Genomic DNA, 57329 nt, shown 5'->3' with positions numbered 1-57329 from the left:
ACTGCGTACCCAGCTAAAACAGTTATGTGTAGAGCTGGCTGTAACAGATTTGGATGATGAGATCATTATCGAGTTTGCCCAGCAGGCCGAAAGTGTCCGTAAAAACTATTATGTATTTATGGCCACAGCTTCCGGTACAGTAAAACGTGTTGAGCTTGAGCAGTTCAGTAATGTGCGCTCGAATGGTTTACGAGCAATTGAACTCAATGAAGAAGATACCCTGATTGGTGTGACTATTACTGATGGTGAACAGCAAATTATGCTGTTCTCTAACGAAGGTAAGGCTATCCGTTTTGCAGAAACTGATGTACGTGCCATGGGCCGTTCAGCTAAAGGTGTGCGTGGCATGCGTGTCGCACTGGCTGCCCAGGCAGAGGATACGGAAGATACTGATACTGACTCGGAAGATGAAGACTCTTCAGATTCAAATGTAGTCAGCCGTATAGTTTCACTGGTGGTTGTACCAGAAACTGGAGAAGTACTGTGCGCATCTGCAAATGGTTATGGCAAACGTACCCCTGTAGATGATTTCCCAACCAAAAAACGTGGCGGTAAAGGGGTTATTGCAATTAAGACCTCTGAACGTAATGGTGAACTGGTGGGTGCGGTTGCAATTGACGAAACCAAAGAGCTGATGCTGATTTCTGATGGGGGGACGCTGGTCCGTACGCGTGCAGCAGAAGTAGCCCAAACTGGGCGTAATGCTCAGGGCGTGCGTCTGATTCGTCTAGGCGAAGGAGAAACACTGGTTGGTGTGGTTTCTATTGAAGCCGTTGAAGAAGATGAAGTAGAAGCTTTCGAAACAGTTGAAAGTACTGAGCAACTGGAAGTTGAGAAAACTGAAACAGAACATCAGGAACCTCAAGAAGATTAAAGCCTGATAGTTAAAAAGGACGCTTCGGCGTCCTTTTTATTAGGTGATTATTTATAACTTAAACGATAATTTCCCCAAACCAGACAGACGGCTGCAAAGGCAGCCAGATAAATCATTTTGGGAAGCACCAAGCTGGTCGGCACACCCATCTGGTTAAGCTGAATAAACATCTGAATGCCTTGTGTAGAGGGTAAAGCGACTCCTAGCCATTGCATCCATTCCGGCATAGCCGCGTGCGGCCATGCGGTACCAGAGAGTAAAAATAATGGGATTGAAGTGAAAACAATAATATGGCCAGCACGTTCTGGCATGTCTAAATAAGAAGCCACCAATATAGCTAGGCCAATAACACTACTAATAAAAATAGGAACGCCGAGCAGCATTCCCCAAAAATTACCACCACGCGGATAGTCATAAAACCAGAATGTAAAACCGAACAGATATAAACAGCCTAGACAACCAATCGTTAAAATGGCAAAAAATAGACCAGATACTTCGGATTTTACTGGGCGCCACAGTTTTTCTCGATAGCCTGCAATTAACATGCTTAAACCCAGAACAATAGTTTGATGGATAATTAATGGCGCAATCGCTGGAAAAATATAGCTTCCATAGCCAGAGAGAGTGTTAAATAAAGGAATCTGATGTATAGGTACAGCAGGAGAAAAATGTGCAATTTCACCAAATTTTTCAGCCTGTTGAGCAATAGCATTTTCGACAGAAGTTGCAAGGCCTAAACCAATCTGCTTGGTTTTTAGAAAATAAGCTGCACTTAAATATAGTCCGATACCTCCTACCTCGCCGCGGCGTATACTATTGGAGAGCTGATCCGGCAGCAATAATATTCCATCTGCCTGCTGTTTCTGGATCATTAATTTCGCTTCAGCGAAATTTCCGGTTATTGCCTGGATTTTGACGTTTGGACTTTTTGCAACTTCAGTAATAATACTGGAAGTAACCAGACTTTGTTCTTCATCTACGATAACAATGGGTAAAGCTTCTGCTGTCTGAGCTTTATAAGCAGTCGGATAGAAAAAACTATAGAAAAACACAGAAAGAATGAGGGTAGTTAAAATTGAGCTATTACTGGCAATATCCTTAAATGTTTTTAAATAAAAATACAGGAACTGCTTCATAGGGCCGCTCCTTTTAAATATTTTTTCAAAAGCAGATAGCTGATTACTGCATAGAAGGCACAATAGACCGCAAGTATCAGTGCAGGAAGCCATGACACAGTAAGCGGGCTACCGACTACCCATTGTTCTGTCTGTAGTTTGGCATAAGGGGTATAAGGAATAATATTTGCCCAGAATTTTGTAAAAAGTGGGGCATTATTTAAAGGCAAGGTAACGCCAGCAAAGCTTAAGGAAGACCCGCCATAAACTGCAATAAAACCAAATGACTTTGCTAGATTTTGCGTAGCAAGTACCACAGTACTGCTAATCAAAGCGTAAGCACTATATAACAGGATTTGGCCAAGTAAAATTAACCATAAATGTCCAGCTATAAACCAGCCACGGATACCAGCAAGCCAAAACATCCACAACCAAGTCCAAGCTGTAAAAATAATTACATAGGTTATGTTTTTAGAAATAAGTGCACTAAAAATCGTTTGATGATGTACCCAGCTTTTAACACTCCGGTTTTTGAGTTCTTGGCCGACTGCAAATGCAACACAGCAACACAGCAACAAGTGTAAAATGGCCGGCACCATAAAAGGTTCCAGATAAAATTCGTAGCTCAGTCCCGGATTATATAAAGGTGAAATCTTTACATGGGGAGTAGGAGCCTCAAGATAGGGCAGTTGATTGGCCAGATAGCTTCTGCCCATAAAATCTGCGATTGCTTCTAATGTACCAATCAGCATGGCAGAAGAAATAGTATTTCCAATACTGAAATAACTCTGGTTGAATGCTATTGCAATCCCGCTATCCTGTGCCTGAACCAGGCGCTGCTCTGCGCCTTCCGGAATAATCACATATCCCCAAATTTTTGTCTGGTTCAGCAGGCGTTCAACTTCATCTTGATTAGGTGAAATAATTGCAATTTCTAGCACACTATTATGAGACAGATATTTATCAATATTTTGGCTGAGCTGGCTCTGATCCTGATCAATAATTGCAATAGGCAAATGCTCAGGCTTACCCTGATAGAACATGCTGCTGAATAAAATGATAATAAATAGTGGCGCCACTGTGACCAGACATAAATCCCAGCGGTGAGTGAGTAGATATTTCAGTTCACGACAGATTCCATACAACACTAGTGGTCCTCTTTAATCTTAAAAAGAACACTCATGCCAACTTTTAAATCAGGAATCTGCTGGGCAGGTGTCAGGTGTACTTTAAAACTGCGAATATCATAACCACCAGTTTGCCGGGTAGTTTTAATAGTGGCAAACTCACCTTCTGCATCAATATTCTCAATATTGAAAGTTGCCCGCCGGTTAAGTGCCGGAATAAAACCTTCCAGTTTTTGGGCTTTATAAATCTGTGTATACTGATCTTCACGGATGTTCAGGCTTACCCATAAACTGTCATCCTGAATCAGGCTGACTACAGGCACGCCAATCGCAACGAGTTCACTTGGCTTACCATAAGTTTTAGACACTGTACCACTAACAGGTGCGTATAATTTGGTCTCTGCCTCTAAAGCTTCTGCTTCACTTACCGCTGCTTTGGCTATATCGACCTGTGCATCTGCTGAAGAGCGCTGCTGTTCAGTACTGCCGCGTTTGGCACGCGCATATTGCTGATAGGCTGCTTCAGTCAGCTCCTGTGCAGAAACTTGAGCAGCATACAACTCGTCACGACGCTGCCTTGAAATTACTCCTTCCTTATACAGGTTTTCACCACGCTTATAAGTCGTTCGAGCCAGCTGCTCCTGAGCTTTAACACTTTGCCAGTTAGCATATAAGGTTGCGATATTTTCTTCTTGAGAGCCACGTTCAGCAGTTGACTGTAAAGCAAGAGCAGACTGCAGTGCTGCTAAGGCCTGCTGCTTTTTTGCGTCTACTTCGGGACTAAACAGACGAACCAGTGGCTGGTTTTTATTTACTTTCTGGCCCTCCCGTACATAAATTTCTTCAATACGGCTAGGGACCTTGGTGCTGACATAGATTGTTTCTGCTTCAACCCGGCCTTGAATTTCAATATCCTGTGGCTGATAACTTTTCCATAATCCAAATGCAATGGTAGCCAGTAAAATAATAACCAATATAATAATTGCAAGTTTAAGCCAGGCTCTTTTATGCTGAGGCTGCCGTTGTCTTGTTGCAAGCTTCTGTTCGGTATCAGCAGAATCTGGCTCAGTTTGACTCGGCTCGGCTGGCTCATGAATATTATCTTGAGAAGATGCAGTATTTTGTGCAGGTAGTTTTTTTTCTTCATTCATACTCATATCCTGTCGACCTTAGCGAATATAGACTGTATCAGGTTGATGAATATAGCTTTTAAACTGTTCAATTGAGCCATGACCCTGTAACAGACTTGCCAGTGAAATAATATATTTATAAGCATTTAAAGCCATTTCACCTTTTAAAATATTTAAACTGTTTTGGGCATCAATGACTTGGGTGGCTGTTCCCATATCTTCTTTAAATGATAATTCCTGTATACGAAGATTTTCTTGAGCAGCACGCATGTTTTGCTGTAACAGTCGATGACTGTTTTGCGCAGAGGTTAATTCACTATAAGATTTGAACAGAATATTCTCGATTTCCTGTTTGGTGCGTTCGGTAGCAAGACCAGCGGCGTAACGTTGTAGTTCCGCTGCTTGCACTTTTTTCTGTTTATCTATACCCGAAAACAGATTATAACGGGCAGCCATACCTATGATCCAATTTTGCTGTTCGTCTAAACTGTATTCACCAAAAGCAAAGATACTGGGTTTTTTTGCAGCATTTTGAGCACGCACATTTTCTTCAGCTAATAGTGTATCAGTCTGCATTTTGCGAATGAGAGTGGATTGTTCAGGATAAGTCGCCATAAGTTGAGCCAGAACCGGTGACTGCTGTGAATTTATAAACAAAGGCGTATTAAGACTGTCTACAGTTTGCTGCTTAAGTAAATTCTGTAATTGAAAACGGCTGGCCTCAAGATTGGCTTGACTATTTTGCAGGGCACGTTCGGCATTATTGCGGGCAACTTCAAATTGCATGCGCTGCCCTTTACTGATAAACCCGGCACGTTCCAGCTTGAGGGCATTATTATAATGATTTTGCATTGCATCACGATTAGTACGGCTAATGCTATTCAATTCTTGCTGTAACTGAGTATTAAAATATGCCTGAATGATTTCAAAGCGTTGTATATCTTGTTGTTGCCGGCTATCAAGCTGACTACGCTGTGCCTGAATATTAGCAATTTGTTTGGCGCTTTGGGTAAGACCGCCCGTATATAAAGGCATCATCAATGATATAGTTGGGCGTACCACTTCATCTTCAAGCACAACATTTGCGGTATCCGGTATAAGGCCAATGCCCCCATGAATAACTTGTCCTATACCGTTACGCAATGGGTCAGTAATATCTGTAGGTAAACCATTTTCTCCTTGCCATTGGTCGATACGCTCATTCACACCCTGTGAAAGAGTTTGTTCAAGGTTATTTTTTACAGATTTGAGGGGAAGATCAATTTCATTATGAAAGGTATAGGCCCGTACATTTAAATCAATGCGGGGTAAGCCTAAACCTTTAGTGGCTTCAGCTTCTAACTGTGAAGCCTGCTGCAAAGCCATGCTTGCCTGTGAACTATAAGAGTTTTGAAGGATATATTGTTCAGCTTGTTCATAACTAAACGTCTGTGCAAAGCCAGTTCCTGTATATAATAGGAAAGTTGTAATAAAACCTATTTTATAAAAATAGTGAGGAACTAGTTTTAAATCAGAAGATCTGAATATTAATTTTCTTAAAATCTGCATATATTAAACAGCTTTTCAAAATTTCTAGGTAGTTTAATCTTTTATATCAATATTTCTATTACTACATTGTTTCTGTTGAAGTTGTCTTTTAAGACTAAAGTTTGTCTTTATCCTTTATATTATAGTTTAAAATAAAATTTAACAGGTAAATCTTATTTTAATATTATATAAAATTGCAGAGAATTGGGCTAAAAGCAAATAATCTTTTTAGTATTTAATCTACAAATGTATTGATAAATAGTTCTCTATGATTTTTTAAATAAACTTTAGAAAGGTTGAATTATTATATAAGTTCCTAATTAAACTAACATCCTATTTTTATTGAATAAACTGTTCTATCTTTAAGTAAGTATTGAAATATCGGTTCGAGAATTTACTGCATCATTTGCCAATATGTGATTAAATGCCTTGATTTTATTTTTTTAATTTCTTGAAGGGAAAAATCATGCGCGCGTATAATTTCTGTGCTGGTCCTGCTGCATTACCTACTGCTGTTTTAGAAAAAGCTCAACAGGAACTGTTGAATTGGCAGGGTAAAGGCGTTTCCATCATGGAGATGAGCCATCGAAGTAAAGATTATGTCGCTGTTGCCGAAAAGGCAGAAGCAGACCTGCGTAAACTCATGAACATTCCTCAAAACTATAAAGTTTTATTTTTACAAGGTGGTGCCTCCCTACAGTTTTCTGCTATTCCGCTAAATCTACTGGGTAAAAATAATAAGGCCGACTATATTTCTACAGGTATCTGGTCTGAAAAAGCCTATAAAGAAGCACAGCGTTATGGCGATATTAATGTAATACAAGCTGGCACAACGGTGAATGGCAAACTGGCGATTAGTGAACAGGCTCACTGGAACCTATCTAAAGATGCAGCTTATGTGCATTATGCAGATAATGAAACTATTGGTGGATTACAGTTTGCAAGTGTTCCTGAGGTAGATGCGCCACTGGTTTCTGATTTTTCTTCAAGTATTTTATCTGCGCCGCTGGACGTTTCCAAATTTGGACTGATCTATGCGGGTGCACAGAAGAATATTGGTCCTGCTGGTCTGACTCTGGTTATTATACGTGATGACCTGCTCGATCAGGCTAAACCTGAAATTCCAAGTCTTTTGAAGTATTCAGCGCAAGCTAAAGACGGCTCTATGGTAAATACACCTTCAACCTATGCCTGGTATTTATCTGGATTGGTATTTGAGTGGCTGCTGGAGCAGGGCGGTGTAGAAGCAATTCATAAAATTAATCTGGAAAAAGCTAAACTGCTGTATGGTTATATTGATGCCAGTGATTTTTATGCGAATCCAATTGCAGAAGCAAATCGTTCACTCATGAATGTTCCGTTTACTCTGGCAAATCCGGAACTGGAAAAACTTTTCTTGAAAGAAGCTGAAGAAAACCATCTATTAAATCTGGCCGGTCACCGTTCAGTAGGTGGTATGCGTGCAAGCATTTATAATGCTGTACCATTAGAGGGTGTTCAGGCACTAGTTGATTTTATGGATGACTTTGCCAAACGCAATGCTTAAACTGATACATATAATTAATAAAGAACCCTCTATAAATTAGAGGGTTTTTTATTAATGAATAAAAATTTTAGAATTGGATTATGCCCAGTTGATGAATAATAATGGCAGAAATAAACATACCGAGAAGAAAGAAACATAAGGCTCCCATATCAACTTTAATACGTAGACCGCTATGTTCAACAATTCGTGTAGTCGTCTGTTCTGGAATAATTTTCATCAAGGAACCTAAATAATGCTATTATTTTTTAAATCCTATCAATTGCTGCTAGTTTTAGCATAAATATTCGCCTGAATCCAGATATTGCCTCGAATATATTGGCCAATTTTAAAGTTTTCGTACTTTTTATTGCGAGTCGCGATCCGGATAAGAGTAGCTGGTGTGTTTTCTTCTAAAATAAGCGTTACATCATAAACAGTATAATCCTGGTCCATAAACTGCATACTGGTCTTGCCTACAATATTCCCTTGAAACCAGGCTTCATCTTCTTGACCGATTGTCTCTCCATACAGATAGGCTACCATTTTAGAAAAATCAACTGTTACAGGCGCAGTATCTTCTTCAGACTTTGGTTCCCATGCATCAATCAATTCCTGAAGATTGGCTGGGGCAACACCATTATGTTGCTGTAAAATATCATTTAATGCCCGGTGCTGACGAATCGATGCCGGGTCATCGACTACCAGTTCTTCATGAGCAGAAACAGCTTCAAGTTCATATGCCCAAGCATTAAGCTGAACCTGATAGCTTTGACCTTTTTCATAACACTGATGATTAACACTGTATAAACTGTCAAATGCATACACTACAGTATTCGGATTATTACCAAGTTGCAGACGCAGAACTGCCTGAGTACCTGATTTACAACTAATAATACGCTCTATTTTTGCATTATAGCGATAAGGACTATCAAATACAGGAAATGCAGTCTTGAGTGCTTTTGGCTTATTATTTTCTACTGCAATAATTTGTGCTAGACGAACAGGTGATTTATCCGGACCTTGAATCAGCCAGACAGAGGCATCCATTTCCTGCTCATTCTGACATAAACCCATAGGCATCATCGGTGAGTCAAGTGACATACCTAACCATTTAGGGACTTCAGTTTCAGGCTGGTCAGTTAATAAATTCCAGTGTTCAACGTGACTACCAAAATTCTGATCATTGATCAGGATAATTTCCGGGCTGTTCTGATTATTCATATGCACTATTAGGGATCGCGTGAGTATATCTATTAAATCGAGGGTAACTTGTATTTTTCAAGCCCATCATTACGCTCTTTTACTTCTAAATTCAGCATTTGGAGCAAAACTAATTTATCTGAAACTAAACTGTAAATAAAGACCAGAGATCTGGTACGTTTTAATGCCTGTTAAAGACTTGCAATCAGTAGGGTGAAGAATATGGCAATAAAGGATAATTTATAAAGATTGTTCCTAAAAAATAACTGAACTTTGTTAAACTGAGAATCTTATACTTACGGAGTTTTCAGGTGCTGCCCTTTAAATTATGGATTGATGCGGATGCTCTACCGCGTATTTTACGTGATGTGATTATGCGGGCTTCAGATCGTTACCAGCTTGAAGTAACTTTTGTGGCAAACCAGAATGTCGGGATTACTCCATCAGTACGTATTAATTCGATTCAGGTCATGGGTGGGGCTGACCAAGCCGATCAGGAAATTGTCAACCGGATGCAAAATAATGACATTGTGGTAACACAAGATATTCCATTGGCCGCACAGGTCATCGAAAAGGGGGGTATCGCTATTCACCCTCGTGGAGAGATTTTCACTACAGCTAATATTAAAGCGCGGTTGCATTTACGGGACTTTATGGATACCTTGCGCGGAGCTGGGGTTCAGACAGGTGGCCCACCACCTATTTCAGACCGAGATAAACGTGAGTTTGCCAGTAGCCTGGATCAGACCATATTAAAGCAGAAGCGTAAGACAGCCTCATGAATCAGAAGGTGCCGGTCTCTCGCGGCAATATTGTGTTTACCTACACTATTCTGGTATTCATCTGGGCTACTACTCCACTGGCAATCGTCTGGAGCGTCCATGATCTGCATGTCATGTGGGCAATGGTGATTCGTTTTTTTATAGCTTTACCACTAGCAGCTCTTTTGCTGCTCTTGCTCAGAGTAAAGCTTCCCATTCATAAAGTAGCGCTGCACAGTTATATCGCGGGTTCCTTTAGCTTGATTGGTTCGCAAATTTTTACCTATGCAGCGACAGGTTATCTCAGTTCAGGCATTATTGCATTGATGTTTGGGCTGGCACCAATTATGGCAGGTTTAATTGGCCGTTTTTTATTTAAGCAGCATTTATATAGTATGCAATGGCTGGGAATGGGGATCGCAGTAGCAGGGCTCTCGATTATTTGTCTGGGAGGAAATACAGGCCAGCAGGTTCATCCTGTAGGCATTCTCCTGATGTTGCTGAGTGTTTTTAATTATGCTTTATCTATTTTCTGGGTAAAGAAAGTAAATGCGCAGGTTGAACCAATGGCACAGGCGACTGGTTCGATTATCGTGTCCGTGCTCGGTTGTATGCTGCTGCTTCCTTTCATCTGGCAGTATGCACCGAGCCATATTCCAGATACCAAATCGTTGATGGCTTTATTCTATACGGTGATTATGGCATCTCTGGTTGCAATGTTCTGTTATTTCAAACTGGTCCAGAACATTCAGGCAACTACTCTGTCTTTAACCAACGTCATGACACCGATGCTGGCTATTCTCATTGGTTCAGTATTAAATCATGAAAAACTGACAGTCATGATTTTTGTGGGCGCTACTGTACTGTTATCAGGACTTTTTCTTTACTTTTATCGTGATATTAAGGCAAGTCGTGAACTTGCCCAGAAAATTAAAAGTAATTAGAACTTTAATCTAGCTTGCTACACCTTGAGTAGAATTAATACATTCAGCAAGCTTGGCACGATCTTGAGGATGCAGTGTCACAAAATAAGCTCCTGTCCGGAAGCCTGTTTCATCCTTAGGCTTGCTATAAACCACTTGGGCAATTGTTGCTACATGAAAGAAATTATCAGGATGACTTAATGTTAAATGAATATAGCTTCCATCTTTAAGCTGTTGATTTGTATAAAAGCTGATACCACTTTCTGAAATATTAACCTGTTCAGGCACAGGTAGCATGGTCTGGACGATAGCGTCATAAAGAGACCCTGTAATCAGATTCATTTTCTGGTTAAATAAGGATAGTATTCGAGCAATTTGTTGATCTTTTTGATTTAATTGTTCTAATTCGTAGTTAATAGCATGATCAAATTGATCTAATTCTGCAAGTAGTAGAAAATAACGCGGCAATACAAAATTAGGGTCGTAAGGATCGTTAAGAGCAACATCATCAGAGATAATCTGATAATTAATCCTTAAAGCAGCATCAATGCGGGACATCACGCGACGTTCGTTCGAAGCACCCTGATGCTGTAATGTTTCCATAATGAATTACCTCGGACTAGATGGTATGTTTAAACCAATCTCGCTGTATATAGGGTTGAGATACACTCGCGCACGGCGTAGTAATCACTTTATTTCTTTTATTGCTTTAGTTTCCATGATCGGCCTGACCTTGGGTGTAGCAGTTCTTATTACAGTTCTGTCTGTCATGAATGGTTTTGACCGAGAGTTAAAAAACCGTGTTTTGGGCATGATACCTCAGGCCACAGTTTCTTCAACCCAGATTTTAACAGATTGGCCCGAACTTGCAAAAAAAGTCGAGAGCCACGAACATGTTACTGGCGCAGCACCATTTACCCAGTTACAGGGGATGCTAACTGCACAAGGCCAAGTTGCAGGTCTGATGGTAACTGGAATAGAACCTCAATATGAAAAAAAGGTTTCTATTATTCAGGATCATATGGTTGAGGGAAGCATTGATAGCCTGAAAAAAGGTGAATTTGGTATTGTGCTGGGGAAACAGATGACAGATGCACTCGGCCTCGGGCTGAATGACAGTGTCACTTTAGTATTGCCTGAAGCCACACCTTCACCGGCAGGGGTTGTGCCTCGCTTTAAACGTTTCAAAATTGTGGGCATTTTCAGTATTGGAGCTGAAGTAGATTCCATGATGGGCTATATTGCCTTAAATGATGCTTCGACTTTGTTACGTTTGCCGGATGGTGCTCAGGGTGTACGTCTGAAGCTGGATGATATCTTCAGTGCACCTCAGGTAGCTAGCTCGATTGCCCGTGAATTACCAGGGAATTTCTATGCTTCGGACTGGACCTATACTCATGGGAACCTGTTTAGTGCCATCCAGATGGAAAAAGCGATGGTAAGCCTGCTCCTGTTTCTAATCGTTCTGGTTGCTGCATTTAATATTGTTTCTTCTCTGGTCATGGTAGTGACCGATAAAAAATCTGATATCGCTATTTTAAGAACACTAGGTGCATCACCCGCTACAATTACCCGTATATTTATGGTACAGGGAACAGTAATTGGAGTCATCGGGACAGTATCAGGCGCAATTTTAGGAATTATTTTTGCCTCAAGTATCAGCAGCTTTATTTCATGGCTGAATAATGCTTTTGGTCTGCACCTGTTTGATGCCTACTTTATTAATTATTTGCCTTCTTATCTCAGATGGCAGGATGTCGTAGTCATCGTCAGTCTGTCTCTGATTTTAAGCTTTCTGGCAACTATTTATCCGGCACTGCGTGCAGCTAAAATTCAACCTGCCGAGGCTTTACGTTATGAATAATACAGTACTTGAAGCCCGTAATATCTATAAGCATTTCACGGATGGGAAATCAACCGTAGAGGTGATTAAAGGCTTATCTTTAGAGATCAAGGCGGGTGAGTTTACATCGATTGTTGGAGCCAGTGGCTCTGGTAAAAGTACCTTACTACATGTTTTAGGGGGGCTAGACCGGCCAACTGAGGGTGAGGTGTTTCTAAATGGACAGCGCTTTGACAATTTAGGTGAAGCTGAACGTGGTTTTATGCGTAACCAGTATCTTGGGTTTGTCTACCAATTTCATCATTTACTGCCAGAGTTTACTGCTTTCGAAAATGTAGCAATGCCCCTGATGCTGCGCAAAAATACACAGTTTAAAGAAGCCAAACAGCAAGCAGAATACTTGCTGGAACGGGTCGGCCTGTCACACCGGATAACCCATAAACCAGGCGAATTATCTGGTGGTGAGCGTCAGCGTGTAGCTTTGGCGCGGGCATTGGTAACCAAACCTGCTTTAATGCTGGCTGATGAGCCGACAGGTAACCTGGACCGTAAAACTGCTGTAGGTATCTTTGAGTTATTAAGTGAACTGCGTCAGGAATTGAACATGGCAATGCTGATTGTAACTCATGATGAGCAGCTGGCCCAAGCTGCCGATTCAATTCTGCATATGCAGGATGGCTTATGGGTGAACGCGTAAGTCGGAGATAATCTGATCATTAACCTTGTTAAAGCCCATCAGTATGGGCTTTAATTATTTTAATAAGTTATAAATATAAAAATCATGTGGAAAACTATTTTATTGGCCTGGATTGCTGGAATCTCGGTCATGGGGAAAACTTTTAACTTACCTGTTTTTCTGTTACCTGGACTGATGATCTTCAGCGTAGGTTCAGGGCTATTATATTGGTATCAATATAGTAAGCTGGAGTCGCACCATCCGATTCCATGGTTATCTAGAGCAGTTTTTATTCTAGCCTTAGGCATCCTGACAGGCACATTGGGTTATCGCTACGCTGACCATGCGCTAGAACAACGTCTAGATAACAGGGAAACAGAAACAAGAAATATTGAGGCAATTGTTTATATCCGACATATTGATGAGCGTTCTGAGAAGCAGATCAGGCAAAAAGTGGAAGTACTTGACCAGAAAAAACAGCCTGTTCAATGGTGGCTCACATTTAAAAATATACCTGAGCAACCTATAAAATTTGAGTTAGGAGAATATTACCGGATTTATGGGGAAGTCATACCTGCTCATGGATATGCCATGCCGGGAGTATTTGATCAGGAAAAATGGTTTATTCAGCAGAATATCATGGCCAGTGTAAAAATCTGGAAAATAGAGAAATTGGACCATGAGGCAGTTTACCGGCTTGGTTTTAATCAATATCTGAATAATCAACAGGGTTGGATCAATGGTCTTCTATTACTGATGGAGCGGCAGCGCTATCATTTTCGTACTTTTATTCAAAATAGCACACTGAAAAATAAAGGCCTGATTTTAGCACTTCTTACAGGTGATAAAAGCTTACTTTCCTCTGAAACAGAAGAACAATTTCAGCGGCTGGGAATCAGTCACCTGCTGGCAATTTCTGGCCCACACGTATTAATTTTCGCAGCTCTGGTCAGCTGGGTATTGCAAACCCTGATACGGCTGTATGGTCCAAAACTCTATTTAAGCTTGCCTCGCCCTTATCTGCTGGTTTTTCCTTTCTGTTTTTGTGTATTACTTTACAGCGCTTTTGTCGGTTTCGAGATTCCGGCACTACGAACACTGCTCATTACTCTGCTAGGGAGTAGCCTGCTTTTATTAAGACAAAAAATCCAGGCATTAAGCTTATTGCTGGCAAGTGCCAGTTTACTATTATGGATAGATCCTTTTAGTGTTCTCTCGGCAGCTTTCTGGCTTTCTTTCGGGGCCTGTTTTATTCTGTTGCGCATTTATGAAAGTATAGATCGGCAGCCTGCCCAACCGGCTTTTAACTGGAAGCAAAGAGTTTTAACTGCTGGAAAGTTACTGATTGAATCACAAGGGAAAATTTTTATTGCTCTCTTTCCGTTAGTACTGATTTTTTTCAAACAGGTAAGCTGGATTGCGCCATTGACCAATATTCTTGTCATTCCATTATTAGGTGCTGTCGTAGTGCCGCTAGATATACTGGCTGCATGTCTTTCCTATATCATTTCTCCTTTGGGCCTGCTTTTATTTCATTGTAGCGATTTAGGCTTGAATTTAGGCTTGTGGATATTAGAAATACTGGACCATCTGTTTAATCCCCAATTACAGGGAATTGCATTTACACCGTTGCTTATTGTGAGCCTCAGTATCGGCCTGATTATTTTATATCTGCCTCGATCTGTTATTCCTAAAGCTTGGGCGCTGTTATGTTTTGTACCAGTTTTTACGAGTAGGGCACCAGACTCGGATTTTAAGTTAACCGTTTTAGATGTAGGGCAGGGCCAAGCCATTCTACTTCAGAGTAGTCAGCAAAAAATAATGTTAGATACAGGCGGTTACTATGATGAAACCAAATTCAGTATAGGCCAGCAAATTCTTGCACCATTTTTATTTTCCCAAGGGATAGCTCGCTTAGATCGGGTGCTATTAACTCATCTGGATCAGGATCATAGCGGGGCACTCTTACCATTAAGCCAAAAAATTAAAATCGATGAAGTAATAGCCAATACCCAGTTACCTGAAACATGGAATATAAAACAGTCATCACCATGCCGGGAAGGACAAAGCTGGTCTTATCAGAATTTTAAGGTCCAGGTACTATCACCTGGCTTAAATACTTACCCATCAATGGTAGAAGCCAATCCGAATGAATATTCATGTGTGTTATATGTGCAATTAAACCAGGCCCAGCCTTACCGGAATTTCTTGATTATGGGAGATGCTGGCTGGCCAACTGAATATGAACTCATGAAAAAGTATCCCGAACTTCAAGTCGACGTACTAGTATTGGGTCACCATGGCAGTAAGCACAGTTCTGCTTACAGTTTTCTAAAATATTTGCATCCTAAGCTGGCAATTGCCTCAGCAGGACAGAATAACCGTTATGGTCACCCGACCAAAGAAGTTAAGGTACGTCTAAAGGCACTTGATATTCCACTTCTTTTAACTGCCCAAACCGGTAATATTGAATTTTATCAAGAAGCTGATGAACAAATAAATTACACGCTCTATAGAGAGCAGTGGAAATGGTTAAAGATTAAGTAAGATTTTTGTTGTGCTGCCGCAGCTGATCCACTTTTTGTAGTGCTTCAGCTTTATCAAGCGTATAAATGGAGCGTAATTCTGGGTGAGCCTTAAAACGTTTATAGCTCCAGTGGTAATGTTCGGGATAGCGTGTAATCAAATCTTCGATCACATGATGAATAACTTGGGTACCTTCTACAGCGCTGCCTTCATAAATTTTCTCATCAATTGGTTCAATAAACATATTAAAGCCATCCTGTTCATTACGGATGGCGTAAAGAAGCAAAGTACTGGACTTAGTTTTTTGAATCAGCTTGGCGCTCAGGCTGCTTGAGGCTAAGGGTACACCAAAGTATTCCACCAGATCACCACCCACATTTGGTGTATGGTCAGGCAAGATAACAGTTGTGCCTCCCTGTTTAAGCGCCTTAAAAATCTGGCGAACACCAGTTTCATCTGTAGGAACCAGATTGGCCTGCTCACGGCTGCGCGCTTCGCGGACGAACTGATCTGCATACGGGTCTTTGACCGGTTTATAGAGAATGGTCATTGATGTATATTGCGAACACCAAGAGTTCATAATCTCCCATGTGCCAAAGTGCGGAACGATCAGGACTAATCCTTTTTTGGCTGCCACCGCCTGATGAAAATAATGCTCGCCTACAATTTTATGAATTCTTGAAATATTCTTCTCTGTACTTGAGCCCCAAATACTAAAAAATTCAAAGTATGACTGTATTTCATTGCGTATAGCCTGACGAATAATCTGATTACGCTTTTCGGTCAGCAGATATGGAAAAGCAATCTCCAGATTCAGATTTATTGTTTTTGAGGTATTCGACAGTTTTAAAGTATTCATCAGACCTGCAAGTATACGAGCAATAAAGCGTGATACTCGTATAGGCTGGCGACTAATGATTTTCAAAAGACGATAAGATAAAGGCTGGGAATTTGAGCTAGTCATTATTTAAATGTAGGATTCTGCTTAACAAACGTAAAAGAAAAAATATTATAAGTTAAAAAGCTTTATTTAGACAGTTTTTCATTTTCCAGTGTATATAATGAAGATATTTTACTTTTCGGATAAATATATATGTCGGATTGGCCGCCAAAACCTAATAATGAAGTTCCAAGTTCAGACAGCAGAAGCGGTAAAGAGTGGCAGATACTAGAAAAAGCTGTACTGGCTTCTGTTGAAGAACAGCGCCGTAGCCGTCGCTGGGGAATATTTTTTAAGTGTTTGACTTTTGCCTATATTCTATTGCTTTTGCTCATGATGGGTAGGGGCTGTACTACGGCAACTACCAGTGGGGCAGGCTCAAGTTCAAATGCTCATCTGGCTGTGATCGATATTATTGGTACGATTGACTCTAGTGACCGTTCCGTAAATAGTGAAGATACCAATAAAGCTTTGAAACGTGCATTTGAAGCAAAAAACAGTCACGCAATTGTGCTCAATATCAATTCACCTGGGGGGTCACCTGTCCAGTCAGATGAGATCTGGCAGGAAATTCGCTATTACAAACAGCAGTATCCTGAGAAGAAAGTATATGCACTAATTGGTGATATGGGAGCCTCAGGCGCTTATTATATTGCTTCGGCTGCTGATGAAATCTGGGTTAATCCATCCAGTTTGGTCGGCTCAATTGGTGTGATTATGCCAAACTATGGGGTGATGGGCCTTGCGCAGAAACTGGGTGTTGAAGACCGGACATTAACTTCAGGCGACAATAAAGATATTCTGAGCATGACTAAACCAGTCAATCCTGCACAGAGGGAGCATGTACAGACGGTCTTAGACAATGTGCATAGTCACTTTATTGCTGCTGTAAAAGAAGGCCGTGGCAAGCGCCTGAAGAGTAATGACCCTGCAATTTTTTCAGGATTATTCTGGAGCGGTGAGCAGGCGGTTAAACTGGGCGTTGCAGATCGTACCGGAAGCATAAACAGTCTTAAACGTGAGCTTAAACTGGATAATGTTCTGGATTATACAGTTCAGCGTAGCCCATTTGAATCGGTACTTGGCCGGGTAGGTTCTGAAATAGGCCAGGGCTTTAGTGAATCAGTTACCCAGCAACTTAAAATTCAGCAGGATACCAAGCTGCAATAATGAACATAAAGGGATATATGACGAAGCCATTAATACACTTTGCACATGCCAATGGTGTGCCTTCAAAAGTTTATGAAAAGTTGTTTGAACAGTTGCGTGATGAATACGACATTATTTATGTGCCTTTGATTGGCCCAGATAAACGTTATCCAATTACCAATCACTGGCCTCATCTGGTAGAGCAGATCATCGACAGCATCGTTCGGCAGGCTCATGGTCGCAAAGTTATCGGGCTTGGACATTCGCTAGGTTCAGTTCTCACGATGATGGCTTCTTATCAACGTCCCGAGTTATTTTCACAGGTCATTATGCTAGATCCGCCGTTGATTATGGGAAAAGCATCTTTTGTTTTCCATATGGCTAAATGCTTTAAACCCCAACTGGTAGATCAGATGACTCCAGCAGGGTTATCGGTGCGGCGACGTGATCATTGGGAGTCGCGCGAGCAGGCAGGCGAGTTACTTCGCACTAAAGGTTTCTATAAAGATTTTGATGCAGACTGTTTTCAGGCCTATCTGAAATATGCATTAACTGAAGATCCGGTAAGGGGTGGCGTAACTCTGACTATCCCTAAAAATGATGAAGTAGAAATCTTTAGGAAGAATCCTTCGCTCTGGTGGTTACCGATGGCAAAACCGAAAATACCAGTACATCTTGTGGTCGGAGATAAAAGTGTTTTTCTTAAGCGGCGTTTTCCACACGTAGCCAAGAAAAAAATCGGTGTTTCTTTTAGCATAGCCGAGGGCGGCCATATGTTCCCGTTAGAACATCCTGTTGAGGTGGGCCGACTGGTAAAACAGCTGATCCATGCATAAATGATGAGCCAATAAAAAAGCGCCTATATGTGGGCGCTTTTTTATTGGCATAAATTGTATTATAACTTGCAAAACTGCATGGGTTTAGTCAACAGAGAATTTCTATAAAGTACAGAGCCATCTTCTAGATGCTGAACGGCGCCAATACAGATCCATTCAACCACCTGAGGGTAAACCAGGTGTTCTAACTCATGTACACGGTTTGCCAAAGTCTCAACTGTATCAGTTCTTTTAACCGAAAGTATTCCCTGCGCTAGTGCCTGACCAGCATCTAATTCAGCTGTCACATAATGAACTGTACAGCCATGATATACATCACCTGTATTAATTACACGCTGATGAGTATGCATACCTTTATAATAAGGCAACAGGGAAGGGTGAATATTCAGCATTTTCCCTTCCCAGGCTTTGACAAATTTTTCACTTAAAATCCGCATGAAGCCTGCTAGCACGACCAGATTAACTCCCCAGTCAAGCAGCTGCTGATGCATAACATCATCAAATGCTTCCCGGCTTGGATACTGTTTATGTTCAACAAGAGCAGTCTTAATTCCTGCCTGTTTAGCACGTTCTAGAGCATAAGCATCAGGCCGGTTGGACAGTACACCAACAATTTGGCCTGATAGTTTGGCATCGATCAGGGCCTGTAAATTAGAGCCACTGCCCGAAACGAGTACAGCAATTTTAATCATATGAAATTACGCGAAGATCACACGAATTTTTTCATCTGCACCCTCAACAGATTCAGCATTGTCAACAATGTGACCCATTATCCATGCTTTTTCGCCGAGGTTATTCAGCGTGTTAACCGTTCTCTCAGCATCTGCCGCATCAACAGCCAATACCATACCTACGCCACAGTTAAATGTGCGGTACATTTCAAATTGTTCAACACCACCTTCCTTTTGAAGAAGTTTAAACAATTCTGGCCATTCCCAAGAAGATTCATTAATGACTGCTTGAGCACCATTTGGAAGTACGCGCGGTAAGTTACCCGGTAAACCGCCACCTGTGATGTGTGCCATTGCGTGCACATCAACCTGTTTGAGTAATTCAAGGATTGGCTTGACGTAAATGCGGGTAGGTTCCATTGCAGTATCTGCAAGTGGGCGACCATCAACGATTTGAGTTAAGTCAACATTTTTTACATCTAAAATTTTACGAAGTAGAGAGTAGCCATTAGAGTGCGCACCTGAAGATGCAATTCCAATCAGTACATCATCGGCTTTAACTTTAGAACCATCAATAATTTTGCTTTGCTCAACTACACCTACGCAGAAACCTGCCAAATCATAATCTTCACCTTCATACATGCCTGGCATTTCAGCAGTTTCACCACCCACTAACGCACAGCCAGCAAGTTCGCAACCTGCACCAATTCCTGTAACAACATTTGCAGCAACCTCTACGTTTAAGTGGCCTGTTGCATAATAGTCAAGGAAGAACAATGGCTCTGCACCACATACAAGAAGGTCATTTACGCACATTGCCACCAGGTCCTGACCAATCGTGTCATGACGGTTTAAATTCAGTGCTAAACGTAATTTGGTACCCACACCATCCGTGCCAGATACGAGAACAGGTTCTTCATAACCTTTAGGAATTTTACAAAGTGCACCAAAACCACCAAGTCCGCCCATCACTTCAGGACGTGAGGTGCGCTTGGCAACAGATTTGATTCGATCGACTAATGCGTCTCCCGCTTCAATGTCGACACCTGCATCTTTGTAGCTTAAACCAGTATTTGGGGTAGAAGTTGAGTTGCTCATAATGAAGTCTCCGCGTTCGCGCGGGGGATTATAACCTGAATATACGAAACTCTTATGTTATTTATGCTCTAAAATGCTATTTTACTAAAATATTTCTTTCTTCATAATGATTAGATACTTATAAAAGGCGTGTTTCCATGGTCGACCGTACCTTACGTCGTATTTTTATTCTTGCGGCGATTGCATTATTACTTTGGGTGCTTTACCTGCTAAAACCGGTAGTCATACCATTTTTAATGGCCTTTCTGATTGCTTATCTATTTAGTCCGCTAGTGGCATGGCTCCACAAATATCATTTACCGCGCTGGCTCTCGATCAGTATTGTCTTTATTGGAATTGGTATTCTCCTGGTACTGGCAATCTGGTATGTGGTGCCTTTGGTCTGGCAGCAACTGGTTTATGCGCGTGACAGTATTCCAGCAGGTATACATTGGTTAAACGCGACCTTTTTACCTTGGGTTTCTAATACATTTAATGTCGAGCAGATGGAAATTGATACTGAACAGATTTCTACTGTAGTCATGGATTATATTCAGACCAATTATAGTGCAGATAGTATTCAGACCATGTTGCTACGTCTGGCGCAATCCGGATTAAATTTCATCCAGATTGGCGGTACAATTGTTCTGATACCAATTATTGCTTTTTACTTTCTGCTGGACTGGGACCGGATGCTGAACAGTATGCGTCGCCTGATTCCACGGCCTTATGAAAAAAATACTATTCAGGTAGTTCATGAATGCCATAATGTATTAGGTGCCTTCGTTAAAGGGCAATTCTTGGTCATGATCCTGCTGGGAATTGTTTACGCAGTAGGTTTACAGCTGATTGGTCTTGAAGTCGGGCTGATCATTGGAATGGTTGCCGGGCTTGCCAGTATTATTCCTTATCTGGGTTTTGCCGTAGGGATTATTGCCGCAGTCATTGCGACATTGTTCCAGTTCGGTTTGGACTGGACCCAGCTAATTCTGGTTGGTGTCGTCTTTATGGTGGGTCAGGCGGTAGAAGGTTATATCCTGCAGCCTTTCCTACTCGGTGATAAGATAGGTTTATCACCTGTTGCTGTTGTCTTTGCTGTACTGGCCGGTGCACAGCTAGCTGGTTTCTTCGGTATGCTCATTGCTTTGCCAATGGCTGCGGTGATTGTAGTACTGCTTAGACATTTACGTGAATGCTATGAACACAGTACATTCTATGGTCCACCTAATCTGATGGGAGATAAAGGTACGGACAGTCTCATTATAGATGCCGAACAGGTAAATCTTGATATTGAGCTTGAAAAGTCGCAAGATACTGAAAAGACAGTTCATATTGATACTAAATAACGATAGGATATGGCCAAATATATGCGTCAGCTGCAACTGAATATAGAACTTCAACTTGATGCTCGGATCAGTGATTTTTCCGGGCCAAGCTGGGGGCCTGTAGTAGATGCAGTCCGGCAGTTGCATGCTGGTCTCATGAACCGGTTTTATATTTATGGTGCAGCAGGCTCAGGTAAAAGCCATCTTCTGTCTGCGATTTGCGATTCCTATATGGAGGTAGGTAAATCTGCCATTAAAGTTTCACTTCTTGAACTCTTGGATGCGCCTATTGAAGCAATTACATCACTGGAAAAATATGATCTTGTTGCACTGGATGATATCGAAGCTATAAGTGGTGTTCCACATTGGCAGCGTGCCGTTTTTCATCTTATTAATTATAATAATGAAGAGGGAGGGCAGCTGATTTTTTCCTCACGGTTTGCACCAATGGAATTGAAACTTGAACTACCTGATTTGCAGTCACGGCTGACTCAGGCGGTCAGTGTAAAAGTGCCCAACGGTAGTCTCTATGCAGATCGTCAAGCACTAGTTCATTCAGTACTAGCACGCAGGGGCGTACAGCTAGACCAACAGATTATTGATTATCTTTTATTACATGGGCCACATCAGGCAGCACGTCTTTTACAAACTTTAGAACAATTGGAAACCTTGCTCAAGGGAGAGCGAACACGGCTTTCAAATATGACTTTGCGCCAGATATTTGCCTTAATTGATGAGTATGGCCAGTAAACGGAAAAATCTTGAGTAATTACTCAAGCTGTGACACAGTACAGAAAAATAATTCGATGTTGCACGGAACTGCAGCTTAAGAATAAAAAATAGAAATAAAGTATAAGGAGATGGATATGCTCAAACAGAGCATAGGCATAGCTATGTTATGCATTGCGGGGCAGGCCTATAGTGCTGACATTGTGGTAACAACAACTGAAGATATATCCTCTGCAAATGATAAACAATGCTCGCTTCGGGAAGCCATTGAATATATCAATCTGGGTTTACCTGAAGCTGGCTATAATGGATGTGGTGGGAAATCATCTACTTCTACGATTTTGCTTGAAAAAAAAGCAGTCTATAAACTCAGCAATCATATTAACATCAAGGCTGACCTGTCGATCAGAACCAGTTATACCACCGATGTTAATGATAAGGATGTACCCGGTTTAAATAACGCCACAATTCAAATGCTGGGTACTGATAATATTTTCCGCATTGATGACAGTAAAAAAACTTTAGCGACAGTCAGTCTAAGTGAAATTACTTTGCAGGGATGTGGGGCCAGTCAATGTGCCGAACAGGGAGGGCTAATTTATAATAATGAATATCTGACTTTGGAATACACCCGTTTATATAATGGATCAGCAGCCCAAGGCGGAGCAATATATAATATGGGCCAGCCAGAGGCTGAAACTGCTGCCAGTATAGTTGAAATAAAATCAAGCCTTATTGAAAATAATAAAGCTCTGGCAGGTGCTATTTTATATACCCATGCTCCTGAGTTCCGGATTTCAAATTCAGTATTTCGTGAAAATAATACAACTCAAACAGGTTCCAGCAATATTTATTCGGCCAGCCGTCTAGAAGAAAATAAGATTACTGATTTTCCTCAAGCTAGGGCTTGGGTAAATAGTAGTACTTTTTTAAAAAATCAGGGCCATATTATTAACTTGCGTGACGGGATCGGGTTAAACAATCTGACCATTGTCGGTAATCAGGCTGGTATTTTATTCGATGCACCTTTAGGTAAAGGATACTTGGCCAACAGTATCATTTTAGGAAATCCTTATCCTGGTGGTCAGCAGACTAACTGTGCTTTTGCCGAAAATGACCAAAGCATTCTACAGAATAATCTGGTCAGTCAGGAATGTGGATTAGGTGCTACCCATTATCCTAATGAATACTGGTCCGGTACACAGCTGATTGCGGGAGAGACCTTACAGGGCGCATGCAAGAGTATGTCGCAGGACCCTAATAGCCTGTTATGTCCCTATAGTCAGCCTAAAGATACATTTTTGGGATATTTTCGTCCCCGTATCCTGCTAAGTTATAACAGTCTGGCGGATTCACCTATAGTCAATAAAGGTAAAAATTCATTTAATCCTGATATCAAAATAGTGGGCTGTGAAGCTGCTGACCAGCGCAAACAGGCGCGAGATTCAAATAATATATTTTGCGATCGTGGAGCAATTGAAATTATTGTCCCAACGACAGTAAGTCTGGTGGGTGAAGATATACGGACTGGTAGTCAGGCCAAAATGTCGGTTGCCGATTTACTTGGAGATAGCGACCTGATTCCTAAAGAACAATGTAACGCAATCTTAGGCCCTCATCCATCCGGAGAAGCATGGCAGGCTGGCTGTATACAAGTTGTACAAACAGTGACTCAATCTAAGGGGACATTAAAGATTGATGAGGAAGGTAATCTGGTCTATACCCCGAATGGTGGCTGGCATGGAACTGATATTTTTAAGATCCGTCTGGTAACTACTTCTACGCGCTTTAACCAGAATATTCCTTATATGGAAATTAATGTACAGGTCAGACAAGAACCTGAAAACCACATGGAAAGTGACAAAATTAAAACTTCCGGTGGGGCACTCGGAATGTTCAGTTTATTTACGCTTTTAGCATTAGTCGGGCTACGTCGGTATACAAAATAATTAGGGCCAAATAATGAAAATTTATAAAAAGGGGCTATTGAGCCTGATGATACTGACGGCCATGACTTTGATGGCTGCAGAAGACAAGACTATTTATGTCAATACGTTTGAAGATGAAGATGGCGAAAACCTGAATAAGTGTTCGCTACGTGAAGCTCTGGTTGCAGCCCGTAAAAATATTGCATATGGTGGGTGTACAGCAGGAAATACTGGAACTGGTCAGCTAGACAGAATTCAATTGCAAGCCGGAGAATATATACTTAAGAGAGAGTTACGGCCAGAAAGTGCGGTCAAGATTTATGGAGAAACACCGTTCGATTACAAGACAAAAGATCCTTTAACACACCAGTATCCGGCACGTGGGCCTATAAGCACAGTTATCAACGGAAATCATACCTCCCGAATTTTCAATACTTCAGAAACCCAAGCCAGTATCTTTCTTGAAAATATTGAACTGAAAAATGGTTATTCCTCTGCTGAAGGAGGAGCATTACTCATAGCTGGCCCACTAAATATGACAAATACGGCTATTAAAGATTCTAAGTCGGATAAAGCAGGTGGTGCTGTTTATATCATTGCACAAAACCTAGAAAAACAGATGACTTTAGTAAACACCCTAATTCAAAGAAATCAGGCAAAAATTGGAAGTGCTTTTGCCATGGACTGTTCAGCAAATCTGTTGGGTACCCAGCCTGCTATCAGTGTAGAGCGTAGTAGCTTGGTTCAAAATGGTACGATAAATGACCGCAGTACGATTGAGTTATGCGGCTTAACACGTGTTTCCTTAAGTGCCAATACTATTGCCCGGAATAAAGCAAATCTGGTAGATGGCCATATTATTCGTGCGGTATCTGAGCTAGGCCGTCCATTATACTCCGCCTCATCTCTCGCTTTAATCAGTAATACCATTGTAGAAAATCAGGCCAATAGTACATTTTATTTTGATGAAAACAGTACCAAGGCTTTAGCCTTTAATGTTTTAGCTTTCAATACAGGCAAATCCTGTGACTTTGTCCGTAAAGACAGTAATAGCCAGAATAAGACATTGGGGCTAACTCTGGCATACAATGCACTACAACTTGGCAATGTGGAAGGTCAATGTGTATTGCCTGAAGAACTATTAAAAATACAGACAACGGTAGACCTGAGCAATATCTCACGTCAAAGCGTTCTATCTGATTATCAGCAACCCTCAAAATACAATCTCTATCTACCGCTCTATTATCCTAAGGACAATCAGAATGCTTCAGATCTGGTGAACACAGGCGCAACACAGGATTGCAGTACACTTGATCAGCGCGGACTGGCCCGGATTACAAATGGTACTTTAACTTTAAATCCTGAAATGAAAAATACCTGTGAAATCGGTTCTGTAGAGCGCATGCGCCTAACAGCAGCTGATATTACAGATTTAAAGAATCTGTCTATTGTACAAGTTCTAGATACCTATCAAAAAGAAGCTGACAACTTGAAAGAGGGCATAAAAGAAATAGAAGATACTGAAGAGCAGGCTATTTATCAAAAAGAGTTGAGCGAATTAGAACGTCTAATTGCCAATATCAAGTTGAAACAGAAGTATCGTACCATTTACATTGATCCTTTTACGCTGGCTTTACCAAGTGAAGAAGAATTTCTCAACGAAAATGGCAAGCTTGAATTGCGTCCAAAAGAACTCAGTACAGATCAGTATAGTATCGAAACGCATAAATACGGTGTAGGTTCAGTTTCTGGTAGTGGTGCAGATTTTAAGTTTAATGGACAGCAAGATGAACATCTGTTTTGTGAATGGATGCCTGAGTTAAAGCGTATTATGATTTATCGGACAGATGACCAGTTATCTGCTAATACCGGTAGCGCTTATTGTGCTTACACCATCAAGGCAAAAACGGGTGAGTCTTCAACAGGACTTGTTAAAGCAGATTTTATTAATATTGCTCCAATTGCAAAAGATGATAAATATACATTACAGTATGGCTCAGACTTAAAAGTCAGTATTAATCCGCTAGAAAATGACAGTGATGATGGTGATGGTCCTACATCACAATTAAAGCTCAATACAAATAAATCAGCCTTCTTTCACGATGCAGACGGACAGGAATTACCTATACGTTTTAGCGTTATTCCTCCAGGTGTAACGGTCAGTGCAGACCGTACCGGTCCATGTCCGGGTAATTATATTCGAGAGACCTGCTATGGTGGACAGATCCATATCCAGGCCAAAAATAATTTCAGCCAGTTTAACTATCGGTTTGAATATAATATTTTTGATGCTGAAGGTGAGGAATCTAGTACGGCAACTATCTTGCTAGAAAATACAGCTAAGAATACTAATACTGCCGGTGGAGGAGGAAGCTTTGGAATATGGGGAATATTAAGCCTATTAGCTTTAAGCATGTATCGGTTTCGCCGTAACGTTTAAAAAAAGCCTCGTAAGAGGCTTTTTTATTGAATTGATTGATTTTTATCTAGTTTGCCTTAAGTGCAGCAGGCATGTATTTATTCATATATTCTTGGCGGATTGATGCACGTTGCTCTGAGGTAGCTGCTTTTTGCATTCTTTGTCTCAGATCATGCCGTTCGTGACTGCTCATCTGTTGCCAAGTTTCACGCATTTTCTGTTTTTCCTGCTCTGGCAGCTGGGTAAACCAGTCCATGCGTTGCTGTAGAGCGGCACTTTGTTCTTCAGGTAATTCTTTTAAAGTCTGATAACGTTTAATCAGGGCGCGCTGTTCTTCATCGGACAAGGTGTCCCAAGTTTCATTAATCTGGGCCCCGGCATCTTTAGAAAAAATCCAGAAACGTTCGAACCCTGCAAAGCTGGTTTGTAAAAAGCTTAAGGTACATAAAGCTAAAGCCAGTTTCTTAGCTGCCATGACCGACCCTATCCTCACCTAAAACCAGTAACATTTCCAAATCTTCCACCATTTGGGGTGAAAGTTTTGGAGTAACAGCAACCTGATTTTGTGGCTGCTCTGTCATTTCCATAGAGTTGGGTAATATGACAAAACCAGTAATGGCTGCAGCAAGAGCAAAACCTGTCATCCGCCACATGCTGTAATGTGGTGATGGACGATCCTGTATGGTTTCGAGTACATGATTCATCACTACAGGTTTAGCCTTATGATGAGTAGCCAGTGTATCAAGCTTGGAAGTCACTTTTTTTGTGAAATCATCTTTATTCATCTGATGATCCTCCCATATGTGGATTTAAATGCGCTAAAGCTGTTCTTAATCCCTGAATTGCCCGATGGTAATGAGTTTTTACACTGCCCTCGGTACAATCCATAATTTCCGCAGTAGTTTGGGTATCAAAACCCTCCCATGCCCGCAACATAAAAGCCTGTTGCTGTCGAACTGGAAGTTTTGAAACAGCGGCCTGTATTTCTTCTGCAGTAACCGCTTGATCCAGAAAATCAGAAGGGTTTGGACTCGATTCATCCACGATATCCATCATTTCTTCTTCATCTGAATCCAGACTGACTTTTCTAAAAAATGAAAAAGGTTGGGCACGGCGTGCTTCCTTACGACGCCAGTCCTGTAATTTGTTATTTAAAATTGTATAGAACAGGGGGTACCATTCTTCAGTACTTTTATCACGATAGGATTTATGTAGGGAAATAAATGCTTCCTGTACCAGATCCATAGCTATGCCTTGTTGCCCCTGTGTTGCACTTTCCATCATGACCAGAGCACGACCCGTCACATCCTGCATAAAAAACTTCAGACGCTGCTCAGCCGTACTGGCATGCGTACTGCTGAGATGTTCTGCATCAGGCTGTTTCGGTACTAAATCCATAGAGATGGAAAATCCCGTCATTGGACACCCACTCATTATTTTGTTGGTCATCACTTAAATAACGTCAAAAATAATGTTTGGGTTGACATAGTAGATAATTATTTTTTAAGAGTTTAAAGGATTTTTAACCACAATTAGCCCTTTATTAAAATAATTTAACCTTTTAGAGCCGCTGGCGAACCATTTCAAAAAAACAGATAGAGCCTGCAACTGCAACGTTCAATGATTCTTGACCACCTGGTTGGGGAATCACGACAGCTTTTGCTTGCTGTAACGCATATGCTGACGCACCCTGTCCCTCATTTCCTAAAATCCATGCACAAGGTTGTGTGAGGTCCTGCTGATAGATACTTTCAGACTGATGTGAACTGGTTACGAATACAGGAATTTCAAACTTCTCCAGTATGTCTTCAAGCTGGACATTTTCATAAATATTTAAAGAAAAATGAGCTCCCATACCAGCACGCAGTACTCGTGGTGACCAGAGTGAAGCTGAGCCTTGGGTACATACAACCTGCTGAATATTAGCGGCGGCAGCAGAACGCAATAATGTGCCTACATTTCCTGGGTCCTGTACATTCTCTAAAATAAGTGTATCAAGATGATATTGCAGGGGTTGGGTATTTGTCGGCAGATCAATAATTGCGAGACAAGCCAAACTTGTACCCAAGGTACTTAAATCACGATAAAGTGCTTCACTTAAGACAAATACATGACCCTGATAATACTCAAGGATCTGTTTAAAGTCTGGATGATTTAATGCCTGTTCAGTACTGAACAGTGAATGGATTTTTTTATTTTCCTGGAGCCAGCTCAGACAGAGATGGGTTCCTTCAAGAATAGTTTGCCGCTGTTTTTTACGGTAACTGTTCTGTTCAATGAGTCCCCGTAAATGTTTGATTTTAGGGTTGTCTTTAGATTCAAGAAAAATAATTGACATAAGTAAAGAGTCCACAGAGATGAGTAGTTAAACCCATCTCTGTATAAATAAATTATTGGTGATAGCCTGTAACCAGCTCAACTTCATTTTTGGAACCAATAATCACTGGCACGCGCTGATGCAGATCGGTCGGCTCAATTTCTAAAATGCGTACGCGACCTGTAGTTGAAGCACCACCAGCCTGCTCAATAAGCATACTCATTGGATTTGCTTCATACATCAGACGTAAACGGCCCGCTTTTTCAGGATCTTTTAAATCATATGGATAAAGGAAAATCCCGCTACGGCAGAGAATACGATGAATATCGCCAACCATACAGGCAACCCAGCGCATATTAAAGTCTTTAGCGCGTGTAGAAGTTTTTCCAGCCAGCAGTTCATCAATATAACGCTTAACCGGTTCTTCCCAGTGGCGCTGATTTGAGGCATTGATAGCAAATTCCTGGGTATCGGCTGCGACCTGAATATTCTCTGCGGTTAAAACAAATTCCTGGCTGTCTGGATTAAAGGTGAAGAATACAACGCCTGCACCTACAGTCAGTACCAGCATTGTGGAAGGGCCATATAGAACATAACCGGCAGCAACCTGCTGAGTCCCTGCCTGCATGAAGTCGGCAGCCTGAGTTATATGGTTTTTTGCAGGTAAAATTGAAAAAATAGTTCCTACACACATATTGATATCAATATTGCTTGAACCATCTAACGGGTCAAATAATACCAGATATTGACCATTTTCCTGAGCAGGCGTAAATTCATCAAGCTCTTCTGAAGCCAGCCCGCCTACTTGGGGATGTACTTTTAATGCATCAATCAAATAGTCATTAGAAATAACATCAAGTTTTTTCTGGGTTTCACCTTGTACATTTTCATGCTCTGCGCTGCCCAAAACACCTGCAAGTGCACCCTTTTGTAAAGTCTGATCTATTACTTTACAGGTATCGGCAATAGTGCTGATAACTTGAGCCAGCTCAGGCGTTAAATTCCCAGTTTGTTGTTGTAAATATTGGGACAAGGTGTAATTGGTCATACCAAAAAGCTCCAGCAAAGAGAAAATAGATGTATAAAAAGAACTGGGCTATTTTAGAGGAGAACCAATGTAATTAACAATTTTATTGCGTGATGAGATGTGTTGTTTTTGCGCTTGCAACTCTACACGAACATGCTATGTTGAATTATGTTCATAAAAAAGGAAGTAAATCTATGACGACCAAACATTTTGATGCGACTCCAACTCCAAATGAGCCAATTAAGCTGGATAATATCTCAACTGAAAAAGTGAAAGAAGTTTGGGAAAGTTATGAAGCGAAACCTGAATACAAAGAATTTAATAAGCATGACATGATTGAAGCCATGCAAAAAAATGAAGAAGATAAAAAGTCGGAGAATTAAAAAAGCGCCCAACAGATGTTGTGCGCTTTGCTCTTGGAAATTTGAGCGTTTAATTATTTAAGTAATGGCGGTACAGCTTCGTAGTTGATTTCTACACGACGGTTTTCTTTCCAAGCTGCTTCATCATGGCCAGGATTAATTGGCATCTCTTTACCATAGCTCACAGCTTCAAGCTGATTGGGGTTTACACCATTTGTCACTAAATAGCTTTGTACTGCTTTGGCACGACGTTCACCCAATGCCATATTGTACTCACGTGTACCACGTTCATCGGTATGGCCAGTTAGAGCAACTTTTGAATTGGCATTTGCCATCAGGAACTGGGCATGAGCCTGTAGGGTCTGATAATCCTCATTGCTCAGATCACTGCTATCATAGTCAAAGTATACAACACGTTTTGCTAAATAAGCACGATTCGCTGCGGTAACACCTTTAGCTGAAGCACCAGCCATATTCTGTGCATTTAATGCCGCATCTTCACTTAGACCGGTTGTGTTAACACTCGTACCCGCTGTAGTTGGAGTGGTAGTGGTCGTAACATCTGAAGTAGGTTTACGGTTGGCACAACCAGTAATAACTAGGCTGGCAGCCAGTAAGGGAAGAGTTAAATATTTTACTGCGTTCATCTTAATCTCCATGAAAAAATTGTTATAGCCAGTTAAATTATTTGGGTGCCCAAGCAGGCTCACGAACTTCGCCTTGTTCACTTGGCAGATTCATCCGGAAGCGCCCATCAGTTGACATAATTGCCAGTAATCCCCGGTTACCTTCACGGGTAGCATAAACGACCATCTGGCCATTTGGAGAAAAACTTGGAGATTCATCCAGACTGGTTGGGGTAAGAATGTTGGTAATGCCAGTAGCAATATCCTGAATGGCAACTTTATAGTTACTTCCGGCTGGGCGGTGTACCAGTGCGACTTTTTTACCATCTGCACTTAAGGTACCGCGCGCATTAAATGCACCTTTAAAAGTCAACCGCTTGACTGAGCCATCTGCAAAGCTATAACGGTAAATCTGTGCTGAACCGCCACGATCTGAAGTAAAAATAAAAGATTTACCGTCTGGTGCATATCGGGCTTCTGTATCGATGGCAGAATCATTAGTCATACGTTTAAGCTGACGGGTATTCAAATCCATCTGGTAAACTTCAGGGTTTCCATGCATAGACGCTGTGAAGAGCATAGACTGTCCGTCTGGAGAGAAACTTGGTGCACCATTAAGACCACGGAAACTGGCCAGTACTTCACGTTGCCCAGTAGCCAGATCTTGCACATAAATCGCAGGGCGCTTGGTTTCAAACGAGACATAAGCCAGTTTTTTTGCATCTGGTGTCCAGGCTGGAGACAGAATCGGGTCACGTGAAGAAAGGACAGTACGCGGCTGTTCACCATCAGTGTCAGCGATCTGTAAGGTATAACGCTGTTCTGGGGTTGCCGGATTGCGCAGTACATAAGCAATACGGCCACTAAAATCACCAGGAATACCTGTCAGTGCCTGATAGATTGCATCACTGATCATATGGCCAGCCTGACGTATACGTGAAGCGGGTACAGTTAAAAGTTCATTTAACAGATAAGTCTGCTTCTCGACATCATAAAGCTGGTAATGCACTTCATACGAATCACCTGCGACAGACTTGATACTACCTGTCACTACATAAGGGATTTTAGTCGCTTGCCAGCTTTGCGCATTAATATTATTGAGTGCAGCGCTAGCCGGAAGATTTTTTGATGAACTAGTAAAGCGCCCTGAACGATTCAAGTCACTTTCAACTATTGGATAAATAGACTGATCATTTGCAAAGGGTACTATTGCTATTTTAGGAGCTTCTTCAGGAGCCTTTGCAATTTCAAGGTGTAACTGGGCAAAAGCTGTAGTGGTGATGGCCGGACTAAAAACAGCTGTTAAGGCAAAGGCTAAAAGAGTTTTACGCGTCATATTCATAATCGCAGGGCGCTCAATTCCATGATTCTGGGGTATGGGAATGCTAATTTGTAACATGATGACATAATTTAAATCTATTTAAAGCATGTAAATATGACTATCTCGTGAGAAGTCAGAACCATCTTATAACTAAAGAAATAGATACCCCAAGTTATAGGTTTCAGAAAATTATAAAGAGTAAAATTAATATATTGATATTAAAATCAAAATAACCCAATCCTATCGATAAAAAATAAAACTCGGTCAATTTATTTAAACACCCTCAAAAGAGGGTGGTTTTTTTATTTAGCAGTAAATGTAGAGGTAAAGGTACGTGCTTCACGTCGTGCATCGGCATCAGATGGCATTGGATAAGGAGCGGCTGCCCTTACCGCAGCTTCTACACTGGCTTTCATATCTGGGTCACTTGAATTCACTACCACTGAGAGAACAGCTCCACTATCACTTAAAGTTACACGTGCTGTTGCCTTGTTACCAGAAGAGCCATTAGGTATATCCCAAGCACGTTTAATTTTATTTTCAAAATCACGTTTGGCAGATGAAGCAATTTTTTTAGCTTCAGCTTTTTTATCAGCCGCTTCTTCAGCTGCTTTTTTTGCAGCTGATGCTTTCGCTTCAGCCTCAGCCCGGTCTCTGGCATCGGCATCGGCTTTGGCTTTTTCAGCAGCATCCGCTTTGGCTTTGGCCTGCGCATCAGCTTTGGCAGCAGCGTCAGCTTTTGCTTTGGCCTGCGCATCAGCTTTGGCTTTTGCAGCAGCGTCAGCTTTTGCTTTGGCCTGCGCATCGGCTTTGGCTTTTGCAGCAGCGTCAGCTTTTGCTTTGGCCTGTGCATCGGCTTTGGCTTTTTCAGCAGCATCGGCTTTGGCTTTTGCAGCAGCGTCAGCTTTTGCTTTGGCCTGCGCATCAGCTTTTGCTTTGGCCTGTGCATCGGCTTTGGCTTTTTCAGCAGCATCTGCTTTTGCTTTTGCAGCAGCGTCAGCTTTTGCTTTGGCCTGCGCATCAGCTTTGGCTTTTTCAGCAACGTCAGCTTTTGCTTGTGCATCAGCTCTAGCTTTTTCAGGAGCTTCGGTCTTTTGTTTAGCCAATGCTTCAGCTTTAGCTCGTGACGCGGCATCTGTTTTTACTTTTGCGTATGCTTGAGCTTTTAATTTTTCTGCCTCTGCTGCTTTCGCCTTTTCTTCTGCACGTTTTGCAGCTTCAGTTGCCTGTAGTGAAGCAGAGGTTGTAGCAGGAACTGGAATAACAGGAGCTGGTTCTATACTTGGCTCGGCAGTTTGCGTAATTTCGGTTGCCTGGTTTTCATGTACGGTCTCTACAGTATCCGTCTGTTCTAGAGGAACAGGTTCAGGCGGGGGGAGATCCTCAGGTTTAATAAGTACAGTTTTAATTTGTTTAGGAGCTTCAGGCGGTGTACTCATACCCAAATAAAGCAAGCCGACCACAGCCACCAGATGTACGCCTAGCGTAAATCCAATTGCTACTGCTTTTTGTTTAAAAGGAGGCTTTTTAAAATCTTTCATAAAATTACTTTAATGGTTCGGTCAGTAAACCCACTTGAGTTAAACCGGCTTCCTGAAGACTGGACATCAAGGCTATGACATCACCGTAAGGGCGGGTATTATGTCCACGGATCACTACATTGAGCTGTTTGTTGTCTGCCTCAGCCTGAGTCTGTGCTTCAGTTAAAATCTGGGTCAGCTGAGATAGCTCTAGAGGCTCTGCCTTATGCTGTTCGTATTCTAGATAGTAATGACCATCTTTATCTAGGGTAACCATGGCAGGTGCATCTTTAGATTCAATCGGATTACCATTAGCTTGTGGTAAATCTACATTAATGCCACTGGTAATCATTGGAGCAGTTACCATGAAGATCACCAGCAATACCAGCATGACGTCGATATAGGGCACGACATTCATATCACTTTTTAAAGGTTTTTTGATCCGCTCAAAGCGTCCGGAACGTTGAATAGCCATTATTCAGCTTCCTGTGCAGGACCCACAGACTGACGTTGTAGCAAGGCTACCATTTCTTCGGCGAACAGGGCACGGTCTGAGTAAAGTGCTTCACCTTTAGCTGTAAAGTGGTTAAAAGCCAAGACAGCAGGAATAGCTGCAAACAAGCCAATAGCAGTTGCAATAAGTGCTTCGGCAATACCTGGTGCGACAGTAGCGAGTGTTACCTGGTCAACAGCAGCAAGACCAATGAAGGCATTCATAATGCCCCATACTGTACCGAAAAGACCGATATAAGGGGCAACTGAACCAATGCTGGCCAATGCTCCCAGCCCCTGCTCAAGATTACCTTGGTCACGGCTCAGACCTACACGCAAAATACGTTCGGTTCCCTCAATCGACTGTGTCGTTGAGGCATGTCGTTTACTCAATTTAAAAAATTCGCCCAGTCCCTGATAAAAAATATCTTCCAGGCCTGAGCGTTTTGAGTTGAGCTGGGCGTTATTGTATAGCGTATTCAGCTCGGCACCAGACCAGAACATTTTCTGGAAATGTTCATCATCTTTTTGGGCTTTCTTATGACTCATATACAACTTGGCAATCAGGTACCAGCTATAGATTGAAGCGAGTAGTAGAATCAGCATAACCAGCTGAACCACAGGACTTGCTTGCAGAATTAAATCGGAGATATGCAGGGTTGATTCAAGTTGTGTTGCCATAGAGAAGTTGCCAGTGATTTTTCTAGTCTTGTTCCAGTTCTTTACGGATGAGATCGCGGATTTGCTCTGGCAGCTTGCGCGGCATCATTTTGTCATTCAAGCAGGCCAGTTCGACTTCACCCGAAGCCAGCAAGATTTCACCACGATAAATATTCTGTTGCAACACAAATGATGCAGCTTTACACGAAATAACACGTGCTGTAACAGTGATCAGGTCATCCATGAGAATTGGACGCATGTATTTGACATTAATCTTATGCACCACAAAGTTATAATCTTTTTGGTGCCAGTAATGATCAACACCAGCAGCGCGTAGCCATTCCGTACGGGTGCGTTCCATATAACAGATATGATTGGCGTGATAAACGATACCGCCTGCATCTGTATCTTCAATATATACCCGAATCTGAAACTCGAAATGATTTGCCATAGATCGCATCCGTCTAAAATACTTTTAGATATTTAAAAACTAAATATCTGGTTTTGCTTTACTTAGGGTAATACTTGATATTTCTTTCTTGACCAGACTTGAACTTATTTCAATACAAGAAAACTTGAACCAAAACATGTAATTCATTACGTCTGATATAAAGAAATTGCTATTTTACTTCTGGCTGAAAGAAAGCTTTAAATTGAAAGTCCTACCAAAATACCACCCTGACTCAGGCCCGGATTTTAGCATAGACGTTCTGAACTCAAATGGCACAAGCTGACAATCCTGTAGAGAGCATGCAAATACAAGAAACCAATTTATTGGCAAAAAGGTTCAGTGCATACGAGCACTTTGCCAATTGTATAAAAACTGCCTATACCGCAACCTGACTATAAAAATCGTGACACTTGGCTAAAGAAGTATAGATGAACCTGCTAAGGGATATTTCCATAAGTTCTAAAGATGTATTTAGCCAAATTTCACATGTAGAAAAATAAATTGGATAAGAGGTGTGCAATGCTCACGCAAGTTGTACGTAAAATCTTTCTCACCCGTAGCGGGAACGGAACTGCATGTAAGCAGCATAATGTAGCGAGTCTGAATATACCTATTCGACATTTTGATTTTAAATTTGATAAAGATGAGCTGGATAGCAAGTTCTATTTTCAGACTGTTTTAGGCAGTGCGTACTGGCAGGCGCTCTCGATTTTTCTGACGTATGGTGAAGATCTGGTTATTGAAACTGCTCGTTTTCATCGTGATCTCGTAATTGATCCGGTTTTAAAACAGAGAGTTACCAGTCTAATTGGACAGGAGGCCATCCATTCAAAAATTCATGAGGAATGGAATGAAATCTTAAAAGATAACCGTTTCCCTGTCACTCTGTACCGTTTTTTGGCAGACAAAGTCTTTGACCATATCTTTCTGCGCTTTCCTCAGCCAATGAAATTATCACTTATGGCGGCTATTGAACATTTCACCGCGGTTATAGCCCAGCATATGATGGTTAATACGGATTCTTCGATTATGGCCATGATGGACAATCCGCTAACTCGTACTGAAGATAATAAGACTATGGCGCTATGGATGTGGCATATGCTTGAGGAGTCTGAACATAAAGATATTGCTTATGACGTTTATCAGGTTCTATCAGGTAATTACTGGTTAAGAGTTTCTGGTTTTGTACTGGCATTGGTTACTATTCTGGGGCTGGTGTCATTAGGTGGCATCATGCTCCCTTATCTGCGTTCACCACGTTATCTCATCAGCCGACGTTATTACAACGATGTCAAAGATAGTTTAAAACTGCTGGTCGGGCGGAAATATGGCGTCTTCGGTAGTAACTGGCATCATGTATTCGATTATCTGCGCCGTGATTTTCACCCGAATGACCATGACACTACTGAGTATCTGGAATTCTACAAAAAATATTTGCTTGATCCGGAGAAAGGGCTGTTAACGCCATACTTTATTAAAGAGTTTGTGCCACCTCTGCGTACAGCTGCAGCTTAAAAATCTTGAATATCGAATATTGGATTCAGCATGAAATTATCAGGTAATAGAAGTAAATCAAGCCAGAATGCCTATGCGGTAGTTACCGGTGCCGGTAGCGGTATTGGACGGAGTTTTGCATATGAGCTGGCTAAACGTGGAGGTGCAGTAATCTGTGTAGACCTTAACCTGGCAGCCGCACAGGATACTGTTGATCAGATTAAGGCAACTGGTGCGAAAGCATTTGCATTACAGTGCGACGTAGGAAATGCTGAACAGGTAAACAGTGTTGCTGAACAGGCTGAGCAGCTTTTAGGACACCCGGTTACACTTTTAATCAATAATGCTGGCGTTGGGCTGGGTGGCAAGTTTGACGAAGTATCACTTGATGACTGGAAATGGTGTATGCAGGTAAATCTATGGGGTGTTATCCATGGCTGCCATGCTTTTGTGCCAAAATTTAAAAAGCTGGGGTATGGCGCTATTATCAATGTGGCCTCAGCAGCCTCTTATACAGCCGCTCCAGAGATGAGTGTATATAACGTCAGTAAAGCAGGGGTATTAGCCCTCTCTGAAACTTTGTCATCTGAGCTGAAAAAGTTCAAGATTCAAGTAAATGTGGTCTGTCCAACTCTGGTCCCTACCAATATTATCAAGAACGGCCGTATTCCAGGCCAGTACTCAAAACTTGCTGATCATGCCTTGATGAATTATGCATTTACGACCAGTGATAAAGTCGCCAGATTGAGTTTAGACCGGCTGGATAAAGAACAGCTTTATACAACACCACAACTTGATGCCAAACTGTTCTGGCTGATGAAACGAACTTCTCCAAGTCTGTATGCCAAGTTTCTTGGCCTGTCTTATCAGTTTATAAAAACTTGAGAGTATAAATATAATGATGACTGAAGTTAAAACCAAACAGCGCGTCCATAAGAAGCAGTCTGCTAAAAATGATAACCAGTTATATGATACTTTTATTATCGGAGCTGGTATTTCTGGTATTGCAGCTGCCATCAAGTTAGATGAAGCAGGGTTGAATCATTTTAAAATAATTGAAAAGGCAAGTACTGTAGGGGGGACCTGGCGGGAAAATACTTATCCGGGGTGCGGCTGTGATGTTCCTTCGGCACTATATTCCTATTCATTTGCGCCGAGTACTCGCTGGAGTCATTTATTTGCCAAACAGCCTGAAATATTTGCTTATCTAAAAAATGTAAGTGAAAAATATAATATTCTGTCAAAAATTGAATTTAATCAGGAGCTGGTCAAGGCCATCTGGCATGAAGACCAGCAAAGATGGATACTGGAAACTCATGAGAGGGTTTATCAAGCTAGAACTGTAATTTTTGCTACAGGCCCTATTACTGAGCCGCAAATTCCCAAGCTTGAAGGACTAGAAACCTTTACAGGAAAGATGTTTCATTCAGCAAAATGGAATCATGAATATGATTTAACAGGCAAGCGCATCGCAGTTATTGGAACAGGTGCCTCAGCAATTCAGTTTATCCCGCAGATCCAACCCTTAGCCAAGGAACTTTTCGTGTTCCAGCGTACCGCACCTTGGGTCTTGCCAAAACCTGATTTACCCTTAGGAAGATATACCAAGACCTTGCTTGCCAGGGCCCCAGTCATTCAGCAGAGATGGCGTCAGGCTGTAGCGGGTTCTCTTAACCTGATTAATTTGGGGTTACGTCATCCTGTATTTTTAAAACCAGTCAACAATGGAGCTAAACAGCTGCTTAAACTTCAAATTAAAGATGCAGTATTACGTCAAAATGTTACCCCTCAATTCTTGATTGGCTGTAAACGTATTCTGTTTGCCAATAATTATTATCCCGCCTTAATACAGCCGAATACCCGGTTAATTCCACACGGACTGGTTCGGGTAGAGGGCAATAAAGTAATTGCAGCAAATGGAGAAAGCCACGAGGTAGATGTCATTATCTGGGGTACAGGATTTGAAGTATCCCATCCGCCGATTGGTCAGCGCGTGATTAATGAAAAAGGACAGTATCTGGCAGATTTATGGAAAAATAGCTCACCGGAAGCCTACTTGGGGACCAGCCTTGAAAGTGTCCCTAATGCTTTCTTGATGCTAGGCCCAAATATTTTGGTCTATGATTCATTTATAGGACTGGCAGAGGCACAGGTACAATATATCGTAAACGGCTTATTGCAGATGAAAAAACAAGGAATCAGTAAGCTCTCTATAAAGTCTGATGTGATTCATCAACATAATATTCAGGTGCAAAAACACCTGCGTAAGACTGTATTTAATAGTGGTGGATGTAAAAGTTACTATCTTGATCAGAATGGCCGTAATTTTGCTGCCTGGCCATGGTCGCTTAAAGTTTTAAAGCAGCGGCTAAGCCGACTGGACTTAAATGATTATGACATAGAATATTTAGAGAATATGCAAGAAACTAAACGCTCTGCATAAAACTCTAACTGAGCATTTTTTAAGATCATATTTTGGAACCGTGATTAACCCGGCTTAGCACACCGGGTTTCTCTATTTCTAGCTTATTCTTAATGTTTTGGTTCTGGTGGGGTCATACCGAACTGCAAGTAAGCCATATTGGTCGCGATACGGCCGCGCGCAGTACGCATGGCATAGCCTTGCTGAATCAGATAAGGTTCAATCACGTCTTCTAATGTCCCTGAATCTTCTGCCATTGCTGCAGCAAGTGCTTCTACACCGGCAGGCCCGCCGTCAAATCGTTCAAGTAGCATGCTTAAATACCGGCGATCCAGCGTATCTAATCCATCTTTATCGACATTCAGCATATCTAGCGCGCGCTGCGCCATTTCCTGAGTTACTTCTCCAGTACCTTTTACCTGAGCATAATCACGAACACGACGCAATAACCGATTGGCAATACGGGGTGTTCCGCGGGCACGGCGTGCGACCTCACGTGAACCTTCTTGAGTAATTGGTACATCCATGAGACTGGCTGAGCGCGTTACAATATGTGTCAGGTCTTCTACTGAATAAAATTCCAGACGCTGTACGATACCAAAACGGTCACGCAGGGGCGAAGTCAGTAATCCGGCACGAGTAGTGGCAGCAACCAGTGTAAAAGGCGGCAGGTCCAGCTTGATTGAACGGGCAGCTGGTCCTTCGCCAATCATGATATCCAGTTGATAATCTTCCATCGCCGGATACAGAATCTCTTCAATTACCGGAGAAAGTCGATGAATCTCATCGATAAACAGTACATCACCTTCTTCGAGGTTGGTCAGCATTGCTGCCAGATCACCCGCGCGTTCCAGTACCGGCCCTGACGTGGATTTGAGATTTCCACCCATTTCCCGGGCAATAATATTAGCTAGGGTAGTTTTACCCAATCCCGGCGGGCCAAAGATTAAGGTATGGTCTAGTGCTTCACCACGACCACGCGCCGCACCGATAAAGATTTCCATTTGCTCACGTACTACCGGCTGACCAATATAGTCATCCAGTGAGGTTGGGCGGATGGCACGATCAAAATGATCTTCTGGTTTTTCTGAACCACTAATAAGTCGGTCTTGCATGAGCTCGTTATCTACTTAATTTATTTCATCATTGACTTAAGTGCAGCACGGATCAAATCGGCTGATTCACTGAAGTCACCTTTTACTGCAGCTACAGCTTTTTGTGCTTCTTGCGGTTTATAGCCCAGTGACTGCAGAGCGGCTTCTGCTTCGGCAATCGGAGAGTTGGCAATGAACTGGATTTGCGGCAGGGCAGTGCTACTGGTAGTTGCTGCTTGTGCCAGTGTTTTGAAACGGTCACGCAATTCAATCATTAAACGCTCGGCAGTCTTCTTGCCAACACCAGGGATTTTAACCAGTGTGTTCAGGTCATCATGTTCAATCGTATGCACCAGCAGTTCTACACTTAAGGTAGAAAGAATACCAAGAGCCATTTTCGGACCAACACCATTAACTTTGAGTAAGGTACGGAAAATGGTTTTTTCCTGAGCATTACTAAAACCGTAAAGTTGTTGAGCATCTTCACGTACTACCAGATGAGTCCACAATGTAACTTTCTGGCCTTTTTGTAATTGGCAAAATGTAGAAAGCGGGGTGTCAATTTCATAACCTACACCGTTAACATTTAAAAGTACGGTAGGAGCTTCCAGTGCAAATACTTCACCAATTAAACAACCGATCATTTTGAGTTTATATTCCTGAATTAAAGAAAAGTAGTGCGGCGACCCTGTAAGGCTTGGGCCAGTTCATATGCCTGATGGTCTGAAAACTTACTGATAATATCCAGTACCTGCATAATATTCTGGTAATGATCAGTCTGAAAATTGGCCCCAAACTCCTGCAAAATTGTCATCAGACGCCGTTCTTTAAAGCTTAAAGACTTTTGTGGCAATGTTAAAGGAACAAAAGCATCCAGAATGTGCTGCAAGCTCATATGCGCGATAATTTCTAGATCTGATTTCTGCCGGTGCTCAAAAATCTTGTTTCGGGCCATATTCTTGGCAGTTTCTATACCTTCACAAATATCTTTGGGGCAATACTGCAACAAGCTGCCTTTAAGCTGGCCAGTTAAAATTTCAAAATGATGGCGTGCAAAAGCAGAAGTTACTTCGTCTACCAGACGTTTCATGGCCCGACCACGTAAGGCCGCGATTTTTTGCTGCCAGGTGGTATTCTCAAAATTCAGTTCTTCTGGCTGACCATAATCTGCAATCAGATTCAGGAAAATCGGCTCGACTTCTTCATAACTCAGCATATTTAAAATAATGCCATCTTCCAGGTCGATCAGGGCGTAACAGATATCGTCCGCCGCTTCAAGTAGATAAGTAAGTGGATGGCGGCAATAATGATAATCACCGAGCTGAATCAGTCCAAGCTGTTCGGCAATCTGCTTTAAAATTTCTTTTTCAGACTGATAGCAGCCGAACTTGGCCCGTTGGTGTGATGGCTGGTCATCAATGCGTTTAGACAGCCAGGGATATTTTAAATAGGCACCCAAAGTCGCATAAGTCAGGCGCATTCCACCATCATTCGGATGATAATCAATTCGGGTGAGCAGACGCAGTCCCTGTGCATTACCTTCAAACTGACGGACGTCGGCTTCCTGCTCAGGAGTTAATTCTCTCAGCAAATCATTATGGGATGCGTCATCAAACCATTCCCGAATCGCATATTCACCTGCATGTCCAAAGGGCGGGTTACCAATATCATGGGCCAGACACGCAGCCTGAATAATGGCTCCTACATCTGCTGGGGAAATCCATACCGGTAACTCATCCTTGATTTTTTCAGCTGCAAGCATACCCATTGAACGGCCAATACATGATACCTCCAGTGAGTGGGTCAGACGAGTATGGATACCATCATGCTGGGTAAGCGGGTGCACTTGGGTCTTGCGGTTTAACTGTCTAAAGCTTTGCGAAAAAATAATGCGGTCATAATCTTTATGAAAAGGGCTACGGGCCAGTTCTGAAGTACTCTTTTTACTTCCCAGACGCACCGCCGAGAGAAGCTCTAACCAACGCATTTGTTCCATTTATGATTATTCAGTTGATTCAAAACCTGATCATGCCAAAAAATCCTATAATTCGCCAGCCAGAAGCGACAGTAATTGTCGGGCTTGGCTTAGATGTTTTATATTCAGCCGAGCTTGGCCTTTTGGCTGGCAGACAGAACAGTCATTTAAAACTGCGTTTAACTTAAGTCTCTAAAGTATTCATAAAAGCAGTACCCTAATAAATTTCCTAAATATCGCCTCTAATGCCAGATTAGACATCAGAAATAGCTGAAAATTACAGTAAATTTTTATATTTTTAACTCTGGAATAGTTTGAAAATTATACAATATTTAGAAATTACATGAAGTAAGAATATTTATTTTTAATCTGTGAATAGTATGCCTGAACACCGAGATGATAAGAGCTAGGCGAAGGTTAAGCTCTTATTTTTTTAAAATAAAGCGTAGGAAAATGAGCTTTTCATGGCTTTATCACTAGCCCCAAATAGGCTTTCACAGTAGAATATGCGCTCTCTTCAAGTCACATTGCGGCATGGTCGCTCAGGCCTGCCCGTGGAGCCAAAATCAGCATGTTTATCGTGGCCGGTGCACCAGCACATTCTTCTTTCAAGAAAACTCAACTATTATCACGTTTAGCGTCAATTAGTTCTGTTCAATCTTTTGACAGCCAGTGGGTTTATCTGTTTGATCAAGCGCTCAGCGAGCAGCAGCATCAATCTGCTTTGCAACTTCTGAATGATGGTGAAATCTTTGAATTGCGCCAAGTTTCAGATGATGAAATACAAATTCTGGTAACACCACGCGTGGGAACCATTTCGCCATGGTCATCTAAAGCGACTGATATTTTCAAGAACTGTAATGTGCCGGTACATCGTCTGGAACGCGGTATTCTTTATACTTTAAAAGGAATTCCTGAGGTTTCTGCTGATGTGAAACTGGCTCTGCATGACCGTATGACCGAAAGTGTATTTGCTCAGATTGAAGATGCACAGGCGCTATTTAATGAGACTGCACCAAAACCTTTAAATTCAATTGATATTTTAGGGCAAGGTAAAGAGGCACTGGTTAAAGCCAATAATGAGTTTGGTTTTGCCCTGTCTGATGAAGAGATTAATTATCTGACCCAAGCTTTTACTAATATGGGCCGTAATCCGAATGATATTGAGCTGATGATGTTTGCTCAGGCCAACTCTGAACATTGCCGTCATAAAATCTTTGGATCAGAATGGACAGTAGATGGTGAAAAACAGCCATTATCCTTGTTTCAGATGATCAAAAATACTTATAAAGAATCTCCAACCGATGTTCTGTCTGCTTATAAAGATAATGCCTCTGTAATTGTAGGCTATGACACACAACGTTTTTATCCAAAACAGGATGAAAGTGGTCATTATGTGTATAAATATAAAAGTCAGGCTGCCCATATTTTAATGAAGGTAGAAACCCATAATCACCCAACAGCGATTTCTCCATTTGCCGGTGCAGCCACAGGCTCAGGTGGCGAAATCCGTGATGAAGGTGCAACAGGCCGTGGAGGTAAGCCAAAAGCAGGTTTAACCGGCTTTACTGTGTCTAATCTCAATATCCCTGGCTTTGAACAGCCTTGGGAAGAAAATTATGGTAAGCCATCTCGTATGGCTGCTCCGTTGCAGATCATGATTGAAGGCCCGCTGGGTGGTGCTGCATTTAATAATGAGTTCGGTCGTCCTGCATTAAATGGCTATTTCCGTACTTTTGAGCAAAATGTAAACGGTGAAGTTAAAGGATTTCATAAACCCATCATGATTGCTGGCGGTTATGGCAATATTCGTCCTGACCATGTTGAAAAAGATGCGATTCAACCGGGTGACCTGCTGATTGTACTCGGTGGGCCAGCTATGTTGATCGGTTTAGGTGGTGGTGCAGCATCTTCTGTTGACAGTGGTACGATGGGAGAAAATCTTGATTTTGCTTCGGTACAGCGTGAAAACCCTGAAATGGAACGCCGTTGTCAGGAAGTGATTGATACCTGCTGGCGTCTGGAAGATTTCAACCCGATTGTTTCTATTCATGACGTTGGCGCGGGTGGTTTATCTAATGCCATGCCTGAATTGGTCAATGACCATGAACTGGGGGCTGTACTTAATCTGCGCAAGATTCCTTCGCTTGAGTCAGGTATGTCGCCAATGGAAATCTGGTCGAATGAAGCTCAGGAGCGTTATGTACTGGCAATCCGTCCAGAATCTCTGCAGCAATTTGAAGAAATCTGTGCTCGTGAACGCTGTCCATTTGCTGTACTGGGTGAAGCAACGGAGGCACGTCATCTTACGGTTGAAGACCCGCTATTTGCGAACAAACCGGTAGATATGCCGATGCAGGTTATGCTGGGCGGCACACCACGCATGCAGCGTTCTTATGAGACAGCGCCTCGTCAGGGTAATGATTTTGATGCCTCAAAAGTTGATTTAAACGATGCAATTTTCCGTGTTTTGAAAAATCCGACAGTTGCTTCAAAATCTTTCCTCATCACCATTGGTGACCGCTCAATTACCGGTATGGTTGCGCGTGACCAGATGGTAGGGCCTTGGCAGGTTCCTGTCGCTGATGCAGCAGTAACTACGACCAGCCTGCAAGGCTATACGGGTGAAGCAATGGCAATGGGAGAGCGTCCTCCTGTAGCTTTACTGAATCCGGCAGCATCAGCACGTCTGGCAGTAGCAGAAGCAATTACCAACATTGCTTGTGCCAATATTGAACAGATTAGTGATATCAAGCTTTCTGCCAACTGGATGGCTGCAGCAGGCCAAAAAGGTGAAGATCAGGCCCTGTTTGAAGGTGTAAAAGCGATCGGTATGGAAATGTGCCCAGCCTTAGGAATTGCAATTCCAGTTGGTAAAGATTCACTTTCCATGCGTACCACTTGGAATGATAATGGTGAAGATAAAGCTGTAACTTCTCCAATGACCGGTGTGATTACAGCATTTGCACCTGTTGGTGATGTGCGTAAAACCATGACGCCCGAGCTGAAGAAACTTAAAGATTCAGTACTGGTACGTATTGATCTGTCTAAAGGCCAGTTCCGTCTGGGTGGTTCTATTTTGGCACAGGTTTATAAAGCAATCGGTACAGTTACACCAGATGTAGATAACTTTGATGAGTTTAAAGCGTTTTTTGCATTGATTCAGGATTGGAACAATCGTGGCCTGATTCAGGCATATCATGACATCGGTGATGGTGGCCTGCTGGCAACTGTCACAGAAATGATGTTCGCCTCACGTCTGGGTGTTGCACTAGAAGAGCAGTCAGTTGAAAGTCTGTTTGCAGAAGAAATTGGTGCAGTATTACAACTTAAGGCCACTGATTGGGAAGCATTGCAGGCAGAAATTTCCGAGTCTCTACTTAAAGATGCTATCAGCCTGATTGGTTCGGTAAATACGACCGATACTTTAAATGTAAATGGTTTAACGCTGGCACGTTCTGACTTGCAGCAGGCCTGGTCGGAGGTTTCTCATCAGATTCAACGTTTACGTGATAATGTTGAAACGGCAGATCAGGAATATTCACTGATTACCAATGCTGACCATCAAGGTATTATTGCTAAACCAACCTTTGACTTAAATGAGCCAATTGAAGCACCATTTATCAATACGCGCCGTCCAAATATGGCAATTCTGCGTGAACAGGGTGTAAACGGACATGTTGAAATGGCCGCGGCATTTGATAAAGTGGGTTTCAACAGTATCGATGTGCATATGAGTGACCTTTTAGCTGGTCGCGTAAGTCTGGATGAATTCGAAGGTCTGGTAACCTGTGGTGGTTTCTCTTATGGTGATGTGCTTGGAGCAGGTGGAGGCTGGGCAAAATCAGTCCTGTTTAATACCAAGTTGCGTGACCAGTTCGAGCAGTTTTTCCATCGTGAAGAAACATTCTCTTTAGGGATCTGTAATGGTTGTCAAATGTTGTCACAGTTGGCGCCGTTGATACCTGGCGCAGAAAACTGGCCACGTTTTCACCGTAATACTTCTGAAGTATTTGAAGCCCGTACTGTAAACGTACGAGTAGAAAAATCAAATTCTGTAGTGTTAGAAGGAATGGAAGGTTCTATTCTGCCAATAGCCGTTGCACATGGTGAAGGTCGTGCAGTAATTTCTGATAACAGCTTGAGTAGTCTGAATGCTAATGGTCAAATTGCTCTGCGTTATGTCGATAGCCATGGCAACCCGACCCAGCAGTATCCTCTTAACCCGAACGGTTCTCCAGAAGCAGTGACTGGTGTAACCTCTAGAGATGGACGCGCGACTATTATGATGCCACATCCAGAGCGTACTTTCCGTGCGATCCAGCATTCATGGAAACCGGAAGAGTGGAAGGAAGATGGAGCATGGTTACGCATGTTCCGTAATGCTCGCAAGTTTATCGGTTAATTATACACATATAAAAAAGCCACCTCAGGTGGCTTTTTTTTATAAAAAAACTTTTGACTATTTATCCTCAGATGCCTTGGTATAGGGCTCAAGCTCATAAGCCTTTTCAACTTGTGGATGACGTTTCTTGTCGGTACTCACTTTTTTGGTCCAGAGTTCATCTTCAGATTTCTGTAACTGATCATTCATCTCCTGAGGCACAACATTTCTAAACAGATCACTTTTACCTTCAACGACGTCAGCAATAACCTGATAAACTATTTCAGGATCAAACTGTTCATGAGGAAAGGCCATTTGAGAGTAATCAAAGATCCACTCTTCAGGGTTGTTTCCCCAAGTTTTCCAGTCTTCAAACATCCGGTCATTGAAGCCTGTGAAAAAAGGTCCCGGATTTACAGTTGCAACCTGTACGCCAAATTCTTGCAGTTCACCATCCAGTGCTTTGGCAAATGCTTCAATCGCATGTTTGGAGGCTGAATAAGCTCCAATCAGGGGCCCGGCAGAAAGTCCGGCAACACTTGAAATGAAAATAATTTTTCCGCTATGTTTATCTACCATTTTACGAGCGAACTCTTGTGTTAACAGCATTGTGCCGAAAACGTTCACTTCAAATTGTTCACGCAAATTTTTCTCAGGTATATCGACCAAAGAGCCGGCTTTTGAAATCCCTGCATTATTAACCAAGACATCAATGTCCCAAGCTGCAGCTTTTTCACGATCTTTTGGATCCGCAATATCAAGCTTTTCAAAGCGAATATTATCAAGTCCCTGAGCCTTAGCTTCCTGTTCCAGACTAAAAATCTGTGCTGCAATCTCGACACCTGCAATCACTTGATAATTCTTTGCCAAGAGAAATGCTGCGCCTTTACCAAAGCCAGTGCCCGCACCTGTAATTAGTACTGTTGCCATAAAATAATCCTGAGATTGTCATGAATTTTTTTACTATTCGGTAATTTATTCAGCTTGCCTAGTGACAATAACGTTGGCTATACGATATTAAAGATAGAGATAACAAAAAGGAGGTTCTATGTTAAAGCTGATTTACTTCGTTCCTGATGAGTATCTGGATTCTACCAAACAAGCAATCTTTGCCGCCGGAGCAGGAGGAATAGGAGATTATGAACATTGTGTATGGCAGGTAAAGGGAATTGGGCAGTTTAGACCAATGCAAGGAGCGGACCCACATATTGGTCAGGTCGGAAAAATTGAACAAGTAGAGGAATGGCGGGTAGAATCAATTGTACCTGAAGAAAAAGCTGCTGCTGTTGCTCGGGCGCTAAAGAACAGCCATCCTTATGAAGAACCAGCATTCGAGTTTATTCAACTTCTCAACATACAATAGCAGAGCTGTTTTCAGCATCTTTTATGAACAAGCTAAAGCTGTAATAGGCGATTGAAGCAGGTTTTATTTTAAGAAAAATTTCCTTTTAAAATCTATTACCTTAGCCTACTTACCGCTCTATACAAAATAACTTGTTTATACTTGTCTGCTTACTTTTATTAATAAAGTAAGCAGAAGCAAGAAAACCTATTTTACTTACTTGTACTCGATGACGCTCATGAAAACTTTTTAAACTTTTTGTATAAAAAGTTTGCGATCAAAACGGTACTGTGGAAAGAATACACCATCTTTGGCCCGTTCACCTGCAGCAATCACCATGATTGGATATTGCTGGTCATTTAGTTCCAAAATCTGGCGTACCATCGGCTCATCAAAACCTTCCATCATGCAACTGTCAAAACTGTAGGCACGTAAAGCCAGTACCAGATTTTCACATGCCAGCGCTGTGGTCTTGCTTGCCCAGAGTTTGGCATCTGCAGGACTAAATGCAGAGACTGGCATCTGCTTATCCAGACTGCGCGCCACTTTAAAAGCAACTTTCTTAAAGTTGCCAAAAGCATTCAAATAGCCCGTTTTATAGTTATACGGAATATACTTGTAGTATTTCTTGATTGCTGGCGGCGCTTCTGGAAAAGGAAATTCATTGACATTACGTTTTGCCATTTCATCAATGCGGTCTGTACGTGCAACACAGACAATCAGTTCAGATGCAGTTTTGGCAGCGAGCTGGCTCATACAGGCTTTTATCAGCTGCTGTTTTTTATCAGGATCTTGAACTACGTAAAAAGTCCATGGTTGCAGGTTGGATGAATTGGGTGCCAGTAAGGCTAAATCCAGACATGCATCCAGCACATCTTCTGGAATGGGCTTGTCAGTAAACTTGCGTACTGAACGGCGACTTTCTACAACTTTTTTGAACTGCTCAACGTTAATATCCTGAGGTGCAGGTTCATAGTAACGTTTCTTTTCTGGCTGTTCACTGTCTTGGGTATAATTTTCAGTATTTGGCATAATTAAACAGTTCAATTCAATAGGAAGATTTAGAGAAAATCCTCAGAGGCAGAGGAGTATAGACAACAAAAAATCTGGACACATCTCAGGTATCCAGATTTGAGCATAAAACTTAATTGAACTGTGTAAAGTCAGGTTTACGTTTTTGCATAAAAGCCTGTACAGCTTCCATCATTTCAGGAGATTTAACGCGCTGCATAAAAATTTCAGCTTCTTCATCAATGCACTCAATAATATTAGCTAAATCTTTTTTCATTAGCGCTTTAGTCTGTTTAATGGAGGCAAGCGGTAACTGAGTTAGATATTCGGCAGCTTTGTGAGCATAATCATAAACATCATTTTCAATAATCAAGTTAATAATTTTGGCATCTTCATAGATGTCATCCTTAATCACACGATTGACCAAGCCTACCTGTTCGGCAGTTTTTGCTGTGAATTTTTTAGCACTAAACAGCAGTTCAGCAGCACGATGGTAGCCTGCCTGCTTAACAAGAAGCTGACTTGCTGCACCTTCTGGAGAAAGACCTAAACTTACAAATGGAATCTGGAAAATAGCATCATCATCACTGTAGACCAGATCGGCATGCAACAGTATAGTTACTCCTATACCAATAGCTACCCCCTTAACCGCTACAATTAAAGGCTTTGAAAATTTTGTTGCTGATTTAAGCAAGACAAAAGGGGGCATATTGCCTGCTTTATCCTGTAAAGGCTGCTGGGTAAACTGCATGAAATCTTTCATGTCATTTCCTGCAGTAAAGTCATCATTTAAGCCACGAAGTATTACTACCCGTACATCACTAGAAATATCTGCTTCATCAAGTGCCTGAGCAATCCATAAATAAAGCTCACCATATAAGGCATTCTTGGCTTCAGGCCGGTCAATAGCCAGCGTAAGAATTCCGTGAGCCAGTTTTGCTTTTAAATGTTGATGTGGTTGTTGTATACAGCTTAATGTCATCGTACTATCCATGCTTTAAATCATGATTTTATTATGGCTTATTATGTCGCATATCTTTTTTGAAAATGCAACTGATGAGTCATTAAAGCTCAGAACTTATGTCATATACTTTTGATTATCTTGTCTTCATCGGGCGTTTTCAGCCTTTTCATTATGCACATTTGCAGACGGTACAGGTTGCCTTAAGTCAAAGTCAGTATGTGATTCTGGCTTTGGGTTCAGCTCAAAATGAACGGAATCTCAAAAATCCATTCACAGCTTCTGAACGTGAAGAGATGATTTTGTCCAACTTTTCACCAGAAGATCAGAAGCGAATTATTTTTGTTCATGTCATTGATGTCTACAATGATGAAAAATGGGTAAAGCAGGTTAAAGCTTTAGTTAATCAGGTGGTTCAAACTGGCTCTAAAATTGGTCTGATCGGCCATTTTAAAGATGCATCATCATATTATCTGAAACTATTTCCAGAATGGACGATGGTTGAACTGGAGAGTCTGGAAGGTGCCATTTCTGCGACGCCACTGCGCGAAGCCTATTATCAGGGTATAATTAAAACAGAAGCTTTACCGGCGGGTTCACAAAATTTTTTGAAGAATTTCCAGCATGGTCTGGTGTACCGTCAGCTACAGCAAAAATATAAAGAGCAGGACTATAGCAATATACAGTAATGAAGATTAAAACCTTTAAATAATTTAGCAATATTAGAGAGTTTATATGTCGAACCGGTTAAACTTGAAAACACACCTGTAGTCTGCTTCACACCTTTCTTAAAGAAATCAAGCAAGACTAAAGACCACAGATCTATAAAAATGCCGGCTAAAGTGCCGGCTTGCTATTAGAGTTTTTATGGTTTATTCCACTTCACTCATTGTGCGGATATCATCTAATACTTGAGCAGCATGACCAGCTGCGGTGACTTTACGGTAACTCTTCATTAGCTGGTTGTTATGGAACAGGAAGGTAGAACGCTCGATACCCATAACTTTTTTGCCATACATATTTTTTTCTTTAATGACATCAAAATGTTTGCACAGGATTTCATCTGCATCACTGACTAGTTCAATTTGCAGTTCCTGCTTATTGGTAAAATTCTGGTGAGATTTGACTGAATCACGAGAGATACCCACGACAGTAGCGCCCATAGCATCAAACTGATCTTTTAATTCAGTAAACTCAAGGGCCTGAGTAGTACAGCCGGGTGTAGAATCTTTAGGATAGAAATAGAGAACCAACCATGCAGATGGCACTTCAGATAAGTTGATCTCACCATTTGCGGTTGGGAATACGTGGTCAGGTAATTTAATATCTTCAGTACTCATGGTTTTCTCCAAAAACTAGCCACGAATGTGGCTAGCAAAATAATAAGGCAATTATTTTTTTGCCTGCGCTGATTTCATGGCTTCTTGGGTCAGGTTTTGCAGTTTTGAAGTTAACTGTGGACCGAAGCATGCTTGTAAATCACTATTTTGTTTTTGAACAAAAGCTAAACTGCTTGGGCTTTTCTTCTGGTTAATTGTGCTCTGGATTTCCCATTTTTGAGCATTGGTCAATTTACCATCTGCTTCTACAGCACAGGTACAGTATTTGCTTACTTCAGCAGCAGAGAGTTTCTTGCTTTTACCTGTTTCTGTTTTACAAACATTGATTAGGGCAGATTTAACATTTGTGCTTTTATAAGCCTGCTGAAGAGGATTTGCTTCTGCAGCATGGGTATTTACTGTTAACAGAGTAGCTGCTGAGAACAGGGAGGAAAGGAAAAGTTTTGATGCTAAGTTCTTCATAAATTGTACCTGGTGATTACGGTATATAACGTGTAGGGTCTTCAATACCTGCTTCTTGGAAACCTTGTTTACGAAGTCGGCAGCTATCACATTGTCCACAAGCACGTCCTTGGTCATCTGCCTGATAGCAGGAAACCGTCTGGCTATAGTCTACGCCATGTTCAATGCCCAAACGTATAATATTCGCTTTAGATAAATGTAACAGGGGTGTTTCAAATTTTAAAGGTTTGCCTTCTACTCCCACTTTAGTGGCCAAGCGCGCCATATTGGCAAATGCTTCAATAAACTCAGGACGACAATCCGGATAACCTGAATAATCTACGGCATTAATCCCGATTACTATAGCCTCTGCATCAAATACTTCTGCAGCTGCCAAGGCATAAGACAAGAAGATGGTGTTACGGGCAGGAACATAAGTTACGGGTATGCCTGACTGTTCCTGTACAGGGACATCAATATTATGATCTGTCAGTGCCGAACCACCCAGATTACCCAGATCAATATTGATCACTCGATGTTCCACACCCGCACGTTGCGTTAAAGCTTTTGCTGCATCCAGCTCGGTCGTTGAACGCTGACCATATCGAAAACTGAGTGCGATACATTCATAGCGTGCCTGTGCCCAAGCCAGACATGTGGTTGAGTCTAAACCGCCAGATAACAGGACAATGGCACGAGGGCGCATAAGCTGATTCTCCAAAAAAATACTTTACAAAAAATTAACGACCAGTTTCATCATTCCATAACAACTTGTGCAGCTGTAACTGGAAACGAACAGGGAGATGGTCTTCTAAAATCCACTGAGCCAAATCACGTGCCAGTGGCGGTAAACGAACCGCACCTTTTTCGACCGCAAATGCAGGCGAAAACCAAACTGTACTCACTTTGTCTTGAAGTTGGTACTGTTCAAGTTGTTGTTTTGACCATTCATAATCTTCACGATTGCATATTACGAACTTGATTTGATCATGTGCAGTTAAATGATCGAGATTAGCAAGCAAATTCCGTGCAACTTCACCTGAATTTGGTGTTTTTAAATCTAAAACTTTAGAAATACGTGAATCCACTTTGGACACATCTAAAGCGCCACTGGTTTCAAGTGAAACCTGACATCCTAAATCTGCAAGTCGCTGCATCAGGGGTAGGGCATTTGGTTGTGCCAGTGGTTCACCACCGGTCACACAGACATAAGGGGTTTTAAAATCTAGCGTGGTCTGGATAATATCGTCCAGAGACTGACGCTCACCGCCTTCAAAGGAATAGGTGGTATCACAATAGCTACAACGTAATGGACAACCGGTTAAACGGATAAATACCGTTGGCAGTCCTGCGGCATTGGCTTCACCTTGCAATGAATAGAAAATCTCCGTAATGCGTAAACCCGCAGACGGATCAGAGACAGGAATTGCGGAAGATCGAAGCGTATTCATAACAAAACTAACCAATGAGAAATAAATAACCGGATATAAAAATAAAAATCCCTACGATTATTACTAATCGTAGAGACGAGGAGCAGTTGAAGCTCCGAGGAACACAAATGTGTCCTCTAAGTTAAGACATCTTAGTCTTCACGTAATAGATCGTTCAGACTTGTTTTAGAACGAGTTTGTGCATCAACTTTTTTCACGATGATGGCAGCATACAGGCTGTAAGTGCCACACTTAGAAGGGAGGCTACCAGCAACAACGACTGAACCTGCTGGTACACGGCCGTAGTGGATTTCGCCAGTGGTACGGTCATAAATCTTGGTCGATTGACCAATGAATACACCCATTGAAATTACAGAACCTTCTTCAACGATTACGCCTTCAACGATTTCAGAACGTGCACCGATAAAGCAGTTATCTTCAATAATGGTTGGATTCGCTTGCAGTGGTTCAAGCACACCACCAATCCCTACACCACCTGACAAGTGAACATTTTTACCAATTTGCGCACATGAACCGACAGTTGCCCAGGTATCAACCATCGTGCCTTCATCTACATAAGCACCGATGTTGACATAAGAAGGCATCAAGATCACGCCTTTGGCCTGGAAAGAACCTTTACGTGCGACAGCAGGTGGTACGACACGTACACCAGCAGCCTTAAATTGTTCTTCAGTCCAACCTGAGAATTTAGTCTCTACTTTGTCATAGAAACGAAGATCACAAGCTTCCATTGGTTTGTTGTCGTTCAATTTAAATGATAACAATACCGCTTTTTTAATCCATTGATGAACAACCCATTCACCATCGATTTTTTCAGCAACACGTAAAGTACCATTGTCTAGACCAGCAATTACTTCCTCAACTGCTTGACGGATTTCAGCAGAGCAATCTGCAGCTGTAAAATTCGCACGGTCTTCAAACGCTTGTTCAATGATTGTTGAAAGCTGCGACATGATCTTCCTTCCAGAAAAAAATTTTCTAGATTTTACACTATATTGCAGGAAAAATAGTTGAAAGCACTAAAAATAGATGAAAAATAACCAAAAGTGTAGAAAGCGTGAAATTATTAAAGTGATAAGTGTACTTTTTCATTATGTTGAAATGTAGGAGAAGTGTTAGAAAAATCCAGGTTATCAACAAGAAAAATTAATTTGTATCAAAAAATAACAAAAGATCAGCAAAACGTGAATAAAAAATATTTTTTAAGTCCTTTATATTGAGCTCATCACGAATAACTAATGATCAAAATAAGTTCTTTTGAGGAGAGAAATAATGAAATCTTTACATAAAATTTTAGCAGTTTCTATTTTGGCTGCAGCAGCTGGTTCTGCTATGGCTGCTGATGAAACGATCGTAACAGATGAAGGTGTAGCATCTTTCTCTTTCTTTAAACCTGCAGCTGTTCGTGCTGAAGTCGGTACTACCGGTTATGGTGGTGCAATTTCCTGGAGTGCTAACCCATATGTAGGTGTCACTTTAGGTTATAACGGCGGTGACATTTCCTGGTCTGATGATCTATCTATTAATGGGACTAAATATGACCTGGATATGGACAATAACCTGACCTATTTAAATGCTGAAATCCGTCCATGGGCAAATTGGTTTTATATGGCGGCTGGGGTAGGTTATATTGATAATGATTATGGTCTAGAACGTCGTCCAGGTACTAATGCTTCATTTACAGTAGGTGGAGAACGCTTTAGCAATCCAACTGGTGCCGATGTTCGTATTAGTGGTGATTTATCCTACAAGAACAACATTGCTCCTTATGTAGGTATCGGTTTTTCTCCCGCGATTACTAATCGTTGGGGAGTATTTGGTGAAATTGGTGCCTACTATAATGGAAATCCAACTGCAAATTTAACTGCTAATCCAGAAGCTTTAATAGCAGTAGGCCCAGGAAGCGAAGGTAACAGTTTAGAAGATGCTCTTGCTCAAGAAGAACGTGATATTCGTAACGACAATAAATACGAATGGTTACCAGTAGCGAAACTAGGTGTGAGCTTCCGCTTCTAATCCAGTCAGCAATAAAAAAACGGACTAAGGTCCGTTTTTTTATTGCTTTTATAATTATTCAATCAAATTTAAAAATTGCTTAAAAACTTACTCTTCTGGATAGGCCACTTTCTTGAGTGCTTTTATGTCAGCTTCAGGTGAACACAACGAAATAAACTCGTAACCATAACCACGTAACAAATGTCCCTTACGAACTGCTAACCAAGTGGTATTTAAACCAAAAATATCAGTTTGAATCTGTTTCAAGCGATAGTCGCGCTCTGCATCATAAGCGACATTATTAACAATGCCTACCCCCATACCGAGTTCTACATAAGTTTTAATAACATCTGCATCAAGTGCAGACATTACTATATCAACTTCAATATTGGCTGCTTCAAAAGCCTTGTCAATTTTAGAGCGTCCAGTAAAACCGCCATGATAAGTAATGATTGGATAGTTAGCCAGATCTTCTAGACGAATATTTTCCAGTTGGGTTAAAGGATGATGCTGTGGAGTAATAATGCTGTGTTCCCATGTATAATATGGAACACTGGCCAGATTTTCTTCTGTTGTCAATGATTCTGTAGCAATACCAATATCAGCTTCCCCCTGTAAGAGCATTTCTGAAATCTCTACCGGACTGGCTTGTTGCAGGATGAGATGAACTTTGGGAAAAGCTTTTTTAAACTGGTTAACAATTGGTGGGAGAACATAACGCGCTTGGGTATGAGTGGTAGCAATGGTAAGTGTACCTTCATCAACTTTGTTGAAATCATCAGCCAACCGCTTGATATTTTCTGCATCGACCAGCATACGTTCAACAATATTTAAAAGAGATTGGCCAGGTTCTGTCAGGCCTAGCAGACGCTTACCTTTACGAATAAAAAGCTGTACCCCCAGTTCATCTTCAAGATCTTTAATATGTTTGCTAACACCTGACTGTGATGTATAGAGTGCCGCTGAGGCTTCAGTCAGGTTAAAATTCTGTCTTACCGTTTCCCGAATAATTCTAAGTTGCTGAAAGTTCATCTGGATTACCTCAAAAAAGAGTGGGGCATATACAGCCCCTTTATTATATTTACGCGACCTGATCTTCAAACAGGTGTAGGGCAGAAGCACTGATCCATACATTCTGCTGTGCCCTGAACTGATGCTGTTTTACTTCTTCTGGTGAAAGCGTGATTTCAATCAGATTACCATTGCGGTCCTGCAATTCTGCTACAACATTACCAGCAATCCAGATTTCACGCAGAAATGTTGCCTGAATCGTATTATCTTGCGGTTGAGCGTGAATACGTAATTCATCAGGACGGGCAAACGCAACAACTTTTCCCTGCGCAATTTCTACACTATGAGGGAGCTGGATACGGTCTTGTCCAATCTGGATAATGCCTTGCTGATATTGCCCTTCAAAACGGTTGGCCTGACCCAAGAAGTCAAATACGAATGGCGTAGCTGGTTTCTCATAGACTTCCCGAGGTGAACCAATCTGTTCAATATTACCTTTATTCATCACCACGATTTGATCAGCAACTTCAAGCGCTTCTTCCTGATCATGGGTAACAAAGATGGAAGTGATATGAAGTTCGTCATGTAAAGTTCGTAACCAGCGACGTAACTCTTTACGAACTTTCGCGTCAAGCGCACCGAAAGGCTCATCTAGTAATAAAACTCGCGGTTCTACTGCAAGCGCACGCGCTAAAGCAATACGCTGACGTTGTCCACCTGAAAGTTGGGCTGGATAACGATCTGCCAGAAATCCTAATTGCACCAGATCTAACAGGCGGGTTACCCGTTTTTTAATTTCAGCTTCCGATGGTCGAGTACTGCGGGGACGTACACGCAAGCCAAAAGCAATATTGTCAAATACGCTCATATGTCTAAATAGCGCATAATGCTGAAATACAAAACCTACCTGACGTTCACGAACATGTACATCAGTCGCATCGCTACCTTCTAGCAGAACCTGTCCGCCGTCTGCCGATTCAAGACCGGCAATAATCCGGAGTAAAGTCGTTTTACCACAACCTGAAGGGCCAAGCAGGGCAACCAGTTGACCTTCAGGAAAATCGAGTGAAATATTTTTTAGTGCATGGAATGCACCAAAGTGTTTTTCAATATTTTTAACTTGAATACTCATGGGGGCATTCCTTAAGAAGAGGCTGAATCATCATTACGCTTAGCTTGTTTTTCCTGCCCGAGTTCTACCCAGGTTTTCAGGATTAATGTCACAATTGCCAGTAATGCCAGTAGTGATGACACAGCAAAAGCGGCACTGAAGGTATATTCGTTATAAAGAATTTCGACATGCAGGGGTAATGTATTGGTTTCCCCACGGA

57 protein-coding genes (2 of these 57 cut by a window edge) are annotated in these 57329 nt (G+C 41.7%); 22 read left to right on the top strand and 35 right to left on the bottom strand.

The window, feature by feature from the left end:
* A protein-coding gene (gyrA, locus tag N518_RS0102670; RefSeq protein ID WP_010699842.1) for a DNA gyrase subunit A crosses the window boundary here: on the top strand, positions 1-874 show its end. 2084 nt of this gene lie to the left of the window's left edge; 874 of the gene's 2958 nt are visible here — the last part of the coding sequence; the start codon falls outside the window, past its left edge; it ends in the stop codon at positions 872-874.
* Between the two features lie 47 nt (positions 875-921).
* On the opposite strand, the gene N518_RS0102665 is transcribed toward gyrA, so the two are convergent.
* Genes N518_RS0102665 through N518_RS0102650 form a run of 4 tightly spaced genes read right to left on the bottom strand, consistent with a single transcriptional unit; the run spans position 922 to position 5794 of the window.
* Positions 922-2010 carry an ABC transporter permease gene (locus N518_RS0102665; RefSeq protein ID WP_026443957.1) on the bottom strand — a complete coding sequence of 363 codons (1089 nt, stop codon included), beginning with the start codon at positions 2008-2010 and terminating at the stop codon, positions 922-924.
* Positions 2007-3137 carry an ABC transporter permease gene (locus tag N518_RS0102660; RefSeq protein WP_005027099.1) on the bottom strand — a complete coding sequence of 377 codons (1131 nt, stop codon included), beginning with the start codon at positions 3135-3137 and terminating at the stop codon, positions 2007-2009. Before N518_RS0102660 ends, N518_RS0102665 begins: the two co-directional genes overlap by 4 nt.
* Positions 3137-4267, bottom strand: coding sequence for an HlyD family secretion protein (locus tag N518_RS0102655; protein ID WP_005027098.1), 1131 nt, complete (start codon positions 4265-4267; stop codon positions 3137-3139). Before N518_RS0102655 ends, N518_RS0102660 begins: the two co-directional genes overlap by 1 nt.
* Positions 4268-4285: 18 nt before the next feature.
* On the bottom strand, positions 4286-5794 hold the full coding sequence (locus tag N518_RS0102650) for a TolC family protein (RefSeq protein ID WP_005027096.1): 1509 nt from the start codon (positions 5792-5794) through the stop codon (positions 4286-4288).
* A 445-nt stretch (positions 5795-6239) separates the two neighbouring features.
* Here N518_RS0102650 and serC point away from each other — a divergent pair, with 445 nt between their 5' ends.
* A complete protein-coding gene (gene serC / locus N518_RS0102645; RefSeq protein WP_005027094.1) occupies positions 6240-7319 on the top strand; it encodes a 3-phosphoserine/phosphohydroxythreonine transaminase in 1080 nt (359 codons plus the stop codon).
* Positions 7320-7386: 67 nt separating this feature from the next.
* On the opposite strand, the gene N518_RS17170 is transcribed toward serC, so the two are convergent.
* Together N518_RS17170 and N518_RS0102635 are read right to left on the bottom strand one after the other, a co-directional pair.
* On the bottom strand, positions 7387-7536 hold the full coding sequence (locus N518_RS17170; protein ID WP_005027092.1) for a hypothetical protein: 150 nt from the start codon (positions 7534-7536) through the stop codon (positions 7387-7389).
* A 38-nt stretch (positions 7537-7574) separates the two neighbouring features.
* Positions 7575-8519, bottom strand: a complete 945-nt coding sequence (locus N518_RS0102635; protein ID WP_005027091.1) for a hypothetical protein — start codon at positions 8517-8519, stop codon at positions 7575-7577.
* 290 nt (positions 8520-8809) lie between these two features.
* On the opposite strand from N518_RS0102635, the gene N518_RS0102630 reads away from it, so the two are divergent.
* Positions 8810-9280, top strand: a complete 471-nt coding sequence (locus tag N518_RS0102630) for a YaiI/YqxD family protein (protein ID WP_005019268.1) — start codon at positions 8810-8812, stop codon at positions 9278-9280.
* Positions 9277-10203, top strand: coding sequence for a DMT family transporter (locus N518_RS0102625; RefSeq protein ID WP_005027088.1), 927 nt, complete (start codon positions 9277-9279; stop codon positions 10201-10203). Before N518_RS0102630 ends, N518_RS0102625 begins: the two co-directional genes overlap by 4 nt.
* Positions 10204-10212: 9 nt before the next feature.
* On the opposite strand, the gene N518_RS0102620 is transcribed toward N518_RS0102625, so the two are convergent.
* A complete protein-coding gene (locus tag N518_RS0102620) occupies positions 10213-10785 on the bottom strand; it encodes a PilZ domain-containing protein (RefSeq protein WP_005019270.1) in 573 nt (190 codons plus the stop codon).
* A 25-nt stretch (positions 10786-10810) separates the two neighbouring features.
* Here N518_RS0102620 and N518_RS0102615 point away from each other — a divergent pair, with 25 nt between their 5' ends.
* From N518_RS0102615 to N518_RS0102605, 3 genes are all read left to right on the top strand, one after another.
* The gene (locus tag N518_RS0102615) at positions 10811-12046 is read left to right on the top strand and encodes a lipoprotein-releasing ABC transporter permease subunit (RefSeq protein WP_005019271.1); all 1236 of its coding nucleotides are present in this window, start codon (positions 10811-10813) and stop codon (positions 12044-12046) included.
* Positions 12039-12722 carry a lipoprotein-releasing ABC transporter ATP-binding protein LolD gene (lolD, locus tag N518_RS0102610; protein WP_005019272.1) on the top strand — a complete coding sequence of 228 codons (684 nt, stop codon included), beginning with the start codon at positions 12039-12041 and terminating at the stop codon, positions 12720-12722. The genes N518_RS0102615 and lolD overlap by 8 nt, the downstream gene beginning before the upstream one ends.
* 84 nt (positions 12723-12806) lie before the next feature.
* The gene (locus N518_RS0102605; RefSeq protein ID WP_026443956.1) at positions 12807-15248 is read left to right on the top strand and encodes a DNA internalization-related competence protein ComEC/Rec2; all 2442 of its coding nucleotides are present in this window, start codon (positions 12807-12809) and stop codon (positions 15246-15248) included.
* Here the strand turns inward: N518_RS0102605 and N518_RS0102600 are convergent.
* Positions 15241-16191: a lysophospholipid acyltransferase family protein gene (locus N518_RS0102600; RefSeq protein ID WP_005019275.1), complete on the bottom strand. Its 951-nt coding sequence runs from the start codon at positions 16189-16191 to the stop codon at positions 15241-15243. The genes N518_RS0102605 and N518_RS0102600 overlap by 8 nt on opposite strands.
* Positions 16192-16320: 129 nt before the next feature.
* Here N518_RS0102600 and sppA point away from each other — a divergent pair, with 129 nt between their 5' ends.
* Entirely contained in the window at positions 16321-17337 is a 1017-nt protein-coding gene (sppA, locus tag N518_RS0102595; RefSeq protein WP_005019276.1) for a signal peptide peptidase SppA, read from the top strand.
* Positions 17338-17354: 17 nt separating this feature from the next.
* A complete protein-coding gene (locus N518_RS0102590) occupies positions 17355-18152 on the top strand; it encodes an alpha/beta fold hydrolase (protein WP_005019278.1) in 798 nt (265 codons plus the stop codon).
* 59 nt (positions 18153-18211) lie between these two features.
* Here the strand turns inward: N518_RS0102590 and purN are convergent, their stop codons facing one another.
* Together purN and purM are read right to left on the bottom strand one after the other, a co-directional pair.
* On the bottom strand, positions 18212-18844 hold the full coding sequence (gene purN / locus N518_RS0102585; protein WP_005019279.1) for a phosphoribosylglycinamide formyltransferase: 633 nt from the start codon (positions 18842-18844) through the stop codon (positions 18212-18214).
* Positions 18845-18850: 6 nt separating this feature from the next.
* Positions 18851-19921 (bottom strand): phosphoribosylformylglycinamidine cyclo-ligase, encoded by a 1071-nt coding sequence (gene purM / locus N518_RS0102580; protein ID WP_005019280.1) that lies wholly within the window; start codon positions 19919-19921, stop codon positions 18851-18853.
* A 137-nt stretch (positions 19922-20058) separates the two neighbouring features.
* Between purM and cxpE the strand changes: the two genes are divergently transcribed.
* From cxpE to N518_RS0102560, 4 genes are all read left to right on the top strand, one after another.
* On the top strand, positions 20059-21246 hold the full coding sequence (cxpE, locus tag N518_RS0102575; RefSeq protein ID WP_005027082.1) for a chloramphenicol efflux transporter CxpE: 1188 nt from the start codon (positions 20059-20061) through the stop codon (positions 21244-21246).
* A gap of 21 nt (positions 21247-21267) precedes the next feature.
* Positions 21268-21975 (top strand): DnaA regulatory inactivator Hda, encoded by a 708-nt coding sequence (hda, locus tag N518_RS0102570; protein WP_026056636.1) that lies wholly within the window; start codon positions 21268-21270, stop codon positions 21973-21975.
* A gap of 116 nt (positions 21976-22091) precedes the next feature.
* Entirely contained in the window at positions 22092-23903 is a 1812-nt protein-coding gene (rbtA, locus tag N518_RS0102565) for a rhombotarget A (protein ID WP_017400843.1), read from the top strand.
* A 13-nt stretch (positions 23904-23916) separates the two neighbouring features.
* Complete coding sequence (locus tag N518_RS0102560; RefSeq protein ID WP_005027075.1) at positions 23917-26322, top strand: CSLREA domain-containing protein; 2406 nt, start codon at positions 23917-23919, stop codon at positions 26320-26322.
* Positions 26323-26368: 46 nt separating this feature from the next.
* Here N518_RS0102560 and N518_RS0102555 read toward each other — a convergent pair whose 3' ends face one another.
* The 5 genes from N518_RS0102555 to N518_RS0102535 all read right to left on the bottom strand — a co-directional run bounded on the left by N518_RS0102555 (position 26369) and on the right by N518_RS0102535 (position 29666).
* On the bottom strand, positions 26369-26776 hold the full coding sequence (locus N518_RS0102555; RefSeq protein ID WP_005027073.1) for a DUF3106 domain-containing protein: 408 nt from the start codon (positions 26774-26776) through the stop codon (positions 26369-26371).
* Positions 26766-27086: a hypothetical protein gene (locus tag N518_RS0102550; RefSeq protein ID WP_005027070.1), complete on the bottom strand. Its 321-nt coding sequence runs from the start codon at positions 27084-27086 to the stop codon at positions 26766-26768. Before N518_RS0102550 ends, N518_RS0102555 begins: the two co-directional genes overlap by 11 nt.
* Positions 27079-27699, bottom strand: a complete 621-nt coding sequence (locus N518_RS0102545) for an RNA polymerase sigma factor (RefSeq protein WP_005406789.1) — start codon at positions 27697-27699, stop codon at positions 27079-27081. Before N518_RS0102545 ends, N518_RS0102550 begins: the two co-directional genes overlap by 8 nt.
* A gap of 163 nt (positions 27700-27862) precedes the next feature.
* Positions 27863-28639 (bottom strand): TrmH family RNA methyltransferase, encoded by a 777-nt coding sequence (locus N518_RS0102540; protein ID WP_026443955.1) that lies wholly within the window; start codon positions 28637-28639, stop codon positions 27863-27865.
* 52 nt (positions 28640-28691) lie between these two features.
* Positions 28692-29666 carry a class 1 fructose-bisphosphatase gene (locus N518_RS0102535; RefSeq protein WP_005027064.1) on the bottom strand — a complete coding sequence of 325 codons (975 nt, stop codon included), beginning with the start codon at positions 29664-29666 and terminating at the stop codon, positions 28692-28694.
* Positions 29667-29839: 173 nt separating this feature from the next.
* Here N518_RS0102535 and N518_RS0102530 point away from each other — a divergent pair, with 173 nt between their 5' ends.
* Positions 29840-30028: an NF038105 family protein gene (locus N518_RS0102530; RefSeq protein ID WP_005027062.1), complete on the top strand. Its 189-nt coding sequence runs from the start codon at positions 29840-29842 to the stop codon at positions 30026-30028.
* A gap of 53 nt (positions 30029-30081) precedes the next feature.
* Here the strand turns inward: N518_RS0102530 and pal are convergent, their stop codons facing one another.
* The 6 genes from pal to ybgC all read right to left on the bottom strand — a co-directional run bounded on the left by pal (position 30082) and on the right by ybgC (position 35077).
* Positions 30082-30654, bottom strand: a complete 573-nt coding sequence (gene pal, locus N518_RS0102525; RefSeq protein WP_005019302.1) for a peptidoglycan-associated lipoprotein Pal — start codon at positions 30652-30654, stop codon at positions 30082-30084.
* Between the two features lie 37 nt (positions 30655-30691).
* Entirely contained in the window at positions 30692-31975 is a 1284-nt protein-coding gene (gene tolB / locus N518_RS0102520; protein ID WP_016801359.1) for a Tol-Pal system beta propeller repeat protein TolB, read from the bottom strand.
* Between the two features lie 281 nt (positions 31976-32256).
* Positions 32257-33495, bottom strand: a complete 1239-nt coding sequence (gene tolA / locus N518_RS0102515; RefSeq protein WP_017400845.1) for a cell envelope integrity protein TolA — start codon at positions 33493-33495, stop codon at positions 32257-32259.
* A 4-nt stretch (positions 33496-33499) separates the two neighbouring features.
* Positions 33500-33949 (bottom strand): protein TolR, encoded by a 450-nt coding sequence (tolR, locus tag N518_RS0102510; RefSeq protein WP_005019311.1) that lies wholly within the window; start codon positions 33947-33949, stop codon positions 33500-33502.
* Positions 33949-34647 carry a protein TolQ gene (tolQ, locus tag N518_RS0102505; RefSeq protein ID WP_005027054.1) on the bottom strand — a complete coding sequence of 233 codons (699 nt, stop codon included), beginning with the start codon at positions 34645-34647 and terminating at the stop codon, positions 33949-33951. The genes tolR and tolQ overlap by 1 nt, the downstream gene beginning before the upstream one ends.
* Positions 34648-34669: 22 nt before the next feature.
* Positions 34670-35077: a tol-pal system-associated acyl-CoA thioesterase gene (ybgC, locus tag N518_RS0102500; RefSeq protein WP_026443954.1), complete on the bottom strand. Its 408-nt coding sequence runs from the start codon at positions 35075-35077 to the stop codon at positions 34670-34672.
* Between the two features lie 519 nt (positions 35078-35596).
* Between ybgC and N518_RS0102495 the strand changes: the two genes are divergently transcribed.
* From N518_RS0102495 to N518_RS0102485, 3 genes are read left to right on the top strand one after another with little or no spacing between them, the layout of a single operon-like run.
* Positions 35597-36592 (top strand): metal-dependent hydrolase, encoded by a 996-nt coding sequence (locus N518_RS0102495; RefSeq protein ID WP_026443953.1) that lies wholly within the window; start codon positions 35597-35599, stop codon positions 36590-36592.
* A gap of 30 nt (positions 36593-36622) precedes the next feature.
* Positions 36623-37456 carry an SDR family NAD(P)-dependent oxidoreductase gene (locus N518_RS0102490; protein WP_026443952.1) on the top strand — a complete coding sequence of 278 codons (834 nt, stop codon included), beginning with the start codon at positions 36623-36625 and terminating at the stop codon, positions 37454-37456.
* A 13-nt stretch (positions 37457-37469) separates the two neighbouring features.
* The gene (locus N518_RS0102485) at positions 37470-39014 is read left to right on the top strand and encodes a flavin-containing monooxygenase (protein WP_026443951.1); all 1545 of its coding nucleotides are present in this window, start codon (positions 37470-37472) and stop codon (positions 39012-39014) included.
* Between the two features lie 89 nt (positions 39015-39103).
* On the opposite strand, the gene ruvB is transcribed toward N518_RS0102485, so the two are convergent.
* Genes ruvB through N518_RS0102470 form a run of 3 tightly spaced genes read right to left on the bottom strand, consistent with a single transcriptional unit; the run spans position 39104 to position 42083 of the window.
* Entirely contained in the window at positions 39104-40108 is a 1005-nt protein-coding gene (gene ruvB, locus N518_RS0102480) for a Holliday junction branch migration DNA helicase RuvB (protein ID WP_026443950.1), read from the bottom strand.
* Between the two features lie 20 nt (positions 40109-40128).
* Positions 40129-40731 (bottom strand): Holliday junction branch migration protein RuvA, encoded by a 603-nt coding sequence (ruvA, locus tag N518_RS0102475; protein WP_005019323.1) that lies wholly within the window; start codon positions 40729-40731, stop codon positions 40129-40131.
* 20 nt (positions 40732-40751) lie between these two features.
* The gene (locus N518_RS0102470) at positions 40752-42083 is read right to left on the bottom strand and encodes a deoxyguanosinetriphosphate triphosphohydrolase (RefSeq protein ID WP_005019325.1); all 1332 of its coding nucleotides are present in this window, start codon (positions 42081-42083) and stop codon (positions 40752-40754) included.
* A gap of 2 nt (positions 42084-42085) precedes the next feature.
* On the opposite strand from N518_RS0102470, the gene N518_RS17165 reads away from it, so the two are divergent.
* Positions 42086-42250 (top strand): hypothetical protein, encoded by a 165-nt coding sequence (locus N518_RS17165; protein WP_010699840.1) that lies wholly within the window; start codon positions 42086-42088, stop codon positions 42248-42250.
* A gap of 383 nt (positions 42251-42633) precedes the next feature.
* Positions 42634-46467 (top strand): phosphoribosylformylglycinamidine synthase, encoded by a 3834-nt coding sequence (gene purL / locus N518_RS0102460; RefSeq protein WP_017400846.1) that lies wholly within the window; start codon positions 42634-42636, stop codon positions 46465-46467.
* Between the two features lie 57 nt (positions 46468-46524).
* Here the strand turns inward: purL and N518_RS0102455 are convergent, their stop codons facing one another.
* Positions 46525-47376: an SDR family oxidoreductase gene (locus N518_RS0102455; RefSeq protein ID WP_026443949.1), complete on the bottom strand. Its 852-nt coding sequence runs from the start codon at positions 47374-47376 to the stop codon at positions 46525-46527.
* A 118-nt stretch (positions 47377-47494) separates the two neighbouring features.
* Between N518_RS0102455 and N518_RS0102450 the strand changes: the two genes are divergently transcribed.
* Positions 47495-47809, top strand: coding sequence for an NIF3 1 (locus tag N518_RS0102450; protein WP_005027041.1), 315 nt, complete (start codon positions 47495-47497; stop codon positions 47807-47809).
* 228 nt (positions 47810-48037) lie between these two features.
* Here the strand turns inward: N518_RS0102450 and N518_RS0102445 are convergent, their stop codons facing one another.
* Positions 48038-48820 carry a nitroreductase family protein gene (locus tag N518_RS0102445; RefSeq protein WP_005027039.1) on the bottom strand — a complete coding sequence of 261 codons (783 nt, stop codon included), beginning with the start codon at positions 48818-48820 and terminating at the stop codon, positions 48038-48040.
* Positions 48821-48932: 112 nt separating this feature from the next.
* The gene (locus N518_RS0102440; protein WP_026443948.1) at positions 48933-49781 is read right to left on the bottom strand and encodes an enoyl-CoA hydratase-related protein; all 849 of its coding nucleotides are present in this window, start codon (positions 49779-49781) and stop codon (positions 48933-48935) included.
* Between the two features lie 98 nt (positions 49782-49879).
* Here N518_RS0102440 and N518_RS0102435 point away from each other — a divergent pair, with 98 nt between their 5' ends.
* Positions 49880-50449 carry a nicotinate-nicotinamide nucleotide adenylyltransferase gene (locus tag N518_RS0102435; RefSeq protein WP_026443947.1) on the top strand — a complete coding sequence of 190 codons (570 nt, stop codon included), beginning with the start codon at positions 49880-49882 and terminating at the stop codon, positions 50447-50449.
* Positions 50450-50632: 183 nt separating this feature from the next.
* On the opposite strand, the gene N518_RS0102430 is transcribed toward N518_RS0102435, so the two are convergent.
* From N518_RS0102430 to dapD, 5 genes are all read right to left on the bottom strand, one after another.
* A complete protein-coding gene (locus tag N518_RS0102430; protein WP_005027032.1) occupies positions 50633-51100 on the bottom strand; it encodes a peroxiredoxin in 468 nt (155 codons plus the stop codon).
* 51 nt (positions 51101-51151) lie between these two features.
* Positions 51152-51562 carry a hypothetical protein gene (locus N518_RS0102425; protein WP_005019333.1) on the bottom strand — a complete coding sequence of 137 codons (411 nt, stop codon included), beginning with the start codon at positions 51560-51562 and terminating at the stop codon, positions 51152-51154.
* Positions 51563-51578: 16 nt separating this feature from the next.
* Positions 51579-52247 carry a 7-cyano-7-deazaguanine synthase QueC gene (queC, locus tag N518_RS0102420; protein WP_026443946.1) on the bottom strand — a complete coding sequence of 223 codons (669 nt, stop codon included), beginning with the start codon at positions 52245-52247 and terminating at the stop codon, positions 51579-51581.
* Between the two features lie 34 nt (positions 52248-52281).
* Entirely contained in the window at positions 52282-52992 is a 711-nt protein-coding gene (queE, locus tag N518_RS0102415; RefSeq protein ID WP_004731687.1) for a 7-carboxy-7-deazaguanine synthase QueE, read from the bottom strand.
* A gap of 131 nt (positions 52993-53123) precedes the next feature.
* Positions 53124-53945 (bottom strand): 2,3,4,5-tetrahydropyridine-2,6-dicarboxylate N-succinyltransferase, encoded by an 822-nt coding sequence (dapD, locus tag N518_RS0102410; protein ID WP_004731685.1) that lies wholly within the window; start codon positions 53943-53945, stop codon positions 53124-53126.
* 319 nt (positions 53946-54264) lie between these two features.
* Between dapD and carO the strand changes: the two genes are divergently transcribed.
* Positions 54265-55008 carry an ornithine uptake porin CarO gene (gene carO / locus N518_RS0102405; RefSeq protein ID WP_026443945.1) on the top strand — a complete coding sequence of 248 codons (744 nt, stop codon included), beginning with the start codon at positions 54265-54267 and terminating at the stop codon, positions 55006-55008.
* A gap of 87 nt (positions 55009-55095) precedes the next feature.
* Here the strand turns inward: carO and N518_RS0102400 are convergent, their stop codons facing one another.
* The 3 genes in view from N518_RS0102400 to cysW are tightly spaced (at most 49 nt apart) and all read right to left on the bottom strand, a layout consistent with a single transcriptional unit that may run on beyond the window.
* A complete protein-coding gene (locus N518_RS0102400; RefSeq protein WP_005019342.1) occupies positions 55096-56019 on the bottom strand; it encodes a CysB family HTH-type transcriptional regulator in 924 nt (307 codons plus the stop codon).
* Positions 56020-56068: 49 nt separating this feature from the next.
* Positions 56069-57130, bottom strand: coding sequence for a sulfate/molybdate ABC transporter ATP-binding protein (locus tag N518_RS0102395; protein WP_005404421.1), 1062 nt, complete (start codon positions 57128-57130; stop codon positions 56069-56071).
* An 11-nt stretch (positions 57131-57141) separates the two neighbouring features.
* Positions 57142-57329, bottom strand: partial view of a sulfate ABC transporter permease subunit CysW gene (cysW, locus tag N518_RS0102390; protein ID WP_005019344.1) — the final stretch only. It continues 706 nt past the right edge of the window; 188 of the gene's 894 nt are visible here — the last part of the coding sequence; its start codon lies beyond the right edge, outside the window; it ends in the stop codon at positions 57142-57144.

The sequence above is a fragment of the Acinetobacter sp. UNC436CL71CviS28 genome (assembly GCF_000620525.1).
Taxonomy (GTDB): Bacteria; Pseudomonadota; Gammaproteobacteria; order Pseudomonadales; family Moraxellaceae; genus Acinetobacter; species Acinetobacter radioresistens.
Note: the sequence above shows the minus strand (reverse complement) of the source record. Positions and strands in the feature narration are given on the sequence as shown.

Coding starts and splice junctions, on each gene's coding strand:
- N518_RS0102590 (WP_005019278.1), top strand. CDS start 17,355: ATGACGAAGCCATTAATACACTTTGCACATGCCAATGGTGTGCCTTCA.
- purM (WP_005019280.1), bottom strand. CDS start 19,921: ATGAGCAACTCAACTTCTACCCCAAATACTGGTTTAAGCTACAAAGAT.
- N518_RS0102655 (WP_005027098.1), bottom strand. CDS start 4,267: ATGAATGAAGAAAAAAAACTACCTGCACAAAATACTGCATCTTCTCAA.
- N518_RS0102665 (WP_026443957.1), bottom strand. CDS start 2,010: ATGAAGCAGTTCCTGTATTTTTATTTAAAAACATTTAAGGATATTGCC.
- tolB (WP_016801359.1), bottom strand. CDS start 31,975: ATGAATATGACGCGTAAAACTCTTTTAGCCTTTGCCTTAACAGCTGTT.
- sppA (WP_005019276.1), top strand. CDS start 16,321: ATGTCGGATTGGCCGCCAAAACCTAATAATGAAGTTCCAAGTTCAGAC.
- N518_RS0102455 (WP_026443949.1), bottom strand. CDS start 47,376: ATGGCAACAGTACTAATTACAGGTGCGGGCACTGGCTTTGGTAAAGGC.
- N518_RS0102440 (WP_026443948.1), bottom strand. CDS start 49,781: ATGACATTAAGCTGTATACAACAACCACATCAACATTTAAAAGCAAAA.
- N518_RS17165 (WP_010699840.1), top strand. CDS start 42,086: ATGATTATTCAGTTGATTCAAAACCTGATCATGCCAAAAAATCCTATA.
- N518_RS0102400 (WP_005019342.1), bottom strand. CDS start 56,019: ATGAACTTTCAGCAACTTAGAATTATTCGGGAAACGGTAAGACAGAAT.
- N518_RS0102450 (WP_005027041.1), top strand. CDS start 47,495: ATGTTAAAGCTGATTTACTTCGTTCCTGATGAGTATCTGGATTCTACC.
- N518_RS0102530 (WP_005027062.1), top strand. CDS start 29,840: ATGACGACCAAACATTTTGATGCGACTCCAACTCCAAATGAGCCAATT.
- N518_RS0102620 (WP_005019270.1), bottom strand. CDS start 10,785: ATGGAAACATTACAGCATCAGGGTGCTTCGAACGAACGTCGCGTGATG.
- N518_RS0102625 (WP_005027088.1), top strand. CDS start 9,277: ATGAATCAGAAGGTGCCGGTCTCTCGCGGCAATATTGTGTTTACCTAC.
- ybgC (WP_026443954.1), bottom strand. CDS start 35,077: ATGGCAAATCATTTCGAGTTTCAGATTCGGGTATATATTGAAGATACA.
- N518_RS17170 (WP_005027092.1), bottom strand. CDS start 7,536: ATGAAAATTATTCCAGAACAGACGACTACACGAATTGTTGAACATAGC.
- N518_RS0102470 (WP_005019325.1), bottom strand. CDS start 42,083: ATGGAACAAATGCGTTGGTTAGAGCTTCTCTCGGCGGTGCGTCTGGGA.
- N518_RS0102485 (WP_026443951.1), top strand. CDS start 37,470: ATGATGACTGAAGTTAAAACCAAACAGCGCGTCCATAAGAAGCAGTCT.
- N518_RS0102430 (WP_005027032.1), bottom strand. CDS start 51,100: ATGAGTACTGAAGATATTAAATTACCTGACCACGTATTCCCAACCGCA.
- N518_RS0102490 (WP_026443952.1), top strand. CDS start 36,623: ATGAAATTATCAGGTAATAGAAGTAAATCAAGCCAGAATGCCTATGCG.
- N518_RS0102650 (WP_005027096.1), bottom strand. CDS start 5,794: ATGCAGATTTTAAGAAAATTAATATTCAGATCTTCTGATTTAAAACTA.
- N518_RS0102535 (WP_005027064.1), bottom strand. CDS start 29,666: ATGACCAATTACACCTTGTCCCAATATTTACAACAACAAACTGGGAAT.
- N518_RS0102425 (WP_005019333.1), bottom strand. CDS start 51,562: ATGAAGAACTTAGCATCAAAACTTTTCCTTTCCTCCCTGTTCTCAGCA.
- N518_RS0102435 (WP_026443947.1), top strand. CDS start 49,880: ATGTCATATACTTTTGATTATCTTGTCTTCATCGGGCGTTTTCAGCCT.
- N518_RS0102555 (WP_005027073.1), bottom strand. CDS start 26,776: ATGGCAGCTAAGAAACTGGCTTTAGCTTTATGTACCTTAAGCTTTTTA.
- serC (WP_005027094.1), top strand. CDS start 6,240: ATGCGCGCGTATAATTTCTGTGCTGGTCCTGCTGCATTACCTACTGCT.
- N518_RS0102600 (WP_005019275.1), bottom strand. CDS start 16,191: ATGACTAGCTCAAATTCCCAGCCTTTATCTTATCGTCTTTTGAAAATC.
- tolR (WP_005019311.1), bottom strand. CDS start 33,949: ATGGCTATTCAACGTTCCGGACGCTTTGAGCGGATCAAAAAACCTTTA.
- N518_RS0102495 (WP_026443953.1), top strand. CDS start 35,597: ATGCTCACGCAAGTTGTACGTAAAATCTTTCTCACCCGTAGCGGGAAC.
- carO (WP_026443945.1), top strand. CDS start 54,265: ATGAAATCTTTACATAAAATTTTAGCAGTTTCTATTTTGGCTGCAGCA.
- dapD (WP_004731685.1), bottom strand. CDS start 53,945: ATGTCGCAGCTTTCAACAATCATTGAACAAGCGTTTGAAGACCGTGCG.
- cxpE (WP_005027082.1), top strand. CDS start 20,059: ATGGTCGACCGTACCTTACGTCGTATTTTTATTCTTGCGGCGATTGCA.
- N518_RS0102635 (WP_005027091.1), bottom strand. CDS start 8,519: ATGAATAATCAGAACAGCCCGGAAATTATCCTGATCAATGATCAGAAT.
- queC (WP_026443946.1), bottom strand. CDS start 52,247: ATGCGCCCTCGTGCCATTGTCCTGTTATCTGGCGGTTTAGACTCAACC.
- ruvB (WP_026443950.1), bottom strand. CDS start 40,108: ATGCAAGACCGACTTATTAGTGGTTCAGAAAAACCAGAAGATCATTTT.
- pal (WP_005019302.1), bottom strand. CDS start 30,654: ATGAACGCAGTAAAATATTTAACTCTTCCCTTACTGGCTGCCAGCCTA.
- purN (WP_005019279.1), bottom strand. CDS start 18,844: ATGATTAAAATTGCTGTACTCGTTTCGGGCAGTGGCTCTAATTTACAG.
- N518_RS0102550 (WP_005027070.1), bottom strand. CDS start 27,086: ATGAATAAAGATGATTTCACAAAAAAAGTGACTTCCAAGCTTGATACA.
- N518_RS0102545 (WP_005406789.1), bottom strand. CDS start 27,699: ATGGATTTAGTACCGAAACAGCCTGATGCAGAACATCTCAGCAGTACG.
- N518_RS0102615 (WP_005019271.1), top strand. CDS start 10,811: ATGTTTAAACCAATCTCGCTGTATATAGGGTTGAGATACACTCGCGCA.
- N518_RS0102605 (WP_026443956.1), top strand. CDS start 12,807: ATGTGGAAAACTATTTTATTGGCCTGGATTGCTGGAATCTCGGTCATG.
- N518_RS0102540 (WP_026443955.1), bottom strand. CDS start 28,639: ATGTCAATTATTTTTCTTGAATCTAAAGACAACCCTAAAATCAAACAT.
- purL (WP_017400846.1), top strand. CDS start 42,634: ATGTTTATCGTGGCCGGTGCACCAGCACATTCTTCTTTCAAGAAAACT.
- lolD (WP_005019272.1), top strand. CDS start 12,039: ATGAATAATACAGTACTTGAAGCCCGTAATATCTATAAGCATTTCACG.
- N518_RS0102445 (WP_005027039.1), bottom strand. CDS start 48,820: ATGCCAAATACTGAAAATTATACCCAAGACAGTGAACAGCCAGAAAAG.
- hda (WP_026056636.1), top strand. CDS start 21,268: ATGCGTCAGCTGCAACTGAATATAGAACTTCAACTTGATGCTCGGATC.
- rbtA (WP_017400843.1), top strand. CDS start 22,092: ATGCTCAAACAGAGCATAGGCATAGCTATGTTATGCATTGCGGGGCAG.
- N518_RS0102560 (WP_005027075.1), top strand. CDS start 23,917: ATGAAAATTTATAAAAAGGGGCTATTGAGCCTGATGATACTGACGGCC.
- ruvA (WP_005019323.1), bottom strand. CDS start 40,731: ATGATCGGTTGTTTAATTGGTGAAGTATTTGCACTGGAAGCTCCTACC.
- N518_RS0102395 (WP_005404421.1), bottom strand. CDS start 57,130: ATGAGTATTCAAGTTAAAAATATTGAAAAACACTTTGGTGCATTCCAT.
- tolA (WP_017400845.1), bottom strand. CDS start 33,495: ATGAAAGATTTTAAAAAGCCTCCTTTTAAACAAAAAGCAGTAGCAATT.
- tolQ (WP_005027054.1), bottom strand. CDS start 34,647: ATGGCAACACAACTTGAATCAACCCTGCATATCTCCGATTTAATTCTG.
- queE (WP_004731687.1), bottom strand. CDS start 52,992: ATGAATACGCTTCGATCTTCCGCAATTCCTGTCTCTGATCCGTCTGCG.